This window comes from Bradyrhizobium sp. T-1, assembly GCF_053592855.1.
The window spans coordinates 6,658,847-6,715,356 of sequence record NZ_CM132115.1 but is presented as its reverse complement, the minus strand read 5'-3'; the positions used below and the strand labels follow the sequence as shown (position 1 = coordinate 6,715,356).

The following is a 56,510-nucleotide window of genomic DNA, read 5'->3' as shown; positions in this document are numbered from 1 at the left end:
GCCCGAGAAGGTTTTGCAGGGCGTGACCACGCTCGTGGTCGGCAATTGCTGCTTCTCGCTCTACCCGGCGACCGCAGGCTCCGCCGAGATGCTGCGTCTGCACTTCTCGGGGCTCGCCGGCGAAACCCGAGCCGATGAAGTCTTCGACAGTTTCGACGGCTATCGCCACGCCCTGGAAGGGCCGGGCGTGGCCCTCAACCTGGTCTCGCTGGTCGGGCACGCCGCGATCCGGCTCGCCGTGCTCGGTTATGAGCGCCGTGCGGCGACGGAGCAGGAGATCGCGGCGATGCAGGCGCTGCTCGCGCAGCAGCTCGTCCAGGGCGCTGCCGGCCTGTCGCTTGGTCTCGTCTATCCGCCGAGCGCCTATGCCGACACCAACGAACTGAACGCGCTGGCAGAGACGGTGCGGGCGCACGGCAAGCTGCTCACGGCGCATATCCGCAGCTATGAAGCGGGCCTGCTGCAATCCATCGACGAGTTCATCGCGATCCTGCGCGCCTCCGGCGCGGCGGGGTTGCTATCGCATCTGCAGTCGGCGGGCAAGCCGAACTGGGGTGCGATCCCCAAGGCGCTCGACCGGCTGGAGGCCGCGCGCGCGGAGGGGATCGATATCTCCTTCGACATGTATCCGTATCCGGCCGGCAGCTCCTACATGTTGCAATTGCTGCCGCCGGCCGCGCTGGAAGGCGGCATCGATGCGTTGCGCGAACGGCTGCGTGATCCAGCCAGGCGCGAGGCGCTGCGCGCGCTGGTGGAGGAGGGCGATCCCGATCCGCACGCCGCGCAGTCCAAGATCGTGCTGATCGGCTGGCACAATGTGCGCATCTCCGGCACCGGCAATCCCGCGCTGAAGCCGCTCGAGGGCAAGTCGATGGTCGATGCCGCGCGCGAGCTCGGCATCTCGCCGGTCGATCTCATGGTTCGCTGCATCGAGGAAGACCAGGGCCAGACCGGCATCATCATGTTCCAGCTCGATGAGGCCGATCTCCGCGCGGCCTTCACCCATCGTCTGCACATGGTCGGCTCCGACGGCATTCCGCGCCCAGGCACCAAGCCGCATCCGCGCGCCTATGGCAGTTTCCCGCGCGTTGCCGGCCGGCTGACGCGGGAGCAAGGCTGGTTCACGCTTGAAGATGCCGTGCGGCGGATGACGGCGATGCCCGCGCAACGCTTCGGCCTGTCCGACCGCGGCATCCTGCGGCCTGGCATGATCGCGGATCTCACGCTGTTCGACGACACCATCATGGACAAGGCGACGTTCGAGACGCCGACGGAAATGCCCGCGGGCATCCGTTCGGTCTTCGTCGCGGGCGAGGCTGTGGTCGCGGGTGGACGCAGCACCTTCGCGCGGCCCGGCCGGGCCTTGATCGGGGGATGACGACCCCGCAATCTCAGTCATCACACACAGGACGATTCGCAAATGACGCTGAAACGATATGGCGCGGCCGGCGGCACCGGTACCGGCGGCCAGCACCTTCCCTTTGCCCGCGCGGTCGAAGCCGACGGCTGGCTCTACGTTTCCGGCCAGACGCCGATGGAGAACGGCGAGGTGATCGAGGGCGGCATCATTCCGCAATCGCACAAGGCGATCCGCAACATGCTCGCGATCCTGGCTGAAGCCGGCTTTGAGCCCAAGGATGTCGTGCGTTGCGGCGTCTGGCTCGACGATCCCAGAGACTTTCAAAGCTTCAACAAGGTCTTTGCCGAATATTTCGGCGCCAATCCGCCGGCGCGGGCCTGCGTGGTGTCGAGCATGGTGGTGGATTGCAAGGTCGAAATCGACTGCGTCGCCTATCGCAAGTGAGCCGCTGGCTGCTGTGCCGGAGCCCGCAGGCCCGGACGTGAACATGCCGTGCCGCTCAAGCGGAATGTGTCTTGGTTGGATCGGTGCAATCCGCGAACTCCGAACACCTCTCCCCGTCGGGGAGAGGTGTTCCCGTACGTCGATCGAACCTGACTCCATCCCGCTTTAGAACCGTTGCGACATGCCGACATAGACGCCGCGCCGCGGGCCGTATTGCGGGGCGAACACGCCGATGCCGGAGCCGTCGCGGATCTGGTAGATGGTGTCGAACACGTTGACCACATCGAAGCGCAGCGTCGTCGGCTTGTTCGGCGCGACGATGTTGAAATCGTGCGACAGGCCGAGATTCACCTGCGTGTAGCCGGGCAGATGATCGGTATTGGCAAAGCCCGAACGCAGGCCGCTGCCATAGACCATCGACACGCTGTAGCGCGTGCCCTCCCAGAGATAGGACGCGCCGGCCGAGCCTGACAGCATCTGCGCGTGGTCGGTGTAGATGTAATGGCCCGCGATATAGGCGAGCTCGTCCGCGCCGAACAGATACTGGTTCGAGATGACGCTGGTCGCGATCTGCTTGGCCCAGGCGAGGTTGGCGTAGGCGCTGAAATTGCCGTTGCGATAGGTCGACTTCAGCTCGACGCCGACATTCTCGCCGCGATCGTAGTTGAAGCCGCTCAGCACATAGGCCGCGCCGAACTGACCATCGTCGAGCAGGTCGCGCGCCTTCTTGTAATAGGCGTCGGCGCCGACCTCGAGGCCGGGGATCGGATAGACCTTCTGCGTCACGCCGAGGTCGAACACATGCGCGCGCTCCGGCAGCACCGGGCTGTTCTGCCCGACCTCCGGCGTCTGCGTGTTGGCGGGCGCGCCGGGCGGGGTCACCAGCGCGAGATTGACCGGTGCGGCGATCACCTGCGAGGGCGGGGTGAAGTTGCGCGCATAGCCGGCGTGGAACGTGGTGCCCTCGAACGGCTTCCAGGTCAGGCTGACGCGCGGGCTGAGCTGGTTCGCATCGACATATTGATACATCTGGTCGAAGCGTAGGCCGGCGTTCAGGGTCAGGTTGTTGGTGATCTTCCATTCGTCCTGAACGTAGGTCCCGATCAGCCAGCCGGTCTTGGCGCTGGAATCGAATACCGAGAACGGCGCGTCGATCGTCCCCGCGATCGGGTCCGCGGGATCCAACAGCGGCAGCACCGTCGTCCCGCTGTTGACCAGCGTCCGCTCCGCACTGACCGACAGGCCGAAGCGCAGCGTGTGCGCATAGCCGATGCGCCAGGCGGTGTCCTGCTGGAGGCCATTGACGACGCTCTGGCGGTAGACATCCGAGGAGACGCCGTTGAAGACGAGATCGCCGATCGGATCAGGATAGAAGTGCAGCAGGCTGGTGCGATTGAAATAGGAGGTCTGCGTGTCGAACTCGCCGTTCGAGGTTTGGTAGGAGACGACGTTGAACTGGTTGAACTCGTTCTGGTGCTCATTGAGCCGCGACGAGTCGAAATTCGAGACGCCGAACGCCGTGTAAGCAGGCGTCTGGCCGGGATTGTTTGGAATCTGGAATGTCGCATTCGACACGCCGCTCATGAAGGTGAGGCGGCTGGTCGGATCGATCATCGTCGAGAGATAGAGAAATCCCTTCTCCTGGTTGGTCCGGTCGTGGATCGCATTCACCGACGGGGTCGGGTTCTCGATGCCGAGATTGTTCTGGAGGAAGCGTCCCGACAGGAAGTACTGGGTCTGGCCGGCGGTCCCGCCATATTCCACATTGGTCGAGATGGTCCCGTTGCTGCCGCCATAGACGCCGACGACGCCGGAATTGTTGAAGGCGTCGGCCTTGGTCTGGATGTCGAGCACGCCGGCCGTGCGCTGGCCGTACTGCGCGGGCAGTGCGCCTGTGAGCAGGCTGAGACTGCCGACGATGCCGGTGTCGAGGATCTGCCCGAACGCGCCGACGCCGTCGGGAAGCATGACGCCGTTGATGCGATAATGCAGATTGGCGTGCTCGTTGCGGACATGCAGGTCGCCGCTCGCCGCCGAATCTTGCGTGACGCCGGGGAATTGCAGCAGCACCTTGTCGAGCGAGGCATTGCTGCCCTGCGGCAGCGCCTCGATCGCCTGGCGTGTGAGCGTGTGGGCGGTGGCGCCGCCGGGCGGCAGCACGGATTGGCGTGCGGCATCCAACCGTTCGCTCTGGCCCTCGACGGCGGCGGGCGCCTCGGTCTGCGGTCGTGCCTGCGAGGTCGAACGTCGCCGGTCGACTGCGACGCGAACTTTTGGGCGGCGCGGCGCCTGCGTCTGCTTGGGTGCATCGACTTCGACGGTGGGCAGCGTCGTGACGGGGGCCGTCGTCTGCGCGATTGCGCCTCCGCCGGAATGACACAGCGTGAGTGCGGCGAGGCTCGCGCCCGCCAATATTGATTTTGAAGATTGCATTGTCCTGATTTCCGATCGCGCACCGGCATGCTCATTCGGAGCACCTGCAGGCGGCACGCGCCGTCGACACGCGACGGATCAATTTTCGATAGCCTTGCGGGATCGGCTCAAGCGGATGGCCGATTCCGAAGGCAGCTCAATCGATGGGGATCAGGAGGCGGGAGGGGCGCGCGGCTGGAATGCCGAGCCAGCGGACTTCAGATGGATGAATTCGGCATCGGTGGTGCGGTAGAGCAGCTCGATCGCTTGCGGCAAATGCAGCAGAGGCGGTGTTGCGAACACGACCGTGCCCGCCATCGCGACAAGTGCGCAGATCGCGCAATTGTCCTCGCCCGGTTGTTCGCGATCGGGGTTTGCCGGTGACTGCTTCTGGACCGCCGCGCCGGTCGGCGCGAGGCTCTTGGCGCTGTCGGCCAGTTGCGACTGCGCGAGCGGCGCGGCTTGCGCGAACCAGTGGCTGTGGCCGAAGGTCAGCGCGAACTGCACCAGCATCGCAAACAATGCGAGCCGGGCGCCGTGCCTGATATTCGACCGGAACCACTTCATCTGGAAAACGCACCTCGCATCGCAAGGCGCCGACCGCGCGTCGCGATGTTATAATGTAACATCGCAGCATCTGTCAGCGGATGTCAACCGAAGGGGAGCCACATCGCGCGGGCAGGGCGCCCGATGTGTCGTTCGGGCAACTAGGTAGGTTTTGGTTGAATCGGTGCGCGCCCAGAGCTCGAAACACCTCTCCCCGCTGGGGAGAGGTGAACCACGAACAATTCAGCGCCCCTCGCGCACCCAGGTCGCGGCAAACGCGCCGAGCAGCAGCAACAGGCCGATCAGGCCGGCGAAGATCGGCAGCACGCCGACGCCCTTGACGACGCTGGCGTCGCGCATACGCACGCCCATCCAGCCGTCGCCGGCGAAGACGCTGGTCGAGCGCACCGGGACGATGCGCGGCAGCTCGACGCTGCCGCCATCCGCGATCCGCACGGCGCTGCCGCCGGTCGCCTGCGTCAGCGGCTTCAATGTCTCGGTGGTGGAGGTGACTTCCGAGAACTCCTTCGGATTGGTCGGGCCGACATTGATCAGCGCCTTCAGCGAGCCGTCGGTCGCCTGCCACAGGCCGAGCTCGCTGGCCGGCAGGCTGGCGCGCCACTCGCCGGGCTCACCGGGGGAGAGCGTCAGGTCCCGCGAGACACCGGAGGGCGAGGTCACGCTCACCGGCTGCACGCTGTCGGCCATGGTCTGGCGCACCACGACGAGATCCTTGCCCTGCACCTGCAGGCGCAGCGCTTCCTCGTCGAGGTCCGGCTGCTTCATCAGCCAGTGCGACATCCGCCTGAGCAGATCGAGATGCGGACCGCCGCCCTCATAGCCGCGCGCCCACAGCCAGATGTGGTCGGACAGCAGCAGTGCGACGCGGCCTTCGCCGAAGCGCGACAGGAACAGCAGCGGCTTGCCGTCCGCGCCCGTCATCACCGGCGGGTTGACCGCATTGCGGGTTTCGACGGTGCGGAAGAAGCGGCTCCAGTGCGGCGGCTCGAACGCCGAGCCTTCCAGCCCGCGCGTGACCGGATGGCGTTTGCCGATGTCCGAAAGATGCGCATAGAACGGCTTCTCGGTGACGCCGACCGGCTCGGCCGGCAGCACCGTGTCGAGCGGCGTGCGCCAGATGCTGCTGGTCGAGGCGTAGTCGGGGCCGGCCGAGACCAGCACCGCGCCGCCCGCGCGCACATAGCGTGCCATGTTCTCGAAATAGGGGATCGGCAGCACGCCCTGGCGGGCGTAGCGGTCGAAGATGATCAGCTGGAATTCGTTGATGTGCTGCTGGAACAGCTCGCGGGTCGGAAACGCGATCAGCGACAATTCGTTGATCGGCGTGCCGTCCTGCTTCTCCGGCGGACGCAGGATGGTGAAATGCACGAGGTCGACGCTGGCGTCTGACTTCAACAGGTTGCGCCAGGTGCGCTCGCCGGAATGCGGTTCGCCGGAGACCAGCAGCACGCGCAGCTTGTCGCGCACGCCGTCGATGGCGACGACGGCGCGGTTGTTCACCGGCGTCAGCTCGCGCTCGAGCGGCGAGGCCTCGATCTCGACGATGTTCGGGCCGGCATGCTTGATCTCGACGTCGACGCTGGCGCTCTGGCCGCTCGACAGCTGGCGCTCGTTGATGACCTCGCCGTCGCGGCGCACCGTGACCTTGGCGCGCTCGCCGGTGACGCCCTGGTCGTCGAGCTTGTAGGTGATGGTCTGGTTCTGGCCGACGATGCCGAAGCGCGGCGCCGCCGTGATCGCGATGCGGCGATCGCGCTCGTCCTTTTGTCCGGTGATCAGGGCCTGCACCGGGGCCTGGAAGCCGAGCGCAGCGGCGTTGGCCGGGATGTCGTGAACGCGGCCGTCGGTGATCAGGAATGCGCCTGCAACGCGGTCGACCGGCACGTCCGATAGCGCCGAGGCCAGCGCGCCGAACAACTTCGTGCCATCGGTCTCGCCGTCGGCCTGCCCGGCTTCGACGACGCGCACCTCAAGTCCCTTGATCTTCTTCAGGGTGTCGACCAGCGCCTCCTGCGCCTTCGCGGCTTCCTGGTTGCGCTTGCCGAAATTCTGGCTCGGGCTCTTGTCGACGACGACGGCGGCAACCGAGGTGAGGGGATCGCGGTCCTCGCGGGTGAAGGAGGGATTGGCCAGCGCCAGCAAGAACAGCGCCAGCGCGGCCACGCGCACCGCCGCGCCGCGCGCCCGCGCAAGCAGCAGCACGACCGCCATGACCAGGATCGCAGCGAGCGCGATCCACAGGACGATCGCGGGGACCAGCGGTGTAAACGCGATGCCGTAATTCATCAGGTCACTCTCTCGGCATCGTCATGGCCGGGCTCGTCCCGGCCATCCACGTCTGGCCGTGCGACACGAAGAACGTGGATGCCCGGCACAACGCCGGGATGACGGCTTCAGTTTGACGAGCACCGATCTTCAATACCCGCATCATTGCCCCAGCCGTTCGATCAGGGCGGGCGCGTGCACCTGGTCGGCCTTGTAGTTGCCGGTCAGCGTGTACATCACGATGTTGACGCCGGCGCGGTAGGCGAATTCGCGCTGGCGCGGCTCGCCAGGCGTGAGCGGCAGCATCGGCTGGCCGTCGGGACGGAGCGCCCAGGCGCCGGCGAGGTCGTTGGAGGTGATGATGATCGGCGAGACGCCGTCGCCGCCGCGTGCGGGTCGCTGTGCGCTCTCGTCGTCATCCTCGCGCGGCAGCGCCTCGACCCAGGTCTGGCCCGAGTTGAAGCGGCCGGGGAAGTCGCGCAGGAGATAGAAGGTCTTGGTCAGCACGTGCTCGCGCGGCACCGGCTCGAGCTCGGGCACGTCGAGCGAGGACAGGATCTCGCGCAGGGCCTGCATGCCCGGGGTCTGCGAAGCGCCGTTCTCGCCGGGCGGTGCTTCGACCGCATCGCGGGTGTCGAAGATCACGGTGCCGCCCTGCTTCATATAGGCGTCGATCTTGTTGATGGCGTCCTGCGGCGGCTTCGGTGTACCCGGCACGATCGGCCAGTAGATCAGGGGGAAGAAGGCGAGCTCGTCGCGCGCGGGATCGACACCGACGGGGTCGCCGGCCTCGAGCGCGGTGCGCTGCGCCAGGAACAGCGTCAGGCCGGACATGCCGGCTTTGACGATGGAATCGACGTCGGCATTGCCGGTGACGACATAGGCGAGGCGGGTCTGCGACGTCGACTTCATCGCGAACTCGTCCGATGCACTGTCAGCGCGCGACGGTGTCGGCGACAGCACCGCGATGCCTGCAACCATCAGCCCGAGCAGGATTACCGCGGGCGCGGCGCGGCGGCGCAGCAGCGCCGCGAGACCGCCGCCGAGCAGCGCGACGATGATGGCGTCGACCAAAAACAGCGCGAGCGAGGTCGACAGCAGCCAGCCACGCAGGTCGCGTGGCTCGGCATTGGTGTAGGTGGCGTGCCGGGCGCGCAGGCTCGCGGTGTTGAGGGCTGCGATGCGGTCGGCGTTGGCGAGCGTGTTCACGGCGAGCGGTCCTTCTGCCGGACCGTAGAAGCCGGGCGGATGGTCCGGCGTGGCGCGGTCGCGATAATCGGCGGTCAGCGGCTTGGCGGTGGCGGGCGGCGGCCCGAAGGCGCCGAAACCGTCGAGCATGTGCAGCGGCGCCAGTGTCTCGGCGCTCGCCTCAGCGGCAACGCCGGGGCCGGGCTTGGCGGTGTAGCCGGACATGTCGACGACGCGCCGGAGCATTTCGACGAAGGTGCCGGACATCGGCAAATCCGACCAGCGCATGTCGGCGCTGACATGGAACAGGCTGACGATGCCCTTGCCGCGATGCTCGCCGGTCACGAGCGGCGTGCCGTCTTCGAGCGAGGCCCAGCTCTTGGTGGCGAGCACCGCATCTGGCTCGGCCAGCACCTGCCGGCTCACGGTGACGTCCTTGGGAACGGCGACGCCGGCAAACGGACCGTCGGCGGCGAAGGCGGCGAGGTGCTGTGGCTTCTCCCAAGTCAGGCTGCCGCCGAGCGTGCGGCCGCCCTTGCGCAGCTTGACCGGGACGAGATCGTCCTCGGCCTGCGCGAGGCGGGGTCCTGCAAACCGTACCAGCACGCCGCCCTGGGCGATCCAGGCGTTGAGACGCTCGCGCAATTCCGGCGCGACCGTGCCGATATCGGCCAGGATGATCATCGGCAGCTTCTGGTCGAGGAACTGCGTGATGCCCTGCTGCGGTGAGCCCTTGTCGGCGAGCCGCACGTCCGCGAACGGCGCCAGCGCGCGCGTGAGATAGAAGGTCGGTGCCAACAGCGGCTGCGCGGTCTCGCTGGTTGCGCCCGAGACGATGCCGATGGCGCGCCGCCGCCAGCGCTTGTCGAGCAGCTGCACCGCGCCGGCCGAACGCTCGCCGGAGATTTCGAGCCGCGAGATGTCGTTGCGCAGCTCGACCGGCAGGTCGAACGCCGCTTCGACTTCCTTGTCCTGCGGTCCAAAGGTGAAGCGCGCCTCGCCGATCGGCGAGGCCTTCTGGTCCAGCGCCCGCACGGTGCCGGCGGCAATGCCGCTGTCGGTGCGCAGCACCTTCACCGTCATCTTCGCCGCCGCGTTTTCCGCCGCGACCAGTGCCAGCGGGGAGGAGCTGCCGCCTTCGAACACCGTCAAGCTGCGATCCCCCAAGGTCTTGCCGAGGCCGGCCACGAACTCCTCGCCGCGGCCGGTGTCGACGCCGTCCGACAGCCAGGCGATCTCGCAGTCGCCGGTCGCCTTCAGGAAACGATCGATCGCGGTCAGGGTTTCAACGCGCTCGATCGAATAGGGCTTTGGCACGATCTGTCGCAGCGCAACGCGCGCCGCGCCCGCCGGCATCAGCGTGATGTCGCGGTTCGGCTCGGACAGCGGCACCAGCGCGATGGCGCGGCGATCGTTGTCGGCGTTGGCGATCAGCTCGTCGGCGGCCTTGATCCGCGTATCCCAGTTCGAAGCGGCGCTCCAGCCGTCATCGAACATGATCATCAGCGGCGCCTTGCTGGCGGCAAGGCCCGTTTGCGGATTCCAGATCGGGCCGGCTGCGGCGAAGATCACCAGCGCTGCGGCGAGCAGACGCAGCGCGGTCAGCCACCATGGTGTCCGCGACGGCGTCTCCTCGCGTGGCGCGATGTCGAACAGCAGCCGCGTCGGCGGAAACTCGATGCGGCGCGGCCGTGGCGGCATCACGCGGAGCAGCCACCATAGCACCGGAAGGCTGACGAGGCCGATCAGCAGCAGCGGTTCGGTGAAGGCGAGCGGCAATCCCATCATGCGGCCGGCCCCACCTTGATCGAGGAGCTACGGGCACCCGACTTGCTCACCTGCATGCCGGCATGGAGGAACAGCAAGAGCTCGGCCGCCGAGCGGTCGGTCGCATGGGTCGTGAACAGCCAGTCGAGCTTGTTGGTCTCGGCGCGGATCTGGTCGCGGTGCAGCGCAAGCCTTGTGGTGTAATCTTCCGCCCAGCTTTCGGCGCGGCCGGCGGTGATCACGCCAAAGCCTTCCGGCTCGACGAACTCGATACGGCCCGAATAGGGAAACGATTCCTCGGCGGGATCGACGATTTGCACCAGCGTGCCATGCGCGCCGGAGCCGGAGAGACCGGCGAGCGTCGCCTGGATCTCCGCGATCGGCGACCAGAAGTCCGACAGCACGATCGTTTCGGCCAGCGCCGCAGGCACGAAGGAGGGCGGCAGGCTCAGCCGGTCGGCATCATCGTGCAGCATCGCCTGCGCCATCTTGTCGATGACGCTGCGGCTCGCGGTCGGCGCCATCAGCCCGGGAATGCCGACGCGCTCGCCGCCCGCGACCAGCAACTCGGCCAGCGCGAAGGCGACGATCAGCGTGCGCTCCAGCTTGGACTCGCGCGCGGTCTTCGAGGCGAACGCCATCGACGGCGAGCGGTCGGGCCAGATCCAGACCGTGTGGGACGCTTCCCATTCGAGCTCGCGGACATAGAGATGGTCGTCGCGCGCCGAGCGGCGCCAGTCGACATTCTGCGACGGCTCGCCCGAGACGAAGCGGCGGTATTGCCAGAAATTCTCGCCGGAACCGGCGCGGCGCCTTCCGTGCAGGCCGTGGATGACGTTGGCGGCGATGCGGCGGGCCTCGAGCACCAGGCGCGGCAGCGAAGCGGCGAGCGTACGGCTTTCGCCATCGGCACGTCGGATCGCGATGATCTCCTTGCCTGTGTGCCCGTTCTCTGCTGCCATCAACTGATCCGCGTCTTCAATTGCTTGATCACGTCCGGAATCGTGCGTCCCTCGGCGCGTGCCTGGAACGTCAACGCCATGCGGTGCTTCAAAATGGGCTCGGCGAGGTCGAGCACGTCGTCGATCGAGGGGGCGAGACGTCCGTCGATCAGTGCGCGTGCGCGCACGGCCAGCATAAGAGATTGGCTGGCGCGCGGGCCCGGGCCCCAGGCGATGAACTTGCCGGCCTCGCCGCTCTCCTCACCCGGACGCGCCGAGCGCACCAGCGACAAGATGGCTTCAACCACGGAATCGCCGACGGGCAGGCGGCGCACCAATCGCTGCGCGGCGATCAGCGCATCCGCGGTCATCGAACCCTTGGCGAGCGTCTCCTCGGCGCCGGTGGTCTCGAACAGGATGCGGCGCTCGGCGTCGCGATCGGGATAGTCGACGTCGATCTCCATCAGGAAGCGGTCGAGCTGCGCCTCGGGGAGCGGATAAGTGCCTTCCTGCTCCAACGGGTTCTGCGTCGCCAGCACATGGAACGGTTTTGGCAGATCGTGGCGCGCGCCGGCCACGGTAATGTGCTGCTCCTGCATCGCCTGCAGCAGCGCCGATTGTGTGCGGGGGCTCGCGCGGTTGATTTCGTCGGCCATCAGCAGCTGTGCGAACACCGGGCCGGCGATGAAGCGGAACGAGCGTTTTCCGGCTGTGCTCTCGTCCAGCACTTCGGCGCCGAGAATGTCCGACGGCATCAGATCGGGCGTGAACTGGATGCGCTTGGCATCGAGACCGAGCGTGACGCCGAGCGTCTCGACCAGCTTGGTCTTGGCAAGGCCAGGCACGCCGATCAGGAGCGCGTGGCCGCCGGAGAGGATGGTGACCAGCGTATTCTCGATCACGCGATCCTGACCGAAAATCACCGACGCGATCGCGTCCTTTGCCGCACGCACCTGGCCCGACACCTGCTCGGCCGAACGGACGATGCCGTCTTCGAGCTTCTCGACACTTTCCGCCATCCGTCAGCTCCTTAAGCCTGCCACGCGGCTTTCCTGCGTCGTCAAATGATCGCATCAAATTGCGTCATCAACTTGCGTCATGGGCCCTATGCTAAACTTGCAGGAAGGCCATGTATTCGTTGAATTAACCTATCCCCACCTTATCGGCTTCGGGTTATGTACGGCATCACGAAGTGGAGACCTCCACACCGGACTTACCCGGGGTGGAACCGTAGACTTACGTACAACGTAAACCTGCACCAATCGTGCCAACGGACAAAGTCAGGGCAAACCATGGCGAACCAAGGGCAGAGCGCCGATCGCGGTCTGGAGGGGCTGACTGCCGCCGCCAAAAGTGCTGCCGGTGCCGAGGGCGCCAAAAAGGGCCTGCCTCCGGTGCATCTGTGGAATCCGCCGTTTTGCGCCGATCTCGATATCCGAATCGCGGCCGATGGTACTTGGTTCTATATGGGCACGCCAATCGGGCGCCACGCGCTGGTCCGCCTGTTCTCGACCATCCTCAAGCGCGAGGGCGACAAGCATTTCCTGGTCACGCCCGTCGAGAAGGTCGGCATCCGCGTCGACGACGCGCCGTTCATGGCGGTCGAGATGCTGAAGCACGGCGAGGGCAGCCAGCGCGTGCTGAGCTTCCGTACCAATGTCGACGATTGGGTCACCTGCGACGCCGCGCACCGGCTGCGTTTCGAGCAGGCGGCGGACGGCGGCCTGACGCCCTATTTGCACGTCCGCGCCGATCTCTGGGCCAAGGTCACCCGCGCGCTCTATTACGATCTGGTTGACATGGGCGAGGAGCGGATGGTCGATGGCCAGCCGATGTTCGGCGTCGAATCGGCCGGCGAATTCTTCGCCATGGCGGATGCGGAACAGGTGAGGGCCGCGCTTTGAACAAGCCTATTCCCAGGAGCGACAAGAGCGAGCACGAGCCCGTCGCGTTCCGCGCGGCGGATTTCTTCGCCCGCTCCAGGACGAAGCTCGGCTTCGACATTCCGCCCGGGCTGTTCGATCCGAACATCATTCCGGCCTCAGGTGATCCCGGCACCGACAAGATGCTCGAGATCGTCGCGCGCGAGCAGCCGGTGCGTCCCGCAGCGGTCCTGATCGCGGTGGTCGATCGCCCCGAGCCGACCATTTTGCTGACGCAGCGCTCGGCGCATCTGAACGATCACGCCGGCCAGATCGCCTTTCCCGGCGGCAAGATAGACGCGACCGATTCCTCGCCGCTCGACGCTGCGTTGCGCGAGGCCGAGGAGGAGGTCGGGCTGTCCAGAGATTTCGTCGAGCCGATCGGCTATCTCGATCTCTATGGCACCGCGTTCGGCTTCCGCATCCTGCCGACGGTCGCAAGGGTCCGGCCGGGCTTTCAGCTCACCATCAACCATTCCGAGGTTGATGACGCGTTCGAAGTGCCGCTATCCTTCCTGATGAATCCGGTGAATCACCAGATGCACAGCAAGGAATTCCGCGGCATGGAGCGGTTTTACTATGCGATGCCGTTTGCGGAACGTTACATCTGGGGCGCAACGGCCGGAATGCTGCGTGTGCTGTATGAGCGGATCTATTCGTCATGATCCGGCCGGTTCTGACCGAGATCGGAATTTTCCTCATTCCCTTTGCCGTCTATGCGCTGTTCCTGGCCGCGACAAGGTCCGGCCTGTTCGTGCAATCGTCCTGGCCGATCACCGTCGTCGCGCGCCTTATCCTGGTGGCGCTCGTGCTCGTCATCGCCGGCCTGATTGGCTTGGCGCATTTCTCCGGCGCCGCGCCGAACTCGACCTACATTCCCGCCCATATCGAGAACGGCAAGCTCGTGCCGGGCAGGGACAGCTGATTGGAAAGATAAGGGCCGGACGATGAGCGCGGAGCCGATACTTGCCCCGATTCTTGCCGGTGCGCCCTGGCTGACCGCAGGCGGGACGGCGCGCGTCCTGCAACTGCTCAACGCGGATGGCGAGGAAGCGCGCGTGGTCGGCGGCACCGTCCGCAACGCACTGCTCGGCCTGCCGCCGGGCGACATGGACATCGCCACCACCGCGCTGCCGGAGGATGTCGTGCGGCGCGCCAAGGCTGCCGGCATCAAGAGCGTGCCGACCGGCATCGAGCATGGCACCATCACGCTGGTCATCGACGGCGCACCTTACGAAGTCACGACACTGCGCGAGGACACCGAAACGTTCGGCCGCAAGGCCAAGGTCGCCTTCGGCCGCGACTGGGTGAAGGACGCCGAGCGGCGTGACTTCACCATGAACGGCTTGTCGGTCGATGCGGCCGGCGTGGTCTACGATTATGTCGGCGGCATCGCGGATGCCAGGGCGCGGCGCGTGCGCTTCATCGGCGCGCCCGACCAGCGCATTGCCGAGGATTATTTGCGCATCCTGCGCTTCTTCCGCATCCATGCCGCGTTCGGCGTCGGCGAGCCCGACCGCGACGGCACTCTCGCCTGCATTCGCGGACGCGCGGGCCTTGCGACGCTCTCGGCCGAGCGCGTGCGCATGGAGATGCTGAAATTGCTGGTGGCATCAGGCGCCTCCGCGGCCGTGCTTGCGATGGCCGATGCCGGCTTGCTGCAAGCGCTGATCGGCGGCGTTGCCCATACCGGGCCGTTGACGGCGATGATCGCGATCGAGCAAGCGCTCGGCCTGCCGGCCAGCAGCACGCGCCGTCTCGCCGCGCTGACGGTGGCCGTGACCGAAGACGCCAAGCGCGTCGCCACTCGCCTGAGGCTGTCCAATGCGGAAGCCAAGGCACTGGATTCGATGGGGCATCGCTGGTGGCGTCTGCCCGCCAGGGACGAGGCCAATGCGCGGCGGCTCGTCTACCGGCTGGGCGCCGAGCGCTATCACGATCGCGTGTTGCTGGCCTGGGCGCGCAGCGGCGACGACGTCGCATCGTCGCGCTGGCGTGCGCTTGCCGAACTGCCCCAGCGCTGGACTGCGCCGAAATTTCCGCTTCGCGCCGCCGACTTCATCGCGCGCGGCCTGGCGGAAGGGCCTGTGCTCGGACATGTGTTGACACTTGCCGAGGACGCTTGGCTCGCGGCGGATTTTCCACTAGAGGAAGCCGCACTCGCTTCCATCGCCGATCAAGCAACAGCACGCGCCACTCGCGAGAAACATTGACCATCGTCTCAGGCTTCGCCGACATCTCGATTTTCCAGCTGCTGCTGGTCGCGTTGATGGCGTTGTTTGCCTCGATCATCGGTGGTCTCGCCGGCTACGGCACCGGCGCGCTGATGCCGCTGGTGCTGGTGCCGCTGGTCGGCGCCGAGCCGGTGGTGCCGATCATCGCGATCTCCGCGCTCTTCACCAATTCCAGCCGCGCAATTGCCTATCTCCGCTATGCCGACCGGCGCCGCGCGTTGATCGTGCTGGCCTGCGCGGCGTTGACCACCGCGCTCGGTGCCTACGGCTATACGCGCCTCACCAATGCAGGCGCGGCGCTCGTCATCGGCGCCATGCTGATCCTGAGCGTGCCGCTGCGTCGCGTGCTGCGGCGCCGCCAGGTCAAGATCGGCGACACCGGCCTTGCGGCGGGATCCGTCGGTTACGGCGTGCTGGTCGGCGGCACCTCGGGCTCGGGCGTCATCCTGCTCTCGCTGCTGATGGCCGCGGGCCTCGAAGGGGCCGCCGTGATCGCAACCGACGCGATGATCTCGCTCGGCACCGGCCTGATCAAGATCTCGGTGTTCGGCCTCGCCGGCGCGGTGACCGTGCAGGTGCTTGCCTTCGCGCTCCTGATCGGCGGCATCGCCATCCCCGGTGCGTTCCTGGCCAAAGCGTTCGTCGAGCGGATGCCGGTGCATATCCACACCGCGATCCTCGACGCCGCCGTGATCACCGGCGGGCTGGTGATGATCTCGGCGGCGGCGCGGCAGCTCATCGGGTAGATGACGGCGGCCGCGGCTTGGATGAGCGCAGCGACATTCCGCGTTATAGCGGCATGACGCTCCGCTCTGATCAATGCCGACGCGTCAACGCTTTACGCGGCGGGCGCCAGGACGCGCAGGCGATGACCGTCCGGATCGAGCGCAACAAAGGTGTGTCCGAACGGCATGGCGGTCGGAGGCTGCGCAATCCGGACGCCGCGGGTCATCCATGTTTCGTAGGTCGCGTGCACGGCCTCCGCGTTCGCGGCCGCCCATGAGATCTCGCTGCTGCCGGCCTCCGAAGCAGAAGGAGGTACGACGGCGTCCCGCTGCCACAGGCCCAGCATGGTGCCGCTCCCGAGCGGAAGAACGACGAATTTGGGAGACGATTGCGCGACAGGGCGCTCCAGCAGGGTCTGATAGAAAGCGGAGCTCGCCTGCGCATCGTCGACATAGAGCACCACGAGGTTGAAGTCAGCCATTTGCATCTCCTGTTCAGCTTGGCGATGGCTGACGCTTACAGGAAGGTGCTGCCAGTTTCTGTCAGCATGGTCAGCGTTCGGTGATGCATTCCCGTTGCCGCCACTCCCGCAGCAAGTCGGTGCGGCGTCGCGGGTAGCCGCGCTCCGTGAGCGTGATCGACAGGATCCGGTCGGTGCGGAAATGGCGGTAGTCGCCGCGGGTCTCGCACCAGGCCGCCACCATGCGCAGCCGATCGAAGAAGCCGAGCGCGATCGGCCAGATCGTGCGATTGGTGCGATTGGCGTTCTCGTCGCTGTAGGTGATGCGCAATTTGCGCTCCGTGCGGATGGCGGTCCGAATCATCGGCAATTCGGCGTCGCCTGCCGCCGGGTGGCGGCGAGCGACCATCAGGCTCGACGTTTCCAGGGTCCGCTGGAGATCGTCCGGCAGCACGGCCGCGATCTTCGCAAGCGCGTTGCGGGCCGCCTTTCCGAGCGGCTCATCCGGCTGTGCGGTAACCCATCGGCCGCCCAGCACCAGCGCTTCGATCTCCTCTTCCGAGAACATCAGGGGTGGCAACATGAATCCCGGCCGCAGGATATAGCCGATGCCGGGCTCGCCATCGATGTGGGCCCCTTGGCCCTTCAGCGTCTCGATGTCCCGGTAGATCGTCCGGAGGGAGACGCGGAGCTCCTCGGCCAGCCGGCACGCCGCGACGGGCCGACGATGCCTGCGCAAGAGCTGGATCACATCAAGAAGGCGTTGAGCGCGCGACATGACGCCTGATATCACGCCCTGCTGCCAGATTCTGTCAGCATCGACTTTCAGCAACGCGTGCTCCGGATGAACCAATCGCGTTGCGTCCCCGACCAAGGGGGCGGGATCAGCGCTAACTTGGCTCCTCCCGTCGATTGCGGAGACCACATGCGATGCGGATGCGCTCGTCGGCACACTGGTTGTTTCCATGGCTGACCCTGGCGGGCCTCGCCACATCGCCCGCGGTGGCTGGCGCTGACGACGCGGACACCTGCGCAAGGCAATCGGGCGAGCCTGCCATCGTGGCGTGCTCTCGCGCCATTGCGTCGGGCGACTTTAGGGGCGAGGAGCTTGCGAAGCTCTACCTGAACCGCGGCATTGAGCATAAGAACAAGAGCGACCTCGACGGCGCCATCGCCGATTACGGCGAGGCGATCCGGGCCGATCCCAAGCGCGTCGGGGCCTACTTCAACCGCGGCAACGCCTGGCAGGCCAAGAGCGACTTCGATCGCGCCGCCGCTGACTACAGCGAGGCCATCCGGCTCGATCCCGGCTACGCCAAGGCCTACAACAACCGCGGTGTTACCTGGTCGGAGAAAGGGGCGCCCGATCGCGCCATCGCCGATTACAATGAGGCCATCAGGGTCGATCCGAACTACGCCGAAGCCTACAACAACCGCGGCAATGCCTGGATAACCAAGGGCGACCGCGATCGCGCCATCGCCGACTACGATTCTGCGCTCCGCTTCAATCCGAAATATGTCCCGGCCTACGACAATCGCGGGGACGCATTTCTTGCCAAGGGCGACCTCGACAGCGCCATCGCGGACTACAACGAGGCAATCCGGCTCAATCCGAAATTTGCCAAATCCTATTACAACCGCGGCGTGGCGCGGGAGAAGAAGCGCGATCTCGTCGAGGCATTGCCCGACTTCGAAGCCTACGCGCAACTCGTTCCAACTGACCCGGACGGTCCAAAGTCCGTGGCGCGCGTCAAGGCAGAATTGAGCGCGATGACGGGGCGGCGCTGACGGCTTGCTGCGCGGAATTGGATCATAGCTGACCCTGCTGCGCTTCCCGCAGACCGTACCGTCCGCGAGAAGTCGCTTTGTTGCCGGTTCGGCTGCGGCTTCCGATTCCATCGGAACGGGAAAGGCTCTAGTCTCGGCACATCTGTTCAGACGACATCCACCTTGACTCCCGCCGCGCGGCGGGACGCGGTGTGTTCGCTTAATCCCGAAGGACGGCAGGATGCGGGCAGTGATCATCGGTGCGGGAATGGGCGGGTTGATGACGGCGCTGGCGCTGCGGCAGTCGGGCGTCTTCGCATCGGTCGATGTCTACGAGCAGACGAAGGTGCCCAGCACTGCGGGCGCCGGGTTGAACATTCCGCCGAACGGGGCGCGGCTTTGTCGGTGGCTGGGTGTCGACCTCGATGGCGGGGATCCGAAAGGTCCCGATGGGGCGATCGACGGCGGCCGGGCCGCCATTCTGGAATCGACCCGGCAATTCAACGCGGATGGGAGCGTGACGAAGCGGCCGTTCGATCATGTCACCGCCGCGGGCGACGGCGCCGGGTTTCATCACATGCACAGGCTGGACCTGTTGATGTGCCTGTACAAGCGGGTGTTCGAGTTCGGTCCGGGCAGCGGCGAACCATGCCCGATCACCGTGCACATGGACTGCAGGCTGACCGAGTTGCGTCAGACCGAAGGCGGGGTGACGGCAACCTTTGCCAATGGCCGAACCGCCACCGGAGAGGTGCTCGTAGGTGCCGACGGGATCAACTCTGCCACGTTGCAGCTGGCATGGCCGAACCCACGTCCCAAGCGCTGGACCGAGGTGACCTGCTTTCGCGGACTCATTCCCCGGAATGTGGTCGCCTCGCTCCGCAAGGCGGACGGCAGCCCGCTGGATCACAATCCCATCGACTCCTTCAGCATGGATCGCCATCGCAACGACAAGAGCGGAGCGACGACGTACTGGGTGCGCGGCGGCGAGTTGTTGAACGTATGGATCGCCCGCTATGAGCCCGACTCCGCCGCGTTCGAGCAGGAGGAGGGCGACTGGTTTCCCGTCAGTCGGGAGGAAATCCTTCGCGAAGTGGGCGAGGCGTTCGAGGGCAGCCCAAGCCGGGACGACCTGCTCGCGCTGGCGGGCGCGATCGTTCGTCCGACGAAATGGGGCCTCTACGATCGCGACGCGCTCGAAACCTGGGTGCAAGGCCGCGTCTGCCTGCTCGGGGACGCGGCGCATCCGATGCTTCCCACGTTTGGCCAGGGCGCGGCGCAGTCGTTCGAGGACGCCGCCGCGCTCGGCAGCGCCTTCACCCTGCACAAGCGCGATGTGGCGACGGCATTGTTGCATTACGAACGCGTGCGGCATTACCGCGCGACCCGCTTCCAGCTCGGCTCAAAATTCGCCTTCGATCATTTGCGGGCCAGGGACACCGCCGAGCAGAAGGCGCTGCTCGAGTCACTCGACGAGCGGGTGAGCCCGGCCTTTGCTCACGACAAGCGCGGCGGCGAGGACGATTCCTGGATCTATGCCTACGATGCCCGCAAGATCGGCGCCGAATTGCCTCCGAAGAGATTGGGGCCGTGGGACTTCCGCCGCGCTGCCAAGGCCAATTACGCCGCGATCACCCGCGAGCTCTGGAAGCCGGCCGGTCCCGCCAGGGATCCGCGCCCCGTCACCCGCGAGGAGGTCGCCCAACACAACAGGCGAGACGATTGCTGGGTCATCATCCGGGGAAAAGTCTACGACATCACCGAGTGGGCACCCCATCATCCCGGTGGCGCTGGAATCGCGCGAATGTACGCGGGCAAGGAAGCCACTGCCGAATTTGGTGACTACCACAGCGCGGAAGCCGTCGCGCACATGGCTCATTTCTGCGTCGGCGATCTCGCCGAGGCTGCAACCACCTCGCCGTGATGCCGGAGAAGCGCAGTCTGCAAGAGATGCTTGTCCGACGTCACGGCCCTCTGCCCGACGCCTGCTTCCCAAAGCAAGCATTCCGCATGGCTCGAAGTCCTCGAGCCATGCGATCCCGTGTCTCCGGCCTAGCCGGGAGATGGCGTGGACTAGCGGCGGCCCGATTGCTTGATTTCAGCGACCTGCTTTTCGCCGGGCAACTTGCCTGCGGCCATCAGGCTGCTACAAATCCACCGAGCCTCTCTGCTTGTCGCGCCCACGAAAGTTTTGGTGTCTATGCAGTGTGCGTAGGTGTTGTAGCTGAGCGTGTCCCGGCACGTCGACGAGAAATTTCCGACCCAGGAATCCGTACTCTGACTACATCCAACCCAGGGGGCATTGCCGACCCTGTAACTCGTTTCGCAACCTCCGTTGCAGGTGCTGGCGGATCGCTCCAGCTTGGCAAGCTTACCCAACACCGTATTCGGCGCGAATACCGGATTTTGAGCGGTTGATGAGCCTGATGTCCGGTGGGACGTCGCGGTCGTAGGCCCCTGCCTCGGCACAACGTTTGGTCTTGCCTTCGGTGCTTCGACTGAGACGGCGGGAAGCGAAGAGCTTGGTGTGGGTTGCGACATTGCCGTGGTGCTGCACAGCAAGACGGTAGACAAGGCAACGATGACGGACGGCACGGCGAAGCCTAATGACGATCGCATAAGGTACCTCCCCAAATCCGGGACGGAACAGCCGTCCCGACAGCCAGTGATTGTATCACAATATTCCGATACCGGCAATTCGGTGAACGCAGGACCATCTGCGATAAGACGCCATCGACATGATGACTGAGGGAGCGCTGATCCCCGTCGTCATTGCGACACTTCTATGACAGTGATGTCCGCTCGTGCCTCGTGATTTGCAGAGAAGCGGACATCGGCTGTGTTGCGATGACTGCGCACGGAGTTTGCGGCTACGCTGCCGAAGCAGGCATTTCGCATGGCTCAGAATTCCTGAGCCATGCGATCTTGTGTCTCTGAAGCAGCCGCCTGGCGACCTGAACTAGCGGCGGCCCCATTGCTTGATTTCAGCGACCTGCTTTTCGCCGGGCAGCTTGCCCCCGGCCAGCAGGCTGGTGCAAATCCACCGGGATTCCCTGGGTTGTGCACCAAGGAAGGCCTTGGTCTCTACGCACTGCGCGTAAGTCTTGTAGCTGAGCGTGTCTGTGCACGTCGGCGAGAAAAGACTGTTGTCATACCCTCCGGCACTAAAGCTACATCCGACCCACGGCGCGTTGCCGACCCTGAAACTTGTTTCGCAACCACCGTTGCAGCTGCGGGCTTCTCTCTCCAGCTTGGCGAGCCTCCCCATGACTGTATTCGGCGCGTATGACGGCGTTTGAGCCGATGATGAGCCTGATGTCCGATGGTGGGATGTCACGGTCGTCGGCCCCTGCCGCGGCACAACAGTCGGTCTTGCCTTCGGCGCTTCGACCGAGACGGCGGGAAGCGTGGAGTTTGGTGTGGGTTGCGACATTGCCGTGGTGCTGCACAGCAAGACGGTTGACAAGGTAGCGACGACTGACGGTACGGCGAAGCCTAACGAGAATCTCATGGGCGGCCTCCCAATGGACGGAAATGCAATCCCGACACGTCATGGTTGTATCACAATATTCCGATACGGGCAATTCGGTGGACGCATGGCCATCTGCGATAAGACGCTATCGACATGATGACCGAGAGAGCGACGATCGCTGGCGCCGTTGCGACATCGGCTTCTGGCCCCTTCTATGACGGTGATGTCCACGCGTGCCTCGTTGTCGGCAGAGAAGCGGACGTCATGCACTTTCGCGAGAGCCTGAGCCATTGGTTTCTGGCCTCGTTGCAAACAAGCAGTCCGCACAATATCGTCGCGTGCTCGACGTCTCCTCTGACGACCAATCCTCTCAGGAACCAACACCATGAACGCCGTCTCAGTGCCCAGCAGGATCGATCGCCCTTCGGGAAAGATCGACATCCCATCCGCCTGGCTGGGCGCGGAGATGAAGGCCAATCCGGATCGGTGGCTGATATCGCTGACTGCCGGCGAGATCGCGGAGCTCGAGAACGCGGCTGAATCCTATCTGGGTCGAAGCAGGAAAATCGCCGAGATCACGAAGCAGAGCTTTCCGCTTCCTCATTTCGGCGCGCATCTGGAAGGGCTCAAGACAAAGCTGCTGACCGGCCTCGGTTTCGAAGTGATCCGCGGCCTCCCGGTGGCAAAATACAGCCAGGAGTTTGCCGCTACGATATTCTGCGGGGTGGGCGCGCATCTGGGATCGGCGCGGTCCCAGAATGCAGCGGGTCACATTCTCGGCCACGTCCGCGACACCGGCGCCGATGCGAGGGATCCGAACACCCGGATTTATCAGACCTCGGAACGGCAGACGTTCCATACGGATTCGTCGGACGTGGTTGGGCTGTTGTGCATTCGCGAGGCGATGGAAGGAGGAGATTCTCTCCTTGTCAGCACGTCGACGATCTACAACGCCATGTTCGACAGGCGTCCCGACCTTGCTGCTCTCTTGTTCGACGCAATCGCGACCGACCGGCGCGGCGAGGTGCCGGAGAACGAAAAGCCATATCTCGAAATCCCGGTCCTGAATTGGCATGCAGGATTCCTGACCGGGTTCTATCAGCGCCAGTATATCGACAGCGCGCAGCGCTTTCCCGATGCGCCGCGACTGACGCCGGCTCACATCGAGGCGCTCGATCTGTTCGATGAACTCGCAAATGACGCCACGCTGCATTTCGGCATGCGGCTTCAGCCGGGCGACATGCAGTTCGTCTACAATCATGCCCTGTTGCACGATCGAACCGGATTCCGCGACTGGCCCGATGCCAACCAGAAGCGTCATCTGTTACGCCTCTGGCTCAGCATGCAAGGTGACCGGCCGCTGCCGGATTGCTTCAAGCAGCGCTATGGGTCGATCGAGATCGGCAACCGCGGTGGCATCATCACCAGGGGCACCAGCCTGAACGTGCCGTTGGATTGATCGCCGGATTCAGACGACATCGCGCGCTGGGGCGGCCCCGATGGCATCACCGGCGAGACGGACGTGAGGTGCTGGCCCCAAGCACGGGCCCAAGCGTCTACGGGCCGTGCAAGCTGTTCAGAAACCGCTCCTTTTCGCCGGGCGCATAACCCTGGCAAGCGCCAAAATACGGTTCAGGTTTGTCGCAGTCCGGGGTGCCGGACCGGTCTTGGAGCGGCGGGCGAGATGGCGCGTAAGCAAAGCTCGACGCGAGAGGCTTGTGCCGGTGATGCAGCGGCGCGGCGTTCGCAACGCCGCACAGGGCGATCAAAAGGCTCAAAGCCAAAATGGAACGCATCGCTTTTCTCCAGCTGCCCCTTGTCTCCTCAATTAAGGCTCGGCTGCAGAGTCCCAACGGGTGTCGGCTTCACGACCGGTCACATCCCCGGCATCAGGGACCCTCGTGGGGCGAGCGATCGTGCGGTTTGGCAAATGTCGCCCGTCAACATCGCAGGCTGGTTGTCGGGCGTATGACCAGCCAGTCCGTATGTGGAAGTCGTCGTTGGCCGAGATCCAGCGATATCGGCTATTACGCCGTTCAGCGCGTTCGGGGCTGCGGAGCTTGCTGCTGCTTGAACCTCACGCGCGGATTTACATCGCAATAGGTATTCCACCGCCCGGACGCCGAGGCCAAACATTGTTCTCGCGTTGAATACATGCACTCGCCGGTCACGCCGATATGTCCGCCAAAGATGCACCACGGATAGTCTCGCTCCGCGTGTGCAGCCGGGGCAAGTCCCGCGATCATGATGATAACCAGCACGACGCTTCGCATGGGATCCTCCATCACGTCAGCCCGACGTGGGATACGGCTAACGAACAGCAGCCTCGACGGCAAGGACCAATCCGGCGTCACACAACATTGGTCTTGCTGATGCTGGATCCAACGCGGGCGCCGGCGGGAACCAATATATCGCGAGCACATGCAGATTGTTCACGTCTGCACTGACAGGCGCAGTTTGGAACGGGATGGGCGGCGAGCGATTGAGGTCAATCCAATGACAGGAGAAAGCTATGACGATTGCAAAGACCCTGGGATTCGCCGCAATTGCGATCGCGGCGACCGGCGTATCCAGTGCGAGTTTCGCAGGGCCGGGACCCTGCACCAGCTCGAAGGGCATGGCGGTGGGCATCGAGGGCCCGGCCATGAACGGTGGTCAGCGAATGGCTGGCGTGGGTAACTGCCGTCACGGGAGATGGCGGAACAGCTACGGCTACTATCGCGGACCGGTCGACAGCTCGTACGGCTATGACGACCGCGGTTACGGCTATCCACACGAGCAACCCGGCGTCAGCATCGACGTCGGTCCGGGCCGCTGGTAGCGAACCGACGCAGGATGAGAATCAAGGACCGCCGGTTGGCGGTCCTTGTCTTTTTGGCGATGCGATCGGCGTTCGCGCGCATGGGAGTGGCGGATCGAGCGCATTGCTGCAGTCATGGCAGCCTTTACATGCTCCACAAGCTGCTGAGAAATCGATCCTTTTCGCCAGGTGCGTAACCCTGACAAGCGCCGAAATAGGGCTCAGGCTTGTTGCAGTCCGGCGTGCCGGACCGGTCTCGGCGCGGCGACTGAGCTGGCGCGTAGGCAAAGCTCGAAGCGCCCTGATGGGAGCGCACAGCAGCGTGCCGATGGGTATGATGGGCCGGCGCGGCATTCGCAACGCCGCACAGCGAGATCAAAAGGCCCAAGGAAAGGCCCAAGAAAAGACCTAAGGCGAGAACGGAACGCATCGCTTTTCTCCAGATGCCTCCGTTCTCAGTTTAGCGCTCGGCGACGCAGCCCGAACAGATATCGGCTTCATGACTGGTCACATCCCCGTGTCCGCTATCGCGCCGTCGTTGGCAGCGAACCGGACATCTCGTGCCGGAGCCGGATACGCCAAGCTGGCGAATGAGGATGCGGGCTCAGGCAAGGCTATTCGTCGTCCTCCTCCTCGTCTTCTTCGTTCTCATCATCGTGATCTTCTTCGACCTGGATGAGCGTCGCGAGCGGCAGCGTCTCGCGGAAGAGATCGCCTTCCATGCCCATCCAGAGGCAGAGCACGTCCTCGCCCTTGACCTCCGCGACGGTCAATGGCTGGCCGCCCGATTTCAGCATGACGATATCGCCGGCTTTCAATTCCATGGATTGTCCTTTCGTTGATCGATCCGGCGGCGACGCTAGCAATTTGTCATGACACGCCGAACACGGGAGAGGGATCGTGAGTCATTCGGCCCGGGCGTCTCCCCAGCACCCGCACCTTGACGCGATTGTCGCTGACGGCCGCTTCTTCGCGTTCGAGTCCGTGGTCCGGTTTGGCAAATCAATCTATTGCGGCTCGCTTTCCTGTTCCGACATGCAAGGGGCCGCAATGGACATCGTCGCAATCGAGACCGCAATCAAACGCTACGTCGATGCCGGCGAGCTTGCCGGCGCGGCGATGCTTGTCCGGCGAGGTGGCGAGACGCAGACCATTTGTGTCGGATTGCGCGATATCGAGGCCCGGCGCCCCGTCGAGAGAGATACCATCTTCCGCATCGCGTCGATGTCCAAGCCGATCATTTCGACGCTGGCGCTCATGTTGCTCGAGGACGGCAAATTCGCGCTGGGCGATCCGATTACGCGCTGGGCCCCGGAATTCTCGGCGATGCGCGTGCTGGGCTCTCCCGAAGGTCCGCTGAACGAGACGGAGCCGGCCGGGATGCCGATTACGTTCGAGCATCTGCTGACCCATCGCTCCGGACTGACATACAGCGACTTTCATCGGGGGCCGATCGCGGCCGCCTATCGCGACATGCTCGGTGGCGACATCGACAATGAACTGTCGCCGAACGCGTGGATTGCGCGCCTGGCCGGGCTTCCGCTGATCGACCAGCCCGGGCGTCAGTTCCACTACGGCAAATCCACCGATCTGCTCGGGCTGTTGATCGAGCGTATCGCGGATGCACCGCTGGCAGATGTCCTGAAGCGCCGAATCTTCGTTCCGCTCGGAATGACGGATACCGGCTTCAGCGTTGCCGCGACGAATGAGGGGCGGCGTGCCGGATTGCACGGATTCGATGCACAAGGTCGCCTCACGACGCTGCCATCCGTTCCCGGCGGACACGCACACGCCGAACGGCCGGCGAGCATGACATTCGTGTCCGGCGGTCAGGGTCTATGGTCGACGCTCGACGATTATCTCGCATTCGCGCGGATGTTCGCCGAGGGCGGAGCCGTCGACGATGTCCGCCTGCTGCAGCCGGGCACGTTGTCGATGATCGCAACGAACCAGCTCACCGATCATCAGCGTTCCACGGCTCGCATGCTCGGATTGCCGCTGTTTGCGCGGGGGCACGGATTTGGCTTGGGGGTCGCTGTGGTGATGGAGCCGGATCAAGCCGACCCTGTCCGATGCGGGGGCGGCAAGGGGGCGGTCGGCTGGCCGGGCGCATATGGCGGCTGGTGGCAGGCCGATCCGAACGACGGCTCGGTCATGATCTTCCTCGCTCACAACATGGTGCAACTGGAGCAGCTCGCGCAGGGGATCGGACTGGGCGTGTGGAGCGCAATCAGCGACTTCCAGTCCATCGGCTCGCGCCTGAGGTGAAACCGTTCGCCGGCGGTCTGCACTACCCTCGCAAGCATCCCGACGATGGCATCATGCGCCTGTTTTGCCCGACGGGTCAACGGATTTTCGTAAAATCCGCAAAGGTCCGATTTTGCAGCAACCCGCTACGGTGCATGGGGTTGTTTTCGAGATTCAGCCCGGCACCAGCTCGGTCAGCGAGCGGATGATGCGATCGGGCTTGACGGTGGAACCTTCGGGCAGGCCGTCGCCGTGCGCGTCGAGCCAGACCGCATAGATGCCGAGGCGCTGCGGTGTCACGACTTCCCATTCCAGATTGTCGCCGATCATCCAGGTGTCCGCAGCGGTGACACCGAGCGCTTCCATCGCGTGCAGATAGGCGCGCTCTTCCGGCTTGCCGAAACCGTGCTCGCCCTCGATCTGGATGTGATCGAAGCGATGGGTCAGCTCGAAGCGCTCGACCTTGGCACGCTGCATGTCGGCGGCACCGTTGGTGACCAGCGCGAGCTTGACGCCGTGTGCCTTGAAGGCGTCGATCGCATCATGCGCGCCGGGAAAAACGAAGATCGCTTCCTCGCGATAGGTGGTGAAGCGGTCGGCGAGGCGATCCGCGAGATCATCGGAGAGCGGATGATGGCCGTTGGCGGCGAGCGCAGCAAAGCCGCCGCGCACCGTGAGCCGCCGCGCCTCGCCGAGCTTCATCCGCCACGCGGCCTCCGCGGTCGACCAGAACTGCCGCGCATAGGCCAGCACGGCCATGGCGACCTGTGGCGGCGGCAGCGGCGCAAGCTCCTCGGCGAATTCTTCCGCGATCGTGTTCCAGGCGATCTCGGGCCGGCCATAGGCCGACAGGATGGTGTCGTCCATGTCGATCAGCATGGCGCGCGGGAGCGGCTTCACGGCGGGCTTCATCGTCGTCATGGCCATTTCACCTCCGGCGGCAGCGACGACAGGATCGAGTCCACGTTGCCGCCGGTCTTGAGCCCGAAAATGGTGCCGCGGTCATAGAGCAGGTTGAACTCGACATAGCGGCCGCGGCGGATCAACTGCTCCTCGCGGTCTTCTGCGGTCCAGGCGCTCGCGAAATTGCGCCTGACGAGTTCGGGGTAGATCTTCAGGAAGGCGCGGCCGACATCCTGCGTGAAGGCGAGGTCGGCCTCCCAGTCGCCGCTGTCGTGCCAGTCGTAGAAGATGCCGCCGATGCCGCGCGCCTCTTTCCGGTGCGGGAGATAAAAATATTCGTCGCACCACGTCTTGTACTTGTCGTAATCGGCAACGCCGTTGGGCCCTGTGCAGGCCTCTTTCATCGCGGCGTGGAAGGCGAGCGTATCTGCATCGTCCTGCGTGCGCCTTCGGTCGAGCACTGGCGTCAGATCGGCGCCGCCGCCGAACCACGCCTTGGTGGTGACGACGAAGCGTGTGTTCATGTGCACGGCCGGCACGTGCGGATTGCGCATGTGGGCGATCAGCGAGATGCCGGAGGCCCAGAAGCGCGGATCCTCCGCCGCGCCCGGAATCTGCGCGCGAAACTCTGGCGCGAACTCGCCGTGCACTGTCGAGCAGTGCACGCCGACCTTCTCGAACAGGCGGCCCGACATCATCGACATCACGCCGCCGCCACCGGCCGCGCCGCTATGATCGGTGCGCTGCCAGGGCGTGCGCACGAATCGGCCGGCCTCGCCGGGATAGAGGCTCTGCGGCGCGTCATCCTCGAGCCGCTCGAAGCTCGCGCAGATGTCGTCGCGCAGATGCTCGAACCAGCTGCGGGCGCGGGCCTTGCGGTCTTCGATTGTTGTGGCGTCCATCTTCTATTCCCGAACGAACCTGCCGCAGGGTGGGCAAAGGCGCCCTCGCGCCGTGCCCACGATCTCTCTCCGTCATCTCGAATGGTGGGCACGCTCCGATTAGCCCACCCTACGAAATCTCACTCTTGCGGACCGTAATAGGTGCAGCTCTCGTTGCAACTGTCGCGGTGGATGCTGACGCGGGTGAGCTTGCCGATATGGGCGAGCCGTTCCCAGACGAAGCGCGACAGGTTCTCCAGCGTCGGTGTGCCCAGCGCCTCGATCTTGTTGAGGAACTTGTGGTCGAGCATCAAGCGCACGTCCTCGATCGCGCGCTGCAGCAGGCCGAGATCGACCACCATGCCGGTCGCAGGGTCGGGCGTGCCGCGGACCGTCACCTCGGCGCGGAAGGAGTGGCCGTGGATCTCTTCGCTCGCCGCGCCAAAGGTCGTCCCCTTCAGCGTATGCGCCGCCTCGAAGCGGAACGATTTCGTCAATTCCCACATCTGTCCGTTCAGTCCTATCTGATGCCGAGCGATTTATGCGTCTGCACGCTCAGCCGCCATTGCGGATGGCGCAGGCAATAGTCGATCGCGCGCGCGGTGTTTTGAGCGACCTCGGGCCCGTCCATCGGCTGCAGCGAGAAACGCTCGAAGGCGAGGCCCTCGAAAGCTTCCGGTGCGGCGAGCGCCTGCGGATAGACCAGCTTCAGCTCGTGGCCGCGACGGAGCACCAGCTCGCTGCCGCCCTTGGGGCTGACGCAGATCCAGTCGAGCCCGTCGGGCGCGGCGATCGTGCCGTTGGTCTCGACGCCGATCTCGAAGCCGCGCGCATGGAGTGCGTCGATCAGGTCGGTGTCGACCTGCAGCAGCGGCTCGCCGCCGGTCAGTACCACATAGCGGTTGGAGGTCGACCCGGTCCATTGCGCGGCGATGGTGTCGGCGAGTTCCGCCGCCGTGGCGTAGCGGCCGCCGAGCGTGCCGTCGGTGCCGACGAAATCCGTATCGCAGAACTGGCAAGTCGCCCCGCTGCGGTCGGCCTCGCGGCCGCTCCAGAGGTTGCAGCCGGCAAAACGGCAGAACACCGACGCGCGCCCGGCATGGGCGCCTTCGCCTTGCAGGGTCAGGAAGATTTCCTTGACCGCGTAGCTCACTGGTCTCTCCTCGTCATATTCAAACGTGCGGGTTCCGGACCTGCCGGAGCGCTTCGCCTGCGGCCATCGCCGCGCTCATGGCGACATTGAGCGACCGCAGCCCGGGCGTGATCGGGATCACCAGCCGCGCATCGGCGGCTTCGACCACCGCATCGGTGACGCCGGCGCTCTCGCGCCCGAATAGCAGGATGTCGGACGTCTGGTAACGGAAATCGCGGTAGTCGGTGGCGGCCTTGGTGGTGAACAGCAACAGCCGGTAGCCATGTGCCGCCCGCCACTCCTCGAATTTCGACCAGGAATCGTGCCTGGCGATGCTGACATGGTCGAGGTAATCCATTCCCGCCCGGCGGAAATGCCGATCGGAGACCGGGAAACCGGCGGGTTCGATGATATGGGCGGCGATGCCCAGGCAGGCGCACAGGCGGAGAATCGTGCCGGTGTTCTGGGGGATGTCGGGTTGGAAAAGTGCGATTTGCATGGGCGGTGGCGGGTCTGTTGAGGGCCGGAAATGTCTCAATAAAACATCGCTGGCCGCGGAATTCGTGCATTGCACGCTCCCGCGCCGTTAGCGGGCTTGCGCTCGCCCTGCAAGGGTGCCAATAGAACGATTCTGGACTGGTGTTTTCGCCTTGTTTTGGCGCGGACAAGTGAAGTTCTGCCGCCGCGGGGGGCCGCGGGCGCCGGCAGCACTGTTCCGGGGACCTTGGGGGCTCCCGGAGCGGTTCCACCGGACGCATAAGAAGAAAGGGTTGGAATCGTGACGACAGCGTCTTCGGCGGACCATCCGACACGCCGTGATTTCTTATTCGTTGCAACGGGGGCAGCTGCAGCAGTAGGGGGCGCGGCTGCGCTCTGGCCCTTTATCTCCCAAATGAATCCGGACGCCTCGACCATCGCCGCCGGTGCGCCGATCGAGGTCGATCTGAGCCCGGTCGCCGAGGGGCAGGACATCAAGGTGTTCTGGCGCGGCAAGCCGATCTACATCAGCCACCGCACCAAGAAGCAGATCGACGAGGCGCGCGCCGTTCCCGTGGCGAGCTTGCCCGATCCGCAGTCCGACGAGGCCCGGGTCAAGTCCGGCCACGAGCAGTGGCTGGTCGTGATCGGCATCTGCACCCATCTCGGCTGCATCCCGATCGCCCATGAAGGCAATTACGACGGGTTCTTCTGCCCTTGCCATGGTTCGCAGTACGATTCGTCCGGCCGCATCCGCCAGGGGCCCGCGCCCGCGAACCTGCCGGTGCCGCCGTACCAGTTCGTTTCCGACACCAAAATCCAGATCGGCTGAGCCTCGGACCCGCGTCCGAAGCTTCGCGCCGTCTCGTCGTCTTATTTCCTCAGGATCGCATCATGAGCGGACCATCCGACTACCAGCCGAGCAATCCGGCCCTGCAATGGATCGAGCGGCGCCTGCCGATCATTGGTCTCATCCATTCCTCCTTCGTCGTCTACCCCACCCCGCGCAACCTGAACTACTGGTGGACCTTCGGCGCCATCCTCTCCTTCATGCTGGGGATGCAGATCCTGACCGGCGTGATCCTGGCGATGCACTATACGCCGCATGCCGATCTTGCCTTCAAGTCGGTCGAGCTGCTGGTCCGTGACGTCAATTACGGCTGGCTGCTGCGCAACATGCATGCTTGCGGCGCGTCGATGTTCTTCTTCGCGGTCTACGTCCACATGCTGCGCGGCCTCTATTACGGCTCCTACAAGGAGCCGCGTGAGGTGCTCTGGATTCTCGGTGTCATCATCTACCTCCTGATGATGGCGACGGGCTTCATGGGCTACGTGCTGCCGTGGGGCCAGATGAGCTTCTGGGGCGCCACCGTCATCACCAATCTGTTCTCCGCCATTCCTTATGTGGGCGAAAGCATCGTGACGCTGTTGTGGGGCGGCTATTCGGTCGGCAACCCGACGCTGAACCGCTTCTTCTCGCTGCACTACCTGCTGCCATTCCTGATCGCGGGCGTCGTCGTGCTCCACGTCTGGGCGCTGCATGTTGCCGGTCAGAACAATCCTGATGGCGTCGAGCCGAAGACGGAAAAGGACACGGTGCCGTTCACGCCGCATGCGACCATCAAGGACGGGTTCGGCGTCGCCTGCTTCCTGCTGCTCTACGCCTGGTTCATCTTCTACATGCCGAACTATCTCGGCGACGCCGACAACTACATTCCGGCGAACCCGGGGGTGACGCCGCCGCACATCGTGCCGGAATGGTACTACCTGCCGTTCTACGCGATCCTGCGCTCGATCCCGAACAAGCTCGCGGGCGTGATCGGGATGTTCTCGGCGATCATCATCCTGTGCTTCCTGCCTTGGCTCGATAGCGCCCGGACCAGGTCGTCGAAGTACCGTCCGCTGGCCAAGCAGTTCTTCTGGATCTTCGTCGTGGTCTGCATCCTGCTCGGCTATCTCGGCGCGCAGCCGCCGGAAGGCATCTACGTGATCGCCGGCCGGGTCCTGACGGTCTGCTACTTCGCCTACTTCCTGATCGTGCTGCCGCTGCTCTCGCGTATCGAGACGCCGCGGCCGGTGCCGAACTCGATCTCGGAGGCGATTCTCGCCAAGAGCGGCAAGGCCGTGGCCTCGATCGCGGTCGCGCTCGTGGCGGCCGGCGCGCTGTTCGTCGGTACCCTGCAGGATGCCCGCGCCGAGGAAGGCGGCACCAAGCCGCCGGGCAACAGCTGGTCGTTTGCGGGCCCTTTCGGCAAGTATGACCGCGGCGCGCTCCAGCGCGGCCTGAAGGTCTACAAGGAAGTCTGCTCCAACTGTCACGGCCTGTCCTACATCGCCTTCCGCAATCTCGCGGAAGCCGGTGGTCCCGGCTATTCGACGGCACAGGCGGCGGCCTTCGCCTCCGACTACAAGATCAAGGACGGTCCGAACGACGCGGGCGACATGTTCGAGCGCCCGGGCCGGCCCGCGGACTACTTCCCCTCGCCGTTCCCGAACGAGCAGGCCGCGCGTGCGGCGAACGGCGGCGCGGCGCCACCCGACCTGTCGCTGATCACCAAGGCGCGTTCCTATGGCCGCGGCTTCCCGATGTTCATCATCGACTTCTTCAGCCAGTATCAGGAGCAGGGCCCGGACTACGTCTCGGCGGTGCTCCAGGGCTTCGAGGAGAAGGTGCCGGAAGGCGTGACCATCCCGGATGGCTCGTACTACAACAAGTACTTCCCGGGCCATGCCATCAAGATGCCGAAGCCGCTCAGCGACGGTCAGGTCACCTATGACGACGGCTCGCCGACGACGGTCGCGCAGTATTCCAAGGACGTCACCACGTTCCTGATGTGGACAGCCGAGCCGCACATGGAAGCGCGCAAGCGCCTCGGCCTCCAGGTGTTCGTGTTCCTGATCCTGTTCGCGTTCCTGATGTACTTCACCAAGAAGAAGGTCTGGGCCGACTCGCATTGAGCGGCAGGCGCGAAACGAAATTGAAGAAGCCCCCGCAAGGGGGCTTTTTTGTTGGACGGTCATTCCGGGGCGCGCGAAGCGTGAACCCGGAATCTCGAGATTCCGGGTTCGGTGCTGCGCACCGCCCCGGAATGACGTGAGTGTGGATTGCGTCGCTCGCCCGCAGTCGCCAAAATACCGCTAGCCTCTCCCCCCAGAAACGCGTCGGAGGACACCATGGGAACCGTCATTACCTTCAAGCGCCCGGACGGCAAGGATGCCTCGGGTTATCTTGCAAACGCCGCCCGCGGCAATGCGCCGGGCGTGGTGGTGATCCAGGAATGGTGGGGCCTGTCGGACCAGATCAAGGGCCTGTGCGACCGCTTTGCGCTTGCCGGCTTCGATGCGCTCGCGCCGGATCTCTACAAGGGCAAGGTGGTGCCGTATCACGACACGGACGCTGCCGGCAAAGAGATGAACTCGCTCGACTTCATGGACGCCACCACGCAGACGGTGCGCGGGGCCACGCAATATCTGTCGCGCAACGGCGCCAAGGTCGGGCTCACCGGCTTCTGCCTCGGCGGCGCCGTCACCATCATTGGCGCGGTCCATGTGCCGGAGCTCGCCGCCGGCGTCGTGTTCTACGGCATCCCGCCGGAGCAGGCCGCCAAGCCCGCCGACGTCAAGATCCCGCTCCAGGCCCATTTCGCCAACAAGGACGATTGGTGCACGCCCGATCTGGTCAACGGCTTCGAAAAGGCCATGAAGGCCGCCGGCAAGTCGCTCGAGCTGTTCCGCTATGACGCCGAGCACGCCTTCGTCAACGAGCAACGCCAGGCCGTGCACGACCGCGAAGCCGCCGAGCTCGCCTGGGGCCGGGCAACGGAGTTTTTCAGGAAGCATTTGGGATAAGGCCGGAGCGATCGATCGGGGCAGCGGAGCATGTCGACGTCGTCTTTCACGCGCCATGTCCTTAGCGTGATCGTTCGCTCGATGATCGGCGTTGGCGTCGTCGTCGCGATGACGGCGGCTCAGGCCGCGGCACAGCAGGCTTTTGTCACGCTGAATGGCGATCTCAAGAAAGAGGCCTGGTGGGTCATCGCGGATTTCCACCCGTTCACGACCGAGGTTCGCGGCATCCCCGTGAACCAGATACGCAAGAGCTGGTGCAAGGCGACTGAATTCCGCAAGGACCTCATTCCAAGGGAACTGCTCTTCGATGGCAACACCGATGCGATGGCAGCGGTCAATATGTCCTTCGCCATCGAGGGGCGCTTCGATGGTACGGCCACCGTGCAGGTGGCGTTGGTCGGCGTCTTCGAGGAATGCGATGGTCCAAAGGGCAGGTTCATCTTGATCCTGGACCAGCCGGTCGACGGGACGCCAAAGATCCGGTTCGTGAACGCCGTGCGGGCGGATCATCAGTTCGGTGCTCTGCAGAAAGGAAAGGACAACAGCATCGTGGCCTGGGCGTGTATGGAGTGCGATGACTTCTCAGTCCTGAAATGGGACCGGAAGAAGCGCAAATTCGACTGGCAGCCTGACCCGGTCGAGCAATAGTTCGAAAGCCGGCGACCGCAGTCTGCTCACCCTTGACGCCGTCCCCGCGCCATGGTGAGTATCCGGCCCATGAGCACCGCAGCCTGCCCATCCCGTCGTTGGTGGCGCACCTCCTAAGAGGTGGCCGGTGCGATTTGTTTTCCCAAAATCGTCTGAGGTCGCCAGCACAGCGCGGCGGCCTGATCGTTTGTCCTGTGTGGCGTTTCCTCGGCAAGTTTCGTAAGAGGACCCCATGAACAGGACAGTCTTTGCCCTTCCGGCCAGAAGCGATTACGTCACCCGCGGCGGTCTCGCGATCACGCGCGTGGCCGAACAGTTTACCGGCGGCGCCTCCAGGCTCGACGATCTCGTCAGCCTGCTCGATCGTCGACGCGGCGTGGTGCTGTCCTCCGGCACCACCGTCCCCGGGCGCTACGAGAGCTTCGACCTGGGCTTTTCCGATCCGCCGCTCAAGCTCGAAACCGTCGGCATCAATTTCAAGCTCGAAGCGCTCAACGCACGCGGCGAGGTGCTGATCGCCTTCCTCGCTGACGTCCTGCGCGAGCCCTGCGTGGTGATCTCCGAGAAGACCGCCACGCGGCTTGCCGGTCACATCATCCGTGGCGACGCGCCGGTCGAGGAAGACCAGCGCACGCGACGCGCCAGCGTGATGTCGCTGGTGCGCGATCTTATCGCTGCCTTCTCCGCCAATGACGACGGGCTGCTCGGCCTGTTCGGCGCCTTCGCCTACGACCTCGTGTTCCAGATCGAGGACCTCGTGCAGAAGCGCTCGCGCGAGCAAGACCAGCGCGACATCGTGCTCTACGTCCCCGATCGCCTGCTCGCCTACGACCGTGCCACGGGGCGCGGCGTGGTGCTCAGCTACGATTTCGCCTGGAAGGGAAAATCGACCGAAGGCTTGCCGCGCGAGACGGCCGAGAGCCCGTATGTGAAGACGGGGCGCCAGGGTTTTGCCGATCACGCGCCCGGCGAATATCAGGCGACGGTCGAGACCGCACGCGCGGCCTTCGCTCGCGGCGATCTCTTCGAGGCCGTGCCGGGTCAGCTCTTCGCCGAGCCCTGCGACCGTTCGCCGGCCGAAGTGTTCCAGCGCCTCTGCGTCATCAACCCGTCGCCCTATGGCGCGCTGATGAATCTCGGCGACGGCGAGTTTCTTGTTTCCGCCTCGCCGGAAATGTTCGTGCGCTCCGATGGACGGCGGGTCGAGACCTGCCCGATCTCGGGCACGATCGCGCGCGGCAGCGATGCGATCGGCGATGCCGAGCAGATCCGCCAGCTCCTGAACTCGGAGAAGGACGAGTTCGAGCTCAACATGTGCACCGACGTGGATCGCAACGACAAGGCGCGCGTCTGTGTTCCCGGCACGATCAAGGTCTTGGCACGGCGGCAGATCGAGACCTATTCAAAGCTGTTTCACACCGTCGATCATGTCGAAGGTATGCTGCGCCCCGGCTTCGACGCGCTCGACGCTTTCCTCACCCATGCCTGGGCCGTGACGGTAACAGGCGCGCCAAAACTCTGGGCGATGCAGTTCGTCGAGGATCACGAACGCTCGCCGCGGCGCTGGTATGCCGGCGCGATTGGTGCGGTGAACTTTGACGGCAGCATCAATACCGGCCTCACCATCCGCACCATCCGCATGAAGGATGGCCTCGCCGAGGTGCGTGTCGGCGCCACCTGTCTGTTCGATTCCGATCCCGCTGCGGAGGACCGCGAATGCCAGGTCAAGGCCGCGGCGCTGTTCCAGGCGCTGCGCGGCGATCCGCCGAAACCGCTGTCGAGCTTCGCGCCGGATGCCACCGGTTCGGGCAAGCGCGTGTTGCTGATCGACCATGACGACAGTTTTGTGCATATGCTCGCCGACTATTTCCGCCAGGTCGGCGCCGAGGTCACCGTGGTCCGCTATGTGCATGCGCTCGCCATGCTCAAGCAGAAGAGGTGGGATTTGCTGGTGCTGTCGCCCGGTCCGGGGCGCCCGGAGGATTTCGGGATCAAGAAGACGATCGACGCGGCGCTGGAGAACAAGCTGCCGGTGTTCGGCGTCTGTCTCGGCGTGCAGGCGATCGGCGAATATTTCGGCGGCGAGCTCGGTCAACTCACCCATCCCGCGCACGGTCGGCCCTCGCGGGTCCAGGTGCGCGGCGGGCGCCTGATGCGCAATCTGCCGAACGAGATCGTCATCGGCCGCTATCATTCGCTCTTTGTCGAGCGCGATAGCATGCCGGACGTGCTCAGTGTCACCGCCAGCACCGAAGACGGTGTCGCCATGGCGCTGGAGCACAAGACCCTGCCGGTTGCCGGCGTCCAGTTCCACCCGGAATCGCTGATGTCGCTCGGCAACGAGGTGGGCTTGAAGATTGTCGAGAATGCGTTCCGGCTGGGTGCCGGGACGAATTAAGTGCATGTTTTATACTTATCATTCCGGGTTAGGCTCTTCGAGCCGTCCCGGAATGACAGCTGACATGGGATACAAATGACCTTTGACCACGACCTGAAGGCGAGCGTCCGTACCATCGCCGACTATCCCAAGCCGGGGATCATGTTTCGCGACATCACCACGCTGCTGGCGGATGCGCGCGCGTTTCGCCGCGCGGTCGATGAGTTGGTCAATCCCTGGGCCGGCAACAAGATCGACAAGGTCGCGGGCATGGAGGCGCGCGGTTTCATCATCGGCGGCGCGGTGGCGCATCAGCTCTCGGCCGGCTTCGTGCCGATCCGCAAGAAAGGCAAGCTGCCGCACACCACCGTGCGCATCGCCTACTCGCTCGAATACGGTATCGACGAGATGGAGATGCATGTCGATGCGATCCAGCCTGGCGAGCGTGTCATCCTGGTTGACGATCTCATCGCCACCGGCGGCACCGCGGAAGGCGCGGTCAAGCTACTGCGCCAGATCGGCGCCAATGTCGTCGCTGCCTGCTTCATCATCGACCTGCCCGATCTCGGCGGCGCCGCCAAGCTGCGCGCCATGGACGTGCCGGTGCGCACGCTGATGACGTTCGAAGGGCATTGATGCCGGCCGGCGATCGTCAGATCGCCTCGGCCTTCAGCTCGGCCCGCCAATGCAGGACGCGTTCCTTCAGCAGCGCGTTCCTGACATAGGCACTGTCCTCGTCCTCCAGACGCTCGCATTCGCCAAACGTCAGGCCGGCCTCGCCATGCGCGTTCCAGGCGGCCTGGAGGCTGCGGCAGGGGTGGTTGCCTTGGCGCAGGGTGAACCAGATACGGTTCTGGATCGTCTCGAGGTTCGGGGCCTGGCCGACCCAGGCCTCGCGTGAGGCCGCACAGCGGACCACAAAGATGCCCGCGATGGTTTTCCGCTCCTTGTAGGCGGCGGTGGCTGCTTTCCGGTCGATGCTCACGGGGAGGTGCCTCGCTGGGACGCTGTTGCCCAAGTCTCTGTAACGGCAGGGATGCACCGAGTCAATATTACCCGGGTAAAATAATCTTCAGTCATTCCGGGCTCACGACTTCGTCGCGCCCCGGAATGGCGTTAAGAGCGTTGCAGGATCAGGCTGAGCTCGAGCTCGCGGAACGCGAGGTAATTCCGCCGGGTCCACTGGTGCAGCTCGGTCGAGGAATCCTTCTCCTGGCGCAGGTAGCCGGTGAAGGAGAAGCTCAGCCGGTCGATATAGGTCTTGAGAAAGCCGGGCAGCGCCGGCAGGCGGAACAGCCGGCCGCCCGCCATCGCGGGCGGCAGCTCGCCGCGGATGACGAACTCGTTGTCCACCGTGATCAGGTTCATCCGCGGGATCTGCTGACGCAGCATCTCATGGGCACGGGCCGAGACGCGGTCGGTGTCGGCGACGAACAGGATCTGTGGTGCGACGTGCCGGCGCGCCGCCTCCTTGAGCAGGCCGATCTCGTCGGTCATCTTGAAGAACTCGTCGAAGGCGTGGAAGCCGAGGTCGATGACCTTGGCAAGCCCGTCATCGATGATGACGCGATCCATCAGCTGCATCTTGCCGTAGGTGTCGATCACGTCAGCGGTTTCGGTGATCCGCGGCAGATAGTCGAGCAGCGAGGGCTCCTTCAAATTGACGTCGAAGGCCGCGACGTTGCCGTTCTTGAGAAGCAAGAACTCGCTCAACAGCCGCGCCAGCAGTGTCTTGCCGACCTGCGGGCGGGGCGAACAGATGATGTAGAGGGGCGTCGCGGACATCGACAGCTATATCAGGCCAACTTACCGCCCAATCCAGCCGTATCAGCCCGGCCTTCGCAACTATTTTTCGCTGTTGCGGGTGACGGGTTTCGAACCGACGATGTCGGTCAGCCGGATCCGGTCGAACTCGCTCCAGACGTTCGCCAGCCAGTGCCGGACATAGCCGCGCAGCACGAAGGAATAGTTCGCAGCCTCGTCGTTGATGCCCTTGTTGGCGACGAATTTCAGGAACGGGACGGACGATACCTCGACCTGCTCATAGGCCATCTCGTTGAGCTTCGGGATGGTCAGCTCGGTCGCGTCCTTGATGCGGTGAAAGTAGGAATTGTAGGTGGCCTGGTCCCACTGGAAGAACTGGGTGTCGTTGATGAAGTTCTTCACCAGGAAATATTTTGCGCCGCTCATGAAGCCGGCCGTCTCTGCGATCTCCTCGAGCGAGGCGATCGAGGGTCCGAGGATGTGGAACACGGCGAAGGTGATCTGCCCGGCCTTGGCGGCGTCGAGGAAGCCGATGTCGCGGAGCGAGGCCAGTGCGGGCGAGAGCAGGCCGGCGCGCACGTCGATCACGGTCACCGACGGGCTCACCGCGTTGAGCGTATCGAAGATCTTCATCTGGTCGGCCGTCGTCGTCATGTCGACGATTTCGGTGATCTCGGGGTGGAAGCGCTTCAGCGTTCCCCGCGGCGACTCCGTGTCGAACGCGCGGGTCGGCACGTTGTTGGCGGAAAAATAATCGAGCAGGGTGCGCGATACCGTGGTCTTGCCGACCCCGCCCTTGTCCGCGCCCACCACAACCACTGCCGGCTTTGCCATTGCTGTCCCCTAACGCGCGCCCCCGATCGCGAGGTCGCAATCGGCCGGGCCCCAAATCGATGTCCCAAGGATGTCCCAAGTCTGCTGTTGGGCGCGAACATGGCAGAAACAAGGGAGAATTCAAATCTCCGGCACAGGCCAGCGGCAATTCTCGCAGTTTTTCCCAAATGTTGTGAAACCGGCGCGAGACGAGGCAGATTGCACGCTCAGTGGCGGCCCCAAGGTCCGATGGGATTCCCTATCGGACCCAACGGATTGCCGGCCGCGGTTCCGGCGGAGCTCGGTGCGGGCACGGGCGGCGGACCAGGCGGGTTGTCGCCCGCATCGTTCCACGGGCCATGCGGGACCGGAGTAGAGGCCTTCTGCTGGTCTGCCTGTGCCTCGGGCTCGTCGGTCTCGGGCTGGTCCGTCTCCTCGGCGGGCGGCGGCAGCGGACCGGGATCATGGCCGCCGGCGAACTTGACCAGCGCGTCGACGCGGGACTGCACGGAAGGGTGGGTTGCGAACAGATCGGCAAAGCCTTCGCGCGGATTGTCGAGGCAAAGCTCCATCACCGCGGAGGTCGCGCCCGGCAATTCGCCGCGGCCTTCGATCTTGCGCAGCGCCGAGATCATGGCATCGGGATTTTTGGTCAGCTCGACCGAGCCGGCATCCGCCAGGTATTCGCGCGAGCGTGACAGCGCGAGCTTGACGACTTGCGATACCAGCCAGGCCACCACGATCAGCACGACCGCGATGATGATGACCACGACGGCACCGCCACCGGAATTCTTGTTGTCGCTGGAGGACGAGGACGACCGCGACGACGAGGAAGAGCCCGACGACCACGATCCGCCACCGGAGCTCCAGCTCAAATTTGTGAACAGCCGGAAGAACAATTCGCCGAAGAAGCCCACCACGCCGGCGATGATGACGGCGACCACCATCAGCTGCACGTCGCCGTTCCTGATGTGGGTGAGCTCGTGGCCCAGCACCGCCTCGATCTCCTGATCGTTCAGCGCGTCCAGAAGACCCGTGGTGACGGTCACGGCATATTGCCGCGGATTGAGGCCGGTCGCGAACGCGTTCAGCGCCGGTGAGTCCATGATCTTCAGCTTCGGCATGGTGATGCCGCGCGAGATGCAGAGGTTTTCCAGCAGATTGTAGAGCCGCGGCTCTTCCTGCCGGGTGACGTCATGGCCGCCGGTCACCGCGTCGATCATCGACTGATGGAAGAAATAGGCGATGATGATCCAGGCGACCGCGGCAACGGTCGCAAAGGGGAAGGCGACGATGAGGTCGTGGAAGGCGCGGCTCAGATAATAGACGACCGTGCCATTGCCGTTGATGATGACCTCGGCGACCAGCGCGCCGGCATAGACCAGCACATAGACCAGCGCGAACAGGCCGGCGAGCAGCAGCATCGAACGAACCTTGTTCGAGGCGATGTGCGTGTAGAGGCCATACGCAGCCATGACTGCTCCCGTTTAACCACTGTCATTCCGGGGCAGGCCGGAGGCCCGAACCCGGAATCCAGAGATTGGTGATCTCGACGGGATTCCGGGTTCGATGCTGCGCATCGCCCCGGAATGACAGGATCTGTTGCCCAAGCTCAGATCAGAACTTCACCTGAGGCGCGGCCTCGACCTCGGTGCGGCTGGCGCCGAGATCGAAGAACTCCTTCTTGGTGAAGCCGAACATGCCGGCGAACAAGGCGGCGGGCATCTGCTGGATGCCGGTGTTGTATTCCTGGACCGCATTGTTGAAGAAGCGGCGGCTCGCCGCGATCTTGTTCTCGAGGTCGGAGAGCTCGGATGCGAGCTGCTGGAAATTGGCGTTGGCCTTGAGGTCGGGATAGGCCTCCGACAGCGCGATCAGCCGGCCAAGCGCGCCGGAGAGCTGGTTCTCGGCGGCGGACACTTGTGCCGGACCCTGCGCCGACATCGCCGAATTGCGTGCCTTGATGACGTCGTCGAGCGTGCCGCGCTCGTGCGAGGCATAACCCTTCACGGTCTCGACCAGGTTCGGGATCAGGTCATGACGCTGCTTGAGCTGCACGTCGACATCGGCGAAGGCCTGGCCGACGCGCTGGCCCAGCGCCACCAGGCGGTTGTAGGCGCTGAAGGCGAACAGCACGAGGACGACGATGACGCCGAGAACGATCCAGCCGGTCGACATGGAGAACTCCTGAAGGGGGAAGAAGGCGGGCGCAGACTAGACCAAATTGGCGCAGGGCGAGAGCCCCGGCGCAGGAGGAAGGTAAGACTTGGTCGGAACAGGACCCATCCGAGTTCAAGGAAAGCCCTGAACGGGGTTAACTTTCGGCAATCACGGCATCGCCCCAGCGCCAGCGACGGGCGCTTGCATAGGCGGCCTTGTCGCGGCGGGCGATCTTGGCCAGCTCGACGCTTTGCGCGGTGCAAACCTTGGCCGTGATTTCGGCCTTGCCGACATCCGGCGGCGCCAGCACGCGCGCAGCCCGGCTTTCGGGCGGCGTGCGGGTCAACGCGACGTAAATGAAGCGTTCGTCCTCGAACGGCACCTCGGCGCCCTTGATCTGACGGTGTGCTTGGGAGCGCGGCAGGCGCTGCGAGAAATGGCACCAGTCCGGCGCGGTGAGCGGGCAGGGCTTTTCGTGCGGGCAGGGCGCAGCGACGAACGCGCCGGCCGCGATCAGCTGCTGGCGCAGGGCGAGGATGCGTCCGTATCCGGCGGGCGTGCCGGGTTCGATCACGACCAGCGCGTGGCGCGCCTTGGCCCACATCGCCTCGGCGAGCTTGCGCTGATCGGCCTCACTGATCTCGCCGATGACGTAGCTGGCGATGACGAGATCGGCCGGCGAGGCCTCGGCGAGGTTGGTGGCGGCATCGCCCGGCAGATAGCGGCACTCCGCGAGGCGCGTGCTGTCGCGCGCGAGTTCGAGCGCGAGCCGGCTCAGCGTGGCGTTGGCGTCGAGCAGGGAGAAATCCTGCAGCGACGGGAAGGCCTCCGCCGCAGCCCAGCTCGCGGTGCCGGGACCTGCGCCGACGTCGAGCAATGTCTCCGGGGCAAGGGTTGGCGCGATCTCGCTCAGCGCATTCAGGCTCGCGGCCACGGCGGCGTAGGTCGCCGGCATGCGCGCGAGCGCATAGGCGAGCGCGTCGGCCTCCGACTTGATCGTGCCGGAGCCGCCGCCGGCGCGATAGGTGGTCGAGATTTTCTGCGATCGCTGTGCGGCGTCGGTGCGGGAGAAGCCCTGGAGCTTGCCGTCGAGCGCTGCTTTCAGTTCAGGCGGGAGGTTGGGTGAGATCATGTTTTCTCACCGTCATTCCGGGGCGCGCGAAGCGCGAACCCGGAATCCAGAGATTGTGGAACGAGATTCCGGGTTCTCGCTTCGCGCGCCCCGGAATGACGCCAAAAATATCACGCCACGTTCTGGTCGAGGATGTCCACCGCCTCGGCCAAGCTCACCGACACGAGTTGCGAGACGCCGCGCTCGGCCATGGTGACGCCGAACAGACGGTTCATCCGCGCCATCGTGATCGGATTGTGCGTGATGATGATGAAGCGCGTGTCGGTCGAGCCGGTCATCTCGTGCAGCAGGTTGCAGTACCGCTCGACGTTGTGGTCGTCGAGCGGCGCGTCGACTTCGTCCAGCACGCAGATCGGCGAGGGGTTGGTCAAGAACACCGCGAAAATCAGCGCCATCGCGGTCAGCGCCTGCTCACCGCCCGAAAGCAGCGACAGCGTCTGCGGCTTCTTGCCCGGCGGCTTGGCGATGATTTCGAGGCCGGCTTCCAGCGGGTCGTCGCTCTCGATCAGGTGCAGCGCGGCTTCGCCGCCGCCGAACAGCTCGACGAACAGGCGCTTGAAGTGGTTGTTAACGACCTCGAACGAGGTCAAGAGGCGCTCGCGCGCTTCCTTGTTGAGGCTCTGGATGCCCTGGCGCAGCCGCTTGATGGCCTCAACCAAGTCGTCGCGTTCGGTGACCAGACCCGTATGCTGGGTCTCGACCTCGCGCAGCTCTTCCTCGGCGCGCAAATTGACGGCGCCGAGGCGCTCGCGGTCGCGGCGCATCTTTTCGAGATCCTCCTCGATGTCGTGCAGCGGCGGCAGCTCGGCGCCGGGCTCGATCTCGGCGAGGCCGGCGACGGCCTGCGGCTCGACCTCGAGCATGTCGCGGATCTCGCGCTCGATGTCCTCGAGCCGGCGCCGCGCGCCTTCCATGCGCTCCTCGGCGCGGGCGGTGGCTTCGCGGGAGCTGGAGAGCGCTTCAAGCGTCAGCTTGGCGACGCGATCGGTCTCGGCCATCGCGGCTTCCGCGGTCGCGAGTGCGTCGGCAGCCATGCGACGGTCGTTCTCGGCGTACTCGATCTCGGTGATCAGCGCGCTGCGCTTCTCGGCGAACACGGCGGGCGCGTTTTCGAGCTCGCTGCGCTCGATGGTGAGTTCGGCGATACGCGCCTGGATGGTGTCGATGTGGGAGGCCGCGCTCTCCTTGCGGTTCTGCCACTCGGTACGTTCGGCCAGGATCGCCTGCACGCGGCGGTCGGCCAGCTCAGCCTCGCGCGCCAGCGCCTGCGCCTCGGCGCGGACCTGCGCGGCGATGCGGCGATGGCCTTCGATGTCGCTGCGGACCGCGGCGAGACGGGTCTCGGTGTCCTCGCTCGACGGCAGCTCGCTGATGCCGGCCTCGGCGTATTCGTAGGCGGCCTCGGCCTCGGCGCGGTCAGCGGCGAGGCGGCTGTGCGCTTCCGACAGCGTCGCCTTGCGCGCGGCGTGGCGGCTGATCTCGCGCTCGGCGGCGGCATGGCGCTCGCGCGCGACGTTCAGCTCACGCTGTGCAGCGCGCCAGGCTTCGCGGCTGGCCCCCTCGGTGCTGGCCGCCATCTGCAGCTCGGACTCGGCGTTCTCCAGCGCCTGACGCTTGATCTGGGCGTCGATGCGGGCCTGCTCCAGCTCGTTCTCGATGTCGACGAGGCGAGCCCGCTCGGCGAGGCGCCGTGCTGCGCCGGTCGGGGCGTGGGCGGCGGCGACAAAGCCGTCCCAGCGCCAAACGTCGCCTTCCGGCGAGACCAGCCGCTGGCCGGTCTTGAGCTGCGAGACCAGCTCGGCGCCGCGCTCGCGCGGCACCACGCCGATCTGGGCCAGGCGGCGGGTCAGCTCGGCCGGCGCCTGCACGTGGTCGGCGAGCGGGGTGACGCCCTCGGGCAGCGCCGGATCGCCTTCGGCGTGTCCAACATTGGTCCAGCGCATCGGCGCCGACGGATCGATCGGCGCGTCGAGATCGTCGCCCAGCGCGGCACCGATCGCCTTTTCAAAGCCCTTGTCGACGGTGATGCCGTCGATGATCGGCGGCCAGAGGTTCTTGGTCTCGCCATTGACGATCTTGGAGATCGTGCGCGCCTCGGTGTCGAGCCGCTGCACGCGCTTGTCGGCTTCGACCAGCGGGGAGCGCGAGGATTCCAGGGTCTGGCGGGCGGCAACGTGCGCGGCTTCGCTCGCTTGCGCTGCGGCTTCGGAAGCGGCCAGCGTCTGCTCGGCGGTCTCGACCACTGCGGTCAGCTCGTCGAGATCGCCGAAACCGCCGGTATCGGCCGCGAGCTTCTGCTCTTCGGCGGCGACGCTGGCGATCTCCTGGTCGAGGCGGGCCAGCTTGTCGCGGTGGGTGCGGACGTTGGCTTCAAGCTGATTGCGCTTGGCGGTCAAGTCGGCGAGCGCGGTGGTGAGCTCGGCGAACTGCTGCTCGGTTTCGGTCAGCACGGCCTCGGCTTCGCCGACGCGCTCGTCGACGCCGGAGCGCTTCTCGACGCGCGACTTGATCTCTTCCTTCAGCTCGGCATCTTCGGTGTCGAGCCGCTGCAGCGCGACGTCGGCGTCCATGGTTTGTTGTTGAGCACGGGAAATGTCGCCTTCGAATTGCGCGAGGCGGCGCTCGAGCTCGGCGACGCGCTCCTTGGCGCGCTCTTCCTCGCGGTCGAGCAGCTCGCGGGCGTTGGTCAGGCGCTGGAGCCCGGCCGCGGCGCGCGCTTCGGCATCGCGCAGCGCAGGCATTTCGGCAGCGCGGATCGCCTGGATGCGGGCGGCTTCGGCCTGGTGCTGGGTGCGCTCGGCCATCTCGCGCACAGCGAGATCGTGAGTCTGGCCGGATTCGTTGACGTCGGCATGGGCGCCGATCCAGCGCAGATGGAACAGCGTGGCCTCGGCCTTGCGGACCTTGGCGGCGACCTCGCGATAGCGCACGGCCTGGCGGGCCTGCTTCTTCAGGCCTTCCATCTGGCCGGAGAGCTGGCCGATCACGTCCTCGACGCGGGTGAGGTTGGTCTCAGCCGCCTTCAGGCGCAGCTCGGCTTCATGGCGGCGGGCGTGCAGACCGGCGACGCCCGCGGCGTCTTCCAGCACGCGGCGGCGCTGCTCGGGCTTGGCCTGAATGATCTCGCCGATCTTGCCCTGGTGGACGAGGGCGGGCGAGCGCGCGCCGGTGGCGGCGTCGGCGAACAGGATCTGCACGTCGCGGGCGCGCACGTCGCGGCCGTTGATGCGATAGACCGAGCCGGCCTCGCGCTCGATGCGGCGGGAGATTTCGAGCAGCTGGCTGTCGTTCATCGCCGCAGGCGCGGTGCGATCGGCGTTGTCGATCGTCATCGTCACTTCGGCATGGTTGCGCGCCGGACGGTTGCCGGAGCCGGCGAAGATCACCGCATCCATGTCGGCGGCGCGCAAGCTCTTGTAGGAGGTTTCACCCATCGCCCAGCGCAGCGCTTCGACGAGGTTCGACTTGCCGCAACCGTTGGGTCCGACCACGCCGGTCAAGCCGGGCTCGATGACGAAGTCCGTGGGCTCAACGAAGGACTTGAAGCCGTGAAGGCGCAGGCGGGTGATTTTCATTAGCACGCATCTCTGTTGGCAGGCGCGAATCCCCCTGCCCGGACAATACCATGGAAGGCAATGTCGCTGTCTGGGCGAGTCGCGCGGGGCGCCTCATGCGGCGGACAATGGCCGCGGTGCGCCGCGAGGGCAACCTGCGAAAGCCGCTTTTCCCAAGGGATTTATGCCGGGAAAGATACGGCTTTTGAGATGCGAATCAGGATCTTGACGAGCGAATCAGCTCTTCAGCAGCGGATTGATCTTCTTGGCGAACTCCTCGAACGAGGTCTCGCCCTTGATCTTCTCGCCGTTGATGAAGAACGTCGGCGTGGAATCGACCTTCAGAACGTCGCTGGCATATTTCTGATCGGCGGCGATCTTGTCGAGCAGCGCCTGATCCTTCAGGCAGGCTTCGACCTGCTGCTGGGTGAGGCCGGCCTGCTTGCCGATCCGCGTCAGGGTCTCGGTGGTGTTCTTCACCACCCAGTCGTTCTGCTGGCGGAACAGCATGTCGGTGACGGCGAAGTATTTTGGCGCGTCGTCCTTGGCGATGCAGCGCGACAGCATCGAGCCGGCAGCCGCCTTGATGTCGAGCGGGAACTCGCGGAAGACGTAACGGATCTTGCCGGTGTCGATGTATTCCGACTTGATCTTCGGGAACACCTGCTCGTTGAAGGCCGCGCAGTGCGGGCAGGTCATTGAAGCGAATTCGGTGATGGTGACGGCGGCGTCCTTCGGGCCGAGCGCCATGTCGGGCAGCGACACCGGCTTGGCGACATCGCCAGCGGCCTGCGCCATCGCATCGGAGATGAACCGCAGCGGCGAGAGCCCGGCGAGCGCGGCAAGACCGGTCAGCGACAGCATCGTGGTGAAGGCGCGGCGGGTGATGATCAAGGTCGGCTCCCGAATTGGCGTGGTCTCGCCCGGGCTCGTATGCAGGTTCCCGGGCGGCCTGTCGCTAGCTTGAAACGTGGTTTGAGGCAATGGCGAGCGACAAGGACGGGTCCAGATTAGCGCTGGAATAAGGCTCAATTTCGCTTGATGGCGGCTCCGAGCCGCGCCAGCGCGGTCTTCAACTGTTCATCTTCGATGTCACCCAGGCCCTCGGCCACCTTGGCGACGGCCTTGGGGTCCGGCGGGCCGGGCCGCACAGGGCGCCGGGGGCGGGACAGCGGGGCCTGGCGGAACGCGAGCTTTCCAACGGCGCTCCAGCCGAAGAAACGGTTGACCCGCTCCAGGATCACGTCCGCGGAGTGCTGGATTTCCAGCGCCATCGGGCCCTCGACCCGCAGCACCAGCGTCGCCGGCTCCTGCGGCTGGCCCTCGACCGGCCGCGGCCATTGCATCTTCAGCGGCTCGGCATGCGCGGCAATCTCAGGCCCCGCAATCTGCGCCCAACGCGTCACCAGCTCGCGCGCCGCAAATCCCTGCTTGGCATAGGCCTCGGCAAAGACGTCGTTGAGCAGGATCCCGAGCGGCTTGGCGCTGATGGGGCCGGGTTTGGGAGGGAATTTGGACATGGGGCCTTATAGCACCCCGCCGCGCCGCCCGCAGGCTCCTTGCAGCGAAGAAAGGCGTGGATGCCCGCGACGAGCGCGGGCATGACGTGGAGAGATCGGTGTGACGCCGCTACAGTGAGAGCATGAGCCCCAAATCCGCCCTGAGGGCAAAATCGCAATCCAGACCGTCGGAGGCCGTGTCACGTCCGGTCGCGTTGCTCGCCTGGTACGACCGCCATCGCCGCAGGTTGCCCTGGCGGGCCGGGCCCGGCGAGACGTCGGATCCCTACCGCGTCTGGCTGTCGGAGATCATGCTGCAGCAGACCACGGTGAAGGCGGTCGGGCCTTATTTCGAGAAATTCGTTGCGCGCTGGCCGGATGTCACGGCGTTGGGGACCGCCTCGCAGGATGACGTGCTGCGGATGTGGGCGGGGCTCGGCTATTATTCCCGTGCGCGCAACCTGCATGCCTGCGCCGTTGCCGTGACGCGCGAGCATGATGGCGCCTTTCCCGACACCGAAGTGGGCCTGCGCGCGCTCCCGGGGATCGGGCCGTACACGGCGGCCGCGATCGCGGCGATCGCGTTCGATCGTCACACCATGCCCGTCGACGGCAATATCGAGCGCGTGGTGTCGCGCCTGTTTGCGGTCGAGCAGGAGCTGCCACAGGCAAAGCCGCAGATCCAGCAGCTGGCGGCGACGCTGCTTGCCAATTCCCGCGCCGGCGATAGTGCGCAAGCCCTGATGGATCTCGGCGCCTCGATCTGCACGCCGAAGAAGCCGGCCTGCTCGCTGTGCCCGCTGAACGAGGATTGCACGGCGCGTGCGCAGGGCACGCAGGAGACGTTTCCGCGCAAGGCGCCGAAGAAGAGTGGAACGTTGCGGCGTGGCGCTGCCTTCGTCATCACGCGCGGCGACGATCTGCTGGTGCGCTCAAGGCCTGAGAAGGGTCTGCTCGGCGGCATGACCGAAGTGCCGGGCTCGGACTGGCTGGCCGGCCAAGAGGATGCGGCCGCAAAACGGCAGGCGCCGGCGCTGAAGGGGCTGTCGCGTTGGCAGCGCAGGGTCGGCGTGGTCACCCACGTCTTCACGCATTTCCCGCTGGAGCTCGTGGTCTACACCGCGAAGGCTGAAGCCCGCACCCGCGCGCCCGAGGGCATGCGCTGGGTTCCGATCGCGACCCTGGCCGATGAGGCGCTGCCCAACGTCATGCGCAAGGTGATCGCGCACGCGCTGGATCGGCCGTCGGGCCGATCGTCCTGACAACACGCTGGCAGCAGCGCTGCGCTATCAGTGTGCGAAACGGAGGCTGCCAATGGTCAAGACCGCACTCGATAATTTCAAGAGGCCGCCCTGTGCCGAGTTGCTTGGTTGGCGCCTGCTCGATGCCCGTCCCGAGGAGGGTTGGATCAAGCTCGGCTTCGAGGGCAGACCTGAGTTCTGCAATCCCGCCGGATTCATCCAGGGCGGCATGCTCTCCGCGATGCTCGACGACACCATGGGTCCGGCCGTGCTGGTGATGAGTGAGGGCCGGCTTTACACCACGACGATCAGCATGACCGTGAACTTCCTGGCGCCGGCAAAGCCCGGGCCGATCATTGGTGAGGCCAAGGTGACGCAGCTCGGCAAGACCATTGCGTTCGTCGAGGCCCGGCTGATGGCGGAAGACGGCACGGTGCTGGCGACGGCAAGCGCGAGCGAGCGATTGCTGGAAGCGGCGAGGGTGGTGAAGTGACTGAGAGTAGCGGCGCGCTCCACTTCCCTTTTCCCCTTGTGGGAGGAGGTGGCGCGAAGCGCCGGATGAGGGGTATGTCTCCGCAAGTTCAGTTGTGAGAGGCGAACGCGCGGAGAGAACCCCTCACCCAAGCGAGTGCGCCTCCACCAGCGGAGATGCCGTCTCCCGCAAGGGGAGAGGGCACATCGAAGCGCATCTCGCTTCTTGCGAGAGCCTCACGCCCCCGCCCGCGCGTCCTTGCTCACGATCGGCGGCTTCGCATTCAGCGCTTCGACCTGGAAGCCCGCCACGCGCTTGTAGTTTGCGGCGATGTCTTCCAGCTCTTTCTGCGACAGCACGTCGGTGACGACATTGTAGCCGTCGGGCGCGCGCTCCTCGACGAGCTGCATCACCTGCTCAGGGCCGTTCTTGCGGTTGAGCAGCACGAGGTCGGTGGTCGCGGGGCGCCGCTCGGCTTCATAGGCGAGCAGTGCGGCTTGCGTCGGACCGCGCGCCAGGATCTCGCGGGTGATGGTGCGCGCATCGAGGATCGCCTGCGAGGCGCCGTTGGAGCCGATCGGGTACATCGGATGGGCGGCATCGCCCATCAGCGTGACCTTGCCGAACGTCCATTGCGACACCGGATCGCGGTCGACCAGCGGATATTCGTAGGCGTGCGGACAGTTCCTGATCAGGCCGGGCACGTCGAGCCAGTCGAAGGTCCAGCTCTCGAACCAGGGCAAAAACTCCTCCAGCCGGGCGGTGCGGTTATAGTCCTCGCGCCGCCACTGATAGGTCGGCGGCATGTGGCGCTCGGCGACCCAGTTGATCAGATGGTTGCCGCTAGCATCCGGCTCCTTCGAGATCGGATAGCAGACGAATTTCAGGATCTCGTGGCCGGCCATGATCATGGTGCGGCCGGTGAGGAAGGCTTTTGCCGGCGTCACGCCGCGCCAAAGGATGCGGCCGTTCCAGATCGGCGGTCCTTCCTTCGGATAGAGCTTTTCTCGTGCCGCGGAATGGATGCCGTCGGCGGCGATCATGATCGCGCCTTCGTAAGTTCCCGCGGCCTCGCCGGTTGCCCTGTCGATGAAGTCGGCGCGCACGCCATCCGCCGTCTCGGTCCAGCCGGTCAGATGATGGCTGGTGAGGATGTTGTCGCGGCCAAGCCGCTCGACCGCGGTGTCGAGCAGGAGCTGCTGCAGCGTGCCGCGATGGATCGAGAATTGCGGCCATTTGTAGCCGGCCTCGAGCCCCCGCGGCTCGCTCCAGATCGGCTTGCCGTGCTTGGAGAAATAGGCGAGCTCGCGCGTCCGCACGCCGCTGGCATCCAACTTGTCCAACAGGCCGAGCTCGATCAGCTCGCGCACCGCATGCGGCAGCACGTTGATGCCGACGCCGAGCGGCTTCAATTCTGCGACACTCTCGAACACTTTTACGGGAACGCCGATTCCGTGCAGGCTGAGCGCAAGGGTCAGCCCGCCGATGCCGCCGCCGGCGATGAGTACGGTCATGAGAAAGCCCCTCCAATTGCAGGCGTCTTGGCACAGCGAGGCGGCGGTGGGCAACTGCGAAGAGAAGCTCGTGCTATGGACGTGGGGGCTGCCAGCCGTTAATTTCCAGCTTTCCCATGAGGTCCGACATGCTGAAGCTCTACTACGCCACCGGCACCTGCGCGCTCGCCACCTATATCGCCCTAGAAGAAGCCGGCGCCGACTACACGGCTGAACGGCTGAGCTTCAAGGACAACCAGCAGAACAGCCCGGATTATCTCGCCATCAACCCGAAGGGCCGCGTGCCGGCCCTGGTGACCGATCGCGGCGTCCTGACCGAGACGCCGGCGATGCTGGCCTATGTCGCGCAGACCTTCCCCAAGGCGAAGCTCGCCCCGCTCGACGATCCCTTCGACTTCGCACAAGTGCAGTCGTTCAACTCCTATCTCTGCTCGACCGTGCACATCAACCATGCCCACAAGATGCGCGGCGCGCGCTGGGCCACGCAAGAGAGCTCGTTCGCCGACATGAAGGCGATGGTGCCGAAGACCATGGGCGCCTGCTTCTCCCTGATCGAACAAAAGATGTTCAGGGGCCCCTGGGTGATGGGCGATCAGTTCACGGTCTGCGACCCCTATCTCTACACGCTCTCGACCTGGCTCGAAGGCGACAGCGTCGACATCAACGCCACGCCGAAGATCGCCGACCATTTCAAGCGCATGTCGGACCGGCCCGCCGTGCGCAAGGTGATGGCCGAACAGAAGGCGTAGGGTTCGCCGAGGCGTGGCCACATATTCTCCTGTCGTCCCGGGCAAGCGTCAGCGCTGACCCGGGACCCGTCACCCGAGGGAGAAGTTGTGGCGCGAGCCGACAACCACGAGTCTTCGCCTCACCACGGCCTGTGGCTATGGGTCCCGGATCGGCGCTCCGCCCTGGACAACGCTGCGCGTTGCCAAGAGCTGCGCTTGTCCGGGACGACGGCGAGTTTGCCGATGGTGCATCCTATCCAGCTTTCCGTTTCTCCAGCTCGCGTCCTGTCTCCAGCACGAGTCGCCGCAGCCAGATCGAGCCCGGATCCATCTGCGCCCGCGTCGGGTGAAACATGAACTGCTCGTCGATCCCGGGGTCGAGCGGCGGCGTCACCGTCACCAGCCCGAGCTGTTTTGACAGCGCGGCGATCAGCCGCCGCGGCACGAAGGCGACGAGGTCGGTGCGTGCAGCGACGTGCAACGCTTCGAGATAACCCGACACCACCAGCGAGATATGCCGTTCGATGCCTTTGCCGCGCAGCCAGGTGTCGATGAGATCCTCAGCATTGCCGCGGATGATCACGCCGACATGGCGTGCGGCCAGGAACGTCTCGCGCCGCTTCAGCTTCGACGCAAGTGGATGACCGCGCCGCACCGCCAGCGCGTCGCTGTCGGTGTAAAGCAGCTGGCGGTGAAAGCCCTTGAACGCGTTGCCGATCGAGATCACGAGATCGATGGTGCGGGCGAACTCGGCGTGAAAGATCGCAGGGCCCCGCCACGGCACCACGTCGACGCGGACGTTGGGCGCAAGGCGCGTCACCTTCTCCATCAGCGGCGGCATCAATAGCTCGACGGCGAGATCCGGCATCATCAGGCGAAATGACCGCTCGCTGCGCGCGGCGTCGAACTCATCGGGCACGAACAGCCCGCGCACCTGGTCGAGCGCCTGCGCCAGCGGCGCGCGCAGGGCCTGTGCTCGCGGCGTCAGCTCCATGCGCGCGCCGGTGCGCACCAGCAGCGGATCGCCAAAGATATCGCGCAGCCGCTGAAGGGCGTGGCTCGTGGCCGGCTGCGACAGCCCGATGCGCATCGCGGCGCGGCTGACATTGGCCTCGCGCAGCAGCGCGTCCAGCGCGGTCAGTAGATTGAGATCGAGCGAATTCAAATTCATGAGGTGAATAAATATCATATTCGCTATCGATTTGAAGAATTACGTTCGCGCGGCGATGTTCTGCGTGTTGCCACCAAACGGAGATGCCGCCATGAGCGCGAGCGCCAACAAGAAACTGATGCAGGATATTTTCGCCGCTGCCGCGAGCCCCGACCCGGCGGTGCGCGATCGCTCCCTGTTCACCGCAAGCCTTGCCGACGATGCCAGATGGGTCGTGACCGGGCAGTATTCCTGGTCGCGCACCTTCACCGGCAAGGAGGCCATCCTCAACGATCTGCACGGCTATGTGCGCACCCGCCTGCGCGACCGGACACGCACGGTCGCCCGCCGCTTCATCGCCGATGGCGACATCGTCGTGGTGGAAGCCAAGGGCGACAACGTGACCCCCGAGGGTGTGCGCTACGACAACGATTATTGCCTCGTGTTCCGGTTCGAGGACGGCAAGATCAAGGAGATCCGCGAGTACTGTGACTCGGTGCTGACCGAGAGGGCGCTCGGTCCGTTTCCGCAAGCAGCAATCGGGGCGGCCGGCTGATCCGCTTGTCTCGAGGTGGCGGGCGAACGCTCAGCAGGCACCCGCCGACACCGCGGCCTCGGCCCGATCAAGAAGGACACAATTAACGAGTGTCCTTCATTGTGCTGCCGCGCAGTGAGAATCGCCGTGGGGGACGTTCGGCTGCTCGAATTCTTGGGGGGCGGCATCATGCCGGGCATTCGTTTGAGAATCCGGGGACGTCTTTACGCCGGCTTTACGGCTCTTGCCGCGGTGGGCCTGATCATGGCCGTGGTTGCCGTCTGGAACCTGTGGGCGGTCCAGGAGCAGGTCGCGAGAATGTCGGCCTTCTCGGACAATGCAGCGCGCGTCCGGGAGATATCGATCCATCTCCAGGCGCTCCAGCGCGCCAATCTGCGCTATATTTATGATGCCAACGAACCCGCGTTCAAGGAAGCCGCGGAACGCGAGGCGGCGACGGTCGAGTTGCTGAAAGCGGCCTCGGCGGCGTCGTTCTCGGACGAGCGGCGCAAGATCTATGACGGCCTCGTTGGCGATATCGAGAAACTGCAGTCGCTGCGCGGGCGCATGGGCGCCGCCGTCAAGGAGACGACGAAAGGCAAGGCCGCCCTGCTGCCGGGCGGCGAGGAGCTGAACGCCAATGCCGGCAAGCTGGTCATCGCGGCGCATGGCACGCACGATCCGGAGATTACGGCACCCGTCGCCGACCTCGAATCCAAAATCCTCCAGGCACGTCTGGCGAGCTGGCGCTTTCTCGCCATGCGCGATTCCAAGGCATCCTCGGCCTTCAGAGCCAATACGGAGAGGGCGCAGCAACGGATCACGGCGCTCCAAGAGGCCAGTCTGCCAGAGCAGGTCAAGTCCGCGCTCGCCCCGGTCAAGGCCTCGCTTGCGGCCTACCAGGCGGCGTTCGAGTCGACGTCCACTGCGATCCTCCTGGCCGAGGAAACTTACCGCAACAACATTGCGCCCTTGATCACCGGAAGTATCGACAAGCTCAAGGTCGCGGACACCGGGCTGACGGCTGACTCGCAGAAGACGCGTACCAGCGCAGCAGCCGTCATTGCCAGCACGACATGGATTCAGGAGGCCGCGGGTGGTCTTGCAGTTCTGTTCAGCGTGATCGTGGCCTTCCTGATCGCCCGCAGCATCGTCGGACCCCTGACGTCAATGACGCGCGCGATGGGGCTGCTCGCCGGCGGCAATCTCGCGGTCGAGATCCCCTCGCGCGGCAAGAAAGACGAGATCGGCGACATGGCCAAGGCGATCCAGGTGTTCAAGGACAACATGATCGACACCGAGCGTCTGCGTCACGAGCAGACCGAGATCGAGGCGCGGCAGGCCGAGGACCGCAAGAAGGACATGGTCCGGCTCGCCGACCAGTTCGAGCAGGCGGTCGGCGAGATCGTCGAGACCGTGTCGTCGGCGTCGAGCGAGCTCGAGACGTCGGCCGGCACGCTGACCGCGACCGCCGCGCGCGCCCAGGATCTGTCGACGGAAGTCGCCTCCGCCTCGCAGGAAGCCAGCGCCAACGTCCAGGCTGTCGCCTCGGCCACCGAAGAGCTGTCCTCTTCGGTCTCCGAGATCGCGCGTCAGGTCCAGGAATCCGCACGCATCGCCGGCGAGGCCGTGGGGCAGGCGAGCAAGACCAACGCCCGCGTCGGCGAACTCTCCAAGGCCGCCGCCCGCATTGGTGACGTTGTCGAGCTGATCAGCACGATCGCCGGCCAGACCAACCTCTTGGCGCTGAACGCCACCATCGAGGCCGCGCGCGCAGGCGAAGCCGGCCGCGGCTTTGCCGTGGTCGCGTCCGAGGTGAAGGCGCTGGCGGAGCAGACCGCGAAGGCCACGGGCGAGATCGCCCAGCAGGTCTCCGGCATTCAGGCCGCGACGGAAGAGTCGGTCGGCTCCATCCGGGAGATCAGCGGCACCATCGAGCGGTTGTCGGAAATTTCCTCCACCGTTGCGGCCGCCGTGGAGCAGCAGGGCGCGGCCACGCAAGAGATCTCCCGCAACGTCCAGCAGGCTGCACACGGCACCCAGCGCGTCTCGACCAATATCGGCGACGTGCAACGCGGCGCATCCGATACAGGCTCGGCGTCCTCGCAGGTGTTGTCGGCGGCGCGCTCGCTGTCTTCAGACAGCAACCGGCTGAAGCTCGAGGTCGCAAAGTTCCTGGAGTCGGTCCACGCCGCCTGAAAGCAAAAGGCCACGCGCAGGCGCGTGGCCTTGCGTCGCGGTGCGGTGTGATCAGGCCACTTTCGTCGTCATGTGCTTGAACATGTTGGCGCGCGCTTCGTCGTCCATCTCGGCCTTGAAGGTGAACTTGTCCTTCAGTGCGATCGCGCGGGCGGCTGCCGGCCGCGCCGAGATCTCGTCGAACAGCCGCTTCACGTTCGGGTAGCGCGCAAAGGCGTCGTCGCCGAGCTTGAACGGCACCATCCGCGCCCAGCCCCACAGCGCCATGTCGACGATCGAATAGTCGTCGCCGACCATGTAGCGGCGGCCCTTGAGGTGACCGTCGAGGATTTGGTAGTGACGGTCGGCCTCGTACTGGTAGCGGTTATGGGCGTAGTCGTGGTTCTGGTCCTTCGGCGCAAAATGCTTGAAATGCACGGCCTGGCCCGAATAGGGCCCGACGCCGGTGGCCACGAACATCAGCCAGGACAACAGCTCGGCGCGGTTTGACGGCAGGAACTTTCCGGTCTTCTCGGCGAGATAGAGCAGGATGGCGTTGCTGTCGAACACGACCGTGCCGTTGTCGTCGATCGCCGGCACCTTGGCGTTCGGATTGATCTTCAGGTACTCCGGCGTGAACTGCTCGCCCTTGCGGGTATCGATCTTCACCGGCTCGTAAGCCAGGCCAGCCTCTTCGAGGAACAGCGCGACCTTGGTCGGGTTCGGCGATCCGTTGAAATAGAATTTGAGCATTGAGCATCTCCCCAGCGGCCGAGAGCGGGCGCAGCGTCATGGCTCCCGCGGCGGCTTTTTTCTTGCCTGATCCTTGGCGGGGAGAGCAACCGGCGAGTTTGCCGTGTGGTATCTGCGCGCGGCGCAGATCAGCCGGCGTAACAAAGTCCGATCGTGGCCGTAACGACCATCGCGACGC

Annotated in this window: 52 protein-coding genes (2 of these 52 running past the window's edge); 23 read left to right on the top strand and 29 right to left on the bottom strand. The window is 65.1% G+C overall.

Features of this window, described 5'->3' with window-relative positions:
- Both ACWAT4_RS32165 and ACWAT4_RS32160 read left to right on the top strand, forming a co-directional pair.
- Positions 1–1,378: the 3' portion of an N-acyl-D-amino-acid deacylase family protein gene (locus ACWAT4_RS32165; RefSeq protein ID WP_449728989.1), read on the top strand. The gene continues 260 nt to the left of window position 1, outside the view; 1,378 of the gene's 1,638 nt are visible here — the last part of the coding sequence; the start codon falls outside the window, past its left edge; the stop codon is at positions 1,376–1,378.
- A gap of 42 nt (positions 1,379–1,420) precedes the next feature.
- Positions 1,421–1,804: a RidA family protein gene (locus tag ACWAT4_RS32160; protein WP_212297524.1), complete on the top strand. Its 384-nt coding sequence runs from the start codon at positions 1,421–1,423 to the stop codon at positions 1,802–1,804.
- 165 nt (positions 1,805–1,969) lie between these two features.
- Here the strand turns inward: ACWAT4_RS32160 and ACWAT4_RS32155 are convergent, their stop codons facing one another.
- The 6 genes from ACWAT4_RS32155 to ACWAT4_RS32130 form a co-directional block, all read right to left on the bottom strand.
- Complete coding sequence (locus ACWAT4_RS32155; protein ID WP_449728988.1) at positions 1,970–4,237, bottom strand: TonB-dependent receptor; 2,268 nt, start codon at positions 4,235–4,237, stop codon at positions 1,970–1,972.
- 150 nt (positions 4,238–4,387) lie between these two features.
- Complete coding sequence (locus tag ACWAT4_RS32150) at positions 4,388–4,783, bottom strand: DUF2946 domain-containing protein (RefSeq protein WP_212297526.1); 396 nt, start codon at positions 4,781–4,783, stop codon at positions 4,388–4,390.
- Between the two features lie 222 nt (positions 4,784–5,005).
- A complete protein-coding gene (locus ACWAT4_RS32145) occupies positions 5,006–7,069 on the bottom strand; it encodes a hypothetical protein (RefSeq protein ID WP_212428028.1) in 2,064 nt (687 codons plus the stop codon).
- Between the two features lie 141 nt (positions 7,070–7,210).
- The gene (locus tag ACWAT4_RS32140; RefSeq protein ID WP_449728987.1) at positions 7,211–10,024 is read right to left on the bottom strand and encodes a DUF4159 domain-containing protein; all 2,814 of its coding nucleotides are present in this window, start codon (positions 10,022–10,024) and stop codon (positions 7,211–7,213) included.
- Positions 10,021–10,965, bottom strand: coding sequence for a DUF58 domain-containing protein (locus ACWAT4_RS32135; protein ID WP_212428026.1), 945 nt, complete (start codon positions 10,963–10,965; stop codon positions 10,021–10,023). Before ACWAT4_RS32135 ends, ACWAT4_RS32140 begins: the two co-directional genes overlap by 4 nt.
- The gene (locus ACWAT4_RS32130; protein ID WP_449728986.1) at positions 10,965–11,963 is read right to left on the bottom strand and encodes an AAA family ATPase; all 999 of its coding nucleotides are present in this window, start codon (positions 11,961–11,963) and stop codon (positions 10,965–10,967) included. The genes ACWAT4_RS32135 and ACWAT4_RS32130 overlap by 1 nt, the downstream gene beginning before the upstream one ends.
- 273 nt (positions 11,964–12,236) lie before the next feature.
- Here ACWAT4_RS32130 and ACWAT4_RS32125 point away from each other — a divergent pair, with 273 nt between their 5' ends.
- Genes ACWAT4_RS32125 through ACWAT4_RS32105 form a run of 5 tightly spaced genes read left to right on the top strand, consistent with a single transcriptional unit; the run spans position 12,237 to position 15,846 of the window.
- Positions 12,237–12,848, top strand: coding sequence for a DUF1285 domain-containing protein (locus ACWAT4_RS32125; protein ID WP_449728985.1), 612 nt, complete (start codon positions 12,237–12,239; stop codon positions 12,846–12,848).
- Positions 12,845–13,531 carry a CoA pyrophosphatase gene (locus ACWAT4_RS32120; protein ID WP_212297532.1) on the top strand — a complete coding sequence of 229 codons (687 nt, stop codon included), beginning with the start codon at positions 12,845–12,847 and terminating at the stop codon, positions 13,529–13,531. The genes ACWAT4_RS32125 and ACWAT4_RS32120 overlap by 4 nt, the downstream gene beginning before the upstream one ends.
- Positions 13,528–13,791, top strand: a complete 264-nt coding sequence (locus ACWAT4_RS32115; RefSeq protein WP_212297533.1) for a DUF6111 family protein — start codon at positions 13,528–13,530, stop codon at positions 13,789–13,791. The genes ACWAT4_RS32120 and ACWAT4_RS32115 overlap by 4 nt, the downstream gene beginning before the upstream one ends.
- Before the next feature lie 22 nt (positions 13,792–13,813).
- Positions 13,814–15,079 (top strand): CCA tRNA nucleotidyltransferase, encoded by a 1,266-nt coding sequence (locus tag ACWAT4_RS32110; protein ID WP_449728984.1) that lies wholly within the window; start codon positions 13,814–13,816, stop codon positions 15,077–15,079.
- Positions 15,076–15,846 (top strand): sulfite exporter TauE/SafE family protein, encoded by a 771-nt coding sequence (locus ACWAT4_RS32105; RefSeq protein ID WP_449728983.1) that lies wholly within the window; start codon positions 15,076–15,078, stop codon positions 15,844–15,846. Before ACWAT4_RS32110 ends, ACWAT4_RS32105 begins: the two co-directional genes overlap by 4 nt.
- 92 nt (positions 15,847–15,938) lie before the next feature.
- Here the strand turns inward: ACWAT4_RS32105 and ACWAT4_RS32100 are convergent, their stop codons facing one another.
- Both ACWAT4_RS32100 and ACWAT4_RS32095 read right to left on the bottom strand, forming a co-directional pair.
- Positions 15,939–16,307, bottom strand: coding sequence for a VOC family protein (locus ACWAT4_RS32100; RefSeq protein ID WP_212297536.1), 369 nt, complete (start codon positions 16,305–16,307; stop codon positions 15,939–15,941).
- 70 nt (positions 16,308–16,377) lie between these two features.
- Positions 16,378–17,064, bottom strand: coding sequence for a helix-turn-helix transcriptional regulator (locus ACWAT4_RS32095; RefSeq protein WP_212298042.1), 687 nt, complete (start codon positions 17,062–17,064; stop codon positions 16,378–16,380).
- Between the two features lie 152 nt (positions 17,065–17,216).
- Here ACWAT4_RS32095 and ACWAT4_RS32090 point away from each other — a divergent pair, with 152 nt between their 5' ends.
- From ACWAT4_RS32090 to ACWAT4_RS32080, 3 genes are all read left to right on the top strand, one after another.
- On the top strand, positions 17,217–18,074 hold the full coding sequence (locus ACWAT4_RS32090) for a tetratricopeptide repeat protein (protein ID WP_449728982.1): 858 nt from the start codon (positions 17,217–17,219) through the stop codon (positions 18,072–18,074).
- Positions 18,075–18,294: 220 nt separating this feature from the next.
- Positions 18,295–19,977 (top strand): cytochrome b5 domain-containing protein, encoded by a 1,683-nt coding sequence (locus tag ACWAT4_RS32085; RefSeq protein WP_449728981.1) that lies wholly within the window; start codon positions 18,295–18,297, stop codon positions 19,975–19,977.
- A 1,933-nt stretch (positions 19,978–21,910) separates the two neighbouring features.
- On the top strand, positions 21,911–22,984 hold the full coding sequence (locus ACWAT4_RS32080) for a TauD/TfdA family dioxygenase (protein WP_449728980.1): 1,074 nt from the start codon (positions 21,911–21,913) through the stop codon (positions 22,982–22,984).
- Between the two features lie 97 nt (positions 22,985–23,081).
- Here the strand turns inward: ACWAT4_RS32080 and ACWAT4_RS32075 are convergent, their stop codons facing one another.
- The gene (locus ACWAT4_RS32075) at positions 23,082–23,321 is read right to left on the bottom strand and encodes a hypothetical protein (RefSeq protein WP_212297540.1); all 240 of its coding nucleotides are present in this window, start codon (positions 23,319–23,321) and stop codon (positions 23,082–23,084) included.
- Positions 23,322–23,561: 240 nt separating this feature from the next.
- Positions 23,562–23,771 (bottom strand): DUF3551 domain-containing protein, encoded by a 210-nt coding sequence (locus ACWAT4_RS32070; protein WP_449731293.1) that lies wholly within the window; start codon positions 23,769–23,771, stop codon positions 23,562–23,564.
- Between the two features lie 266 nt (positions 23,772–24,037).
- On the opposite strand from ACWAT4_RS32070, the gene ACWAT4_RS32065 reads away from it, so the two are divergent.
- Positions 24,038–24,346, top strand: a complete 309-nt coding sequence (locus tag ACWAT4_RS32065; protein ID WP_212297542.1) for a hypothetical protein — start codon at positions 24,038–24,040, stop codon at positions 24,344–24,346.
- Positions 24,347–24,939: 593 nt separating this feature from the next.
- Here ACWAT4_RS32065 and ACWAT4_RS32060 read toward each other — a convergent pair.
- On the bottom strand, positions 24,940–25,149 hold the full coding sequence (locus ACWAT4_RS32060) for a YodC family protein (RefSeq protein WP_449728979.1): 210 nt from the start codon (positions 25,147–25,149) through the stop codon (positions 24,940–24,942).
- 226 nt (positions 25,150–25,375) lie between these two features.
- On the opposite strand from ACWAT4_RS32060, the gene ACWAT4_RS32055 reads away from it, so the two are divergent.
- Complete coding sequence (locus tag ACWAT4_RS32055) at positions 25,376–26,593, top strand: serine hydrolase domain-containing protein (protein ID WP_449728978.1); 1,218 nt, start codon at positions 25,376–25,378, stop codon at positions 26,591–26,593.
- Positions 26,594–26,746: 153 nt separating this feature from the next.
- Here ACWAT4_RS32055 and ACWAT4_RS32050 read toward each other — a convergent pair whose 3' ends face one another.
- From ACWAT4_RS32050 to ACWAT4_RS32030, 5 genes are all read right to left on the bottom strand, one after another.
- Entirely contained in the window at positions 26,747–27,499 is a 753-nt protein-coding gene (locus tag ACWAT4_RS32050; RefSeq protein ID WP_449728977.1) for an HAD family hydrolase, read from the bottom strand.
- Positions 27,490–28,377: an oxygen-dependent coproporphyrinogen oxidase gene (gene hemF / locus ACWAT4_RS32045; RefSeq protein WP_449728976.1), complete on the bottom strand. Its 888-nt coding sequence runs from the start codon at positions 28,375–28,377 to the stop codon at positions 27,490–27,492. Before hemF ends, ACWAT4_RS32050 begins: the two co-directional genes overlap by 10 nt.
- 119 nt (positions 28,378–28,496) lie before the next feature.
- A complete protein-coding gene (locus ACWAT4_RS32040; RefSeq protein WP_212297547.1) occupies positions 28,497–28,862 on the bottom strand; it encodes a 6-pyruvoyl trahydropterin synthase family protein in 366 nt (121 codons plus the stop codon).
- Positions 28,863–28,876: 14 nt separating this feature from the next.
- Positions 28,877–29,509: a 7-carboxy-7-deazaguanine synthase gene (gene queE / locus ACWAT4_RS32035; RefSeq protein WP_449728975.1), complete on the bottom strand. Its 633-nt coding sequence runs from the start codon at positions 29,507–29,509 to the stop codon at positions 28,877–28,879.
- 19 nt (positions 29,510–29,528) lie between these two features.
- Positions 29,529–29,987 (bottom strand): tRNA (cytidine(34)-2'-O)-methyltransferase, encoded by a 459-nt coding sequence (locus ACWAT4_RS32030; protein WP_212297549.1) that lies wholly within the window; start codon positions 29,985–29,987, stop codon positions 29,529–29,531.
- Positions 29,988–30,266: 279 nt separating this feature from the next.
- Here ACWAT4_RS32030 and petA point away from each other — a divergent pair, with 279 nt between their 5' ends.
- The 6 genes from petA to ACWAT4_RS32000 all read left to right on the top strand — a co-directional run bounded on the left by petA (position 30,267) and on the right by ACWAT4_RS32000 (position 37,475).
- Positions 30,267–30,797: a ubiquinol-cytochrome c reductase iron-sulfur subunit gene (gene petA / locus ACWAT4_RS32025; protein WP_212297550.1), complete on the top strand. Its 531-nt coding sequence runs from the start codon at positions 30,267–30,269 to the stop codon at positions 30,795–30,797.
- Positions 30,798–30,859: 62 nt separating this feature from the next.
- The gene (fbcH, locus tag ACWAT4_RS32020) at positions 30,860–32,923 is read left to right on the top strand and encodes a cytochrome b/c1 (protein ID WP_212297551.1); all 2,064 of its coding nucleotides are present in this window, start codon (positions 30,860–30,862) and stop codon (positions 32,921–32,923) included.
- Positions 32,924–33,139: 216 nt separating this feature from the next.
- Positions 33,140–33,814 carry a dienelactone hydrolase family protein gene (locus ACWAT4_RS32015; RefSeq protein ID WP_212297552.1) on the top strand — a complete coding sequence of 225 codons (675 nt, stop codon included), beginning with the start codon at positions 33,140–33,142 and terminating at the stop codon, positions 33,812–33,814.
- Between the two features lie 81 nt (positions 33,815–33,895).
- Entirely contained in the window at positions 33,896–34,462 is a 567-nt protein-coding gene (locus ACWAT4_RS32010; protein WP_212297553.1) for a hypothetical protein, read from the top strand.
- A 232-nt stretch (positions 34,463–34,694) separates the two neighbouring features.
- The gene (locus ACWAT4_RS32005) at positions 34,695–36,860 is read left to right on the top strand and encodes an anthranilate synthase component I (RefSeq protein WP_449728974.1); all 2,166 of its coding nucleotides are present in this window, start codon (positions 34,695–34,697) and stop codon (positions 36,858–36,860) included.
- 75 nt (positions 36,861–36,935) lie between these two features.
- Positions 36,936–37,475, top strand: a complete 540-nt coding sequence (locus tag ACWAT4_RS32000; protein ID WP_212297555.1) for an adenine phosphoribosyltransferase — start codon at positions 36,936–36,938, stop codon at positions 37,473–37,475.
- 16 nt (positions 37,476–37,491) lie between these two features.
- On the opposite strand, the gene ACWAT4_RS31995 is transcribed toward ACWAT4_RS32000, so the two are convergent.
- The 9 genes from ACWAT4_RS31995 to ACWAT4_RS31955 all read right to left on the bottom strand — a co-directional run bounded on the left by ACWAT4_RS31995 (position 37,492) and on the right by ACWAT4_RS31955 (position 47,782).
- On the bottom strand, positions 37,492–37,824 hold the full coding sequence (locus ACWAT4_RS31995) for a GIY-YIG nuclease family protein (RefSeq protein ID WP_449728973.1): 333 nt from the start codon (positions 37,822–37,824) through the stop codon (positions 37,492–37,494).
- 131 nt (positions 37,825–37,955) lie between these two features.
- Positions 37,956–38,624 (bottom strand): hypothetical protein, encoded by a 669-nt coding sequence (locus ACWAT4_RS31990; RefSeq protein WP_212447594.1) that lies wholly within the window; start codon positions 38,622–38,624, stop codon positions 37,956–37,958.
- Between the two features lie 60 nt (positions 38,625–38,684).
- Positions 38,685–39,437, bottom strand: coding sequence for a P-loop NTPase family protein (locus ACWAT4_RS31985; RefSeq protein ID WP_212297558.1), 753 nt, complete (start codon positions 39,435–39,437; stop codon positions 38,685–38,687).
- A 206-nt stretch (positions 39,438–39,643) separates the two neighbouring features.
- Complete coding sequence (locus tag ACWAT4_RS31980; protein WP_449728972.1) at positions 39,644–40,891, bottom strand: M48 family metallopeptidase; 1,248 nt, start codon at positions 40,889–40,891, stop codon at positions 39,644–39,646.
- Between the two features lie 142 nt (positions 40,892–41,033).
- The gene (locus ACWAT4_RS31975; RefSeq protein ID WP_212297560.1) at positions 41,034–41,594 is read right to left on the bottom strand and encodes a LemA family protein; all 561 of its coding nucleotides are present in this window, start codon (positions 41,592–41,594) and stop codon (positions 41,034–41,036) included.
- Between the two features lie 136 nt (positions 41,595–41,730).
- On the bottom strand, positions 41,731–42,708 hold the full coding sequence (locus ACWAT4_RS31970) for a small ribosomal subunit Rsm22 family protein (RefSeq protein WP_449728971.1): 978 nt from the start codon (positions 42,706–42,708) through the stop codon (positions 41,731–41,733).
- Between the two features lie 110 nt (positions 42,709–42,818).
- Complete coding sequence (gene smc, locus ACWAT4_RS31965) at positions 42,819–46,283, bottom strand: chromosome segregation protein SMC (RefSeq protein WP_449728970.1); 3,465 nt, start codon at positions 46,281–46,283, stop codon at positions 42,819–42,821.
- A 216-nt stretch (positions 46,284–46,499) separates the two neighbouring features.
- Entirely contained in the window at positions 46,500–47,156 is a 657-nt protein-coding gene (locus tag ACWAT4_RS31960) for a DsbA family protein (RefSeq protein WP_212297563.1), read from the bottom strand.
- A 134-nt stretch (positions 47,157–47,290) separates the two neighbouring features.
- A complete protein-coding gene (locus ACWAT4_RS31955; RefSeq protein WP_212297564.1) occupies positions 47,291–47,782 on the bottom strand; it encodes a DUF721 domain-containing protein in 492 nt (163 codons plus the stop codon).
- Between the two features lie 122 nt (positions 47,783–47,904).
- Between ACWAT4_RS31955 and mutY the strand changes: the two genes are divergently transcribed.
- Together mutY and ACWAT4_RS31945 are read left to right on the top strand one after the other, a co-directional pair.
- Positions 47,905–49,023, top strand: coding sequence for an A/G-specific adenine glycosylase (gene mutY, locus ACWAT4_RS31950; RefSeq protein WP_212297565.1), 1,119 nt, complete (start codon positions 47,905–47,907; stop codon positions 49,021–49,023).
- 52 nt (positions 49,024–49,075) lie between these two features.
- Positions 49,076–49,495, top strand: coding sequence for a PaaI family thioesterase (locus ACWAT4_RS31945; RefSeq protein WP_212297566.1), 420 nt, complete (start codon positions 49,076–49,078; stop codon positions 49,493–49,495).
- Positions 49,496–49,710: 215 nt separating this feature from the next.
- On the opposite strand, the gene ACWAT4_RS31940 is transcribed toward ACWAT4_RS31945, so the two are convergent.
- On the bottom strand, positions 49,711–50,988 hold the full coding sequence (locus ACWAT4_RS31940; protein ID WP_212297567.1) for a flavin-dependent oxidoreductase: 1,278 nt from the start codon (positions 50,986–50,988) through the stop codon (positions 49,711–49,713).
- Positions 50,989–51,116: 128 nt separating this feature from the next.
- Between ACWAT4_RS31940 and ACWAT4_RS31935 the strand changes: the two genes are divergently transcribed.
- Positions 51,117–51,737: a glutathione S-transferase family protein gene (locus ACWAT4_RS31935; protein ID WP_212297568.1), complete on the top strand. Its 621-nt coding sequence runs from the start codon at positions 51,117–51,119 to the stop codon at positions 51,735–51,737.
- Between the two features lie 232 nt (positions 51,738–51,969).
- Here ACWAT4_RS31935 and ACWAT4_RS31930 read toward each other — a convergent pair whose 3' ends face one another.
- Positions 51,970–52,887 (bottom strand): LysR family transcriptional regulator, encoded by a 918-nt coding sequence (locus tag ACWAT4_RS31930; protein ID WP_212297569.1) that lies wholly within the window; start codon positions 52,885–52,887, stop codon positions 51,970–51,972.
- Positions 52,888–52,978: 91 nt separating this feature from the next.
- Between ACWAT4_RS31930 and ACWAT4_RS31925 the strand changes: the two genes are divergently transcribed.
- Both ACWAT4_RS31925 and ACWAT4_RS31920 read left to right on the top strand, forming a co-directional pair.
- Positions 52,979–53,422 (top strand): nuclear transport factor 2 family protein, encoded by a 444-nt coding sequence (locus tag ACWAT4_RS31925; RefSeq protein ID WP_449728969.1) that lies wholly within the window; start codon positions 52,979–52,981, stop codon positions 53,420–53,422.
- Between the two features lie 168 nt (positions 53,423–53,590).
- Positions 53,591–55,600 (top strand): HAMP domain-containing methyl-accepting chemotaxis protein, encoded by a 2,010-nt coding sequence (locus tag ACWAT4_RS31920; protein WP_212297571.1) that lies wholly within the window; start codon positions 53,591–53,593, stop codon positions 55,598–55,600.
- A 51-nt stretch (positions 55,601–55,651) separates the two neighbouring features.
- On the opposite strand, the gene ACWAT4_RS31915 is transcribed toward ACWAT4_RS31920, so the two are convergent.
- Together ACWAT4_RS31915 and ACWAT4_RS31910 are read right to left on the bottom strand one after the other, a co-directional pair.
- Positions 55,652–56,332 carry a glutathione S-transferase family protein gene (locus ACWAT4_RS31915; RefSeq protein ID WP_212297572.1) on the bottom strand — a complete coding sequence of 227 codons (681 nt, stop codon included), beginning with the start codon at positions 56,330–56,332 and terminating at the stop codon, positions 55,652–55,654.
- A 128-nt stretch (positions 56,333–56,460) separates the two neighbouring features.
- Positions 56,461–56,510, bottom strand: the 3' end of a protein-coding gene (locus ACWAT4_RS31910) for a hypothetical protein (RefSeq protein WP_212297573.1). Its footprint extends 277 nt past the window's final position; the window shows 50 of its 327 coding nt (coding positions 278–327); its start codon lies off the right edge, out of view — the gene reads right to left on this strand; the stop codon is at positions 56,461–56,463.

Bases quoted from the DNA above. Each gene is read 5' to 3' on its own strand.
- ACWAT4_RS32015 (WP_212297552.1), top strand. From the start codon at position 33,140: ATGGGAACCGTCATTACCTTCAAGCGCCCGGACGGCAAGGATGCCTCG.
- ACWAT4_RS32030 (WP_212297549.1), bottom strand. From the start codon at position 29,987: ATGCAAATCGCACTTTTCCAACCCGACATCCCCCAGAACACCGGCACG.
- ACWAT4_RS32070 (WP_449731293.1), bottom strand. From the start codon at position 23,771: ATGATCGCGGGACTTGCCCCGGCTGCACACGCGGAGCGAGACTATCCG.
- ACWAT4_RS31930 (WP_212297569.1), bottom strand. From the start codon at position 52,887: ATGAATTTGAATTCGCTCGATCTCAATCTACTGACCGCGCTGGACGCG.
- ACWAT4_RS32130 (WP_449728986.1), bottom strand. From the start codon at position 11,963: ATGGCGGAAAGTGTCGAGAAGCTCGAAGACGGCATCGTCCGTTCGGCC.
- smc (WP_449728970.1), bottom strand. From the start codon at position 46,283: ATGAAAATCACCCGCCTGCGCCTTCACGGCTTCAAGTCCTTCGTTGAG.
- ACWAT4_RS32055 (WP_449728978.1), top strand. From the start codon at position 25,376: ATGGACATCGTCGCAATCGAGACCGCAATCAAACGCTACGTCGATGCC.
- ACWAT4_RS32010 (WP_212297553.1), top strand. From the start codon at position 33,896: ATGATCGGCGTTGGCGTCGTCGTCGCGATGACGGCGGCTCAGGCCGCG.
- ACWAT4_RS32040 (WP_212297547.1), bottom strand. From the start codon at position 28,862: ATGTGGGAATTGACGAAATCGTTCCGCTTCGAGGCGGCGCATACGCTG.
- ACWAT4_RS32100 (WP_212297536.1), bottom strand. From the start codon at position 16,307: ATGGCTGACTTCAACCTCGTGGTGCTCTATGTCGACGATGCGCAGGCG.
- ACWAT4_RS32085 (WP_449728981.1), top strand. From the start codon at position 18,295: ATGCGGGCAGTGATCATCGGTGCGGGAATGGGCGGGTTGATGACGGCG.
- ACWAT4_RS32075 (WP_212297540.1), bottom strand. From the start codon at position 23,321: ATGCGTTCCATTTTGGCTTTGAGCCTTTTGATCGCCCTGTGCGGCGTT.
- ACWAT4_RS32155 (WP_449728988.1), bottom strand. From the start codon at position 4,237: ATGCAATCTTCAAAATCAATATTGGCGGGCGCGAGCCTCGCCGCACTC.
- ACWAT4_RS32000 (WP_212297555.1), top strand. From the start codon at position 36,936: ATGACCTTTGACCACGACCTGAAGGCGAGCGTCCGTACCATCGCCGAC.
- ACWAT4_RS32140 (WP_449728987.1), bottom strand. From the start codon at position 10,024: ATGATGGGATTGCCGCTCGCCTTCACCGAACCGCTGCTGCTGATCGGC.
- ACWAT4_RS32160 (WP_212297524.1), top strand. From the start codon at position 1,421: ATGACGCTGAAACGATATGGCGCGGCCGGCGGCACCGGTACCGGCGGC.
- hemF (WP_449728976.1), bottom strand. From the start codon at position 28,377: ATGGACGCCACAACAATCGAAGACCGCAAGGCCCGCGCCCGCAGCTGG.
- ACWAT4_RS31940 (WP_212297567.1), bottom strand. From the start codon at position 50,988: ATGACCGTACTCATCGCCGGCGGCGGCATCGGCGGGCTGACCCTTGCG.
- ACWAT4_RS32050 (WP_449728977.1), bottom strand. From the start codon at position 27,499: ATGGCCATGACGACGATGAAGCCCGCCGTGAAGCCGCTCCCGCGCGCC.
- ACWAT4_RS32115 (WP_212297533.1), top strand. From the start codon at position 13,528: ATGATCCGGCCGGTTCTGACCGAGATCGGAATTTTCCTCATTCCCTTT.
- mutY (WP_212297565.1), top strand. From the start codon at position 47,905: ATGAGCCCCAAATCCGCCCTGAGGGCAAAATCGCAATCCAGACCGTCG.
- ACWAT4_RS32095 (WP_212298042.1), bottom strand. From the start codon at position 17,064: ATGTCGCGCGCTCAACGCCTTCTTGATGTGATCCAGCTCTTGCGCAGG.
- ACWAT4_RS32135 (WP_212428026.1), bottom strand. From the start codon at position 10,965: ATGGCAGCAGAGAACGGGCACACAGGCAAGGAGATCATCGCGATCCGA.
- ACWAT4_RS31980 (WP_449728972.1), bottom strand. From the start codon at position 40,891: ATGGCTGCGTATGGCCTCTACACGCACATCGCCTCGAACAAGGTTCGT.
- ACWAT4_RS32125 (WP_449728985.1), top strand. From the start codon at position 12,237: ATGGCGAACCAAGGGCAGAGCGCCGATCGCGGTCTGGAGGGGCTGACT.
- ACWAT4_RS32065 (WP_212297542.1), top strand. From the start codon at position 24,038: ATGACGATTGCAAAGACCCTGGGATTCGCCGCAATTGCGATCGCGGCG.
- ACWAT4_RS32090 (WP_449728982.1), top strand. From the start codon at position 17,217: ATGCGGATGCGCTCGTCGGCACACTGGTTGTTTCCATGGCTGACCCTG.
- ACWAT4_RS32060 (WP_449728979.1), bottom strand. From the start codon at position 25,149: ATGGAATTGAAAGCCGGCGATATCGTCATGCTGAAATCGGGCGGCCAG.
- ACWAT4_RS31985 (WP_212297558.1), bottom strand. From the start codon at position 39,437: ATGGCAAAGCCGGCAGTGGTTGTGGTGGGCGCGGACAAGGGCGGGGTC.
- ACWAT4_RS32080 (WP_449728980.1), top strand. From the start codon at position 21,911: ATGAACGCCGTCTCAGTGCCCAGCAGGATCGATCGCCCTTCGGGAAAG.
- ACWAT4_RS32145 (WP_212428028.1), bottom strand. From the start codon at position 7,069: ATGAATTACGGCATCGCGTTTACACCGCTGGTCCCCGCGATCGTCCTG.
- ACWAT4_RS31975 (WP_212297560.1), bottom strand. From the start codon at position 41,594: ATGTCGACCGGCTGGATCGTTCTCGGCGTCATCGTCGTCCTCGTGCTG.
- ACWAT4_RS32110 (WP_449728984.1), top strand. From the start codon at position 13,814: ATGAGCGCGGAGCCGATACTTGCCCCGATTCTTGCCGGTGCGCCCTGG.
- ACWAT4_RS31935 (WP_212297568.1), top strand. From the start codon at position 51,117: ATGCTGAAGCTCTACTACGCCACCGGCACCTGCGCGCTCGCCACCTAT.
- fbcH (WP_212297551.1), top strand. From the start codon at position 30,860: ATGAGCGGACCATCCGACTACCAGCCGAGCAATCCGGCCCTGCAATGG.
- ACWAT4_RS31955 (WP_212297564.1), bottom strand. From the start codon at position 47,782: ATGTCCAAATTCCCTCCCAAACCCGGCCCCATCAGCGCCAAGCCGCTC.
- ACWAT4_RS32005 (WP_449728974.1), top strand. From the start codon at position 34,695: ATGAACAGGACAGTCTTTGCCCTTCCGGCCAGAAGCGATTACGTCACC.
- ACWAT4_RS31925 (WP_449728969.1), top strand. From the start codon at position 52,979: ATGAGCGCGAGCGCCAACAAGAAACTGATGCAGGATATTTTCGCCGCT.
- ACWAT4_RS31945 (WP_212297566.1), top strand. From the start codon at position 49,076: ATGGTCAAGACCGCACTCGATAATTTCAAGAGGCCGCCCTGTGCCGAG.
- ACWAT4_RS31970 (WP_449728971.1), bottom strand. From the start codon at position 42,708: ATGATCTCACCCAACCTCCCGCCTGAACTGAAAGCAGCGCTCGACGGC.
- ACWAT4_RS32150 (WP_212297526.1), bottom strand. From the start codon at position 4,783: ATGAAGTGGTTCCGGTCGAATATCAGGCACGGCGCCCGGCTCGCATTG.
- ACWAT4_RS31915 (WP_212297572.1), bottom strand. From the start codon at position 56,332: ATGCTCAAATTCTATTTCAACGGATCGCCGAACCCGACCAAGGTCGCG.
- ACWAT4_RS31990 (WP_212447594.1), bottom strand. From the start codon at position 38,624: ATGTCCGCGACGCCCCTCTACATCATCTGTTCGCCCCGCCCGCAGGTC.
- ACWAT4_RS31920 (WP_212297571.1), top strand. From the start codon at position 53,591: ATGCCGGGCATTCGTTTGAGAATCCGGGGACGTCTTTACGCCGGCTTT.